At 47.1% G+C, this 57,671-nt stretch carries 50 protein-coding genes, 1 pseudogene and 1 riboswitch (1 of these 52 cut by a window edge); of the genes and pseudogenes, 20 read left to right on the forward strand and 31 right to left on the reverse strand.

Features of this window, described 5'->3' with window-relative positions; translation table 11 throughout:
• On the reverse strand, positions 1-378 hold a 378-nt coding region (locus AMS66_RS33290), incomplete at its 3' end, for a beta-L-arabinofuranosidase domain-containing protein (RefSeq protein WP_201782236.1).
• Between the two features lie 194 nt (positions 379-572).
• On the opposite strand from AMS66_RS33290, the gene AMS66_RS29220 reads away from it, so the two are divergent.
• Together AMS66_RS29220 and AMS66_RS29225 are read left to right on the forward strand one after the other, a co-directional pair.
• A complete protein-coding gene (locus AMS66_RS29220; protein WP_053784113.1) occupies positions 573-1,340 on the forward strand; it encodes a helix-turn-helix transcriptional regulator in 768 nt (255 codons plus the stop codon).
• Positions 1,341-1,506: 166 nt separating this feature from the next.
• Positions 1,507-2,016, forward strand: coding sequence for a GNAT family N-acetyltransferase (locus AMS66_RS29225; protein WP_053784114.1), 510 nt, complete (start codon positions 1,507-1,509; stop codon positions 2,014-2,016).
• Positions 2,017-2,156: 140 nt separating this feature from the next.
• Here the strand turns inward: AMS66_RS29225 and AMS66_RS29230 are convergent, their stop codons facing one another.
• Positions 2,157-3,200: a 2,3-butanediol dehydrogenase gene (locus tag AMS66_RS29230; protein ID WP_053784115.1), complete on the reverse strand. Its 1,044-nt coding sequence runs from the start codon at positions 3,198-3,200 to the stop codon at positions 2,157-2,159.
• A 143-nt stretch (positions 3,201-3,343) separates the two neighbouring features.
• Here AMS66_RS29230 and AMS66_RS29235 point away from each other — a divergent pair, with 143 nt between their 5' ends.
• Complete coding sequence (locus AMS66_RS29235) at positions 3,344-4,249, forward strand: LysR family transcriptional regulator (RefSeq protein ID WP_053784116.1); 906 nt, start codon at positions 3,344-3,346, stop codon at positions 4,247-4,249.
• A gap of 94 nt (positions 4,250-4,343) precedes the next feature.
• Here AMS66_RS29235 and AMS66_RS29240 read toward each other — a convergent pair whose 3' ends face one another.
• The 3 genes and pseudogenes from AMS66_RS29240 to AMS66_RS29250 form a co-directional block, all read right to left on the reverse strand.
• On the reverse strand, positions 4,344-6,098 hold the full coding sequence (locus AMS66_RS29240) for a methyl-accepting chemotaxis protein (protein WP_053784117.1): 1,755 nt from the start codon (positions 6,096-6,098) through the stop codon (positions 4,344-4,346).
• Between the two features lie 218 nt (positions 6,099-6,316).
• Positions 6,317-7,672 (reverse strand): annotated as a pseudogene (locus AMS66_RS29245) (amino acid permease).
• Between the two features lie 356 nt (positions 7,673-8,028).
• Entirely contained in the window at positions 8,029-8,484 is a 456-nt protein-coding gene (locus AMS66_RS29250) for a GNAT family N-acetyltransferase (protein WP_053784118.1), read from the reverse strand.
• 255 nt (positions 8,485-8,739) lie between these two features.
• Here AMS66_RS29250 and AMS66_RS29255 point away from each other — a divergent pair, with 255 nt between their 5' ends.
• On the forward strand, positions 8,740-9,315 hold the full coding sequence (locus tag AMS66_RS29255) for a GNAT family N-acetyltransferase (RefSeq protein WP_082350944.1): 576 nt from the start codon (positions 8,740-8,742) through the stop codon (positions 9,313-9,315).
• Between the two features lie 2 nt (positions 9,316-9,317).
• Positions 9,318-9,659 carry a DUF1801 domain-containing protein gene (locus AMS66_RS29260; protein ID WP_053784178.1) on the forward strand — a complete coding sequence of 114 codons (342 nt, stop codon included), beginning with the start codon at positions 9,318-9,320 and terminating at the stop codon, positions 9,657-9,659.
• Positions 9,660-9,819: 160 nt separating this feature from the next.
• On the opposite strand, the gene AMS66_RS29265 is transcribed toward AMS66_RS29260, so the two are convergent.
• The 3 genes from AMS66_RS29265 to AMS66_RS29275 all read right to left on the reverse strand — a co-directional run bounded on the left by AMS66_RS29265 (position 9,820) and on the right by AMS66_RS29275 (position 13,556).
• Positions 9,820-11,124, reverse strand: coding sequence for a hypothetical protein (locus AMS66_RS29265; protein WP_053784119.1), 1,305 nt, complete (start codon positions 11,122-11,124; stop codon positions 9,820-9,822).
• An 80-nt stretch (positions 11,125-11,204) separates the two neighbouring features.
• Entirely contained in the window at positions 11,205-12,383 is a 1,179-nt protein-coding gene (locus tag AMS66_RS29270) for an alanyl-tRNA editing protein (protein ID WP_053784120.1), read from the reverse strand.
• Between the two features lie 264 nt (positions 12,384-12,647).
• The gene (locus tag AMS66_RS29275; protein WP_053784121.1) at positions 12,648-13,556 is read right to left on the reverse strand and encodes a ketopantoate reductase family protein; all 909 of its coding nucleotides are present in this window, start codon (positions 13,554-13,556) and stop codon (positions 12,648-12,650) included.
• 153 nt (positions 13,557-13,709) lie between these two features.
• On the opposite strand from AMS66_RS29275, the gene AMS66_RS29280 reads away from it, so the two are divergent.
• Entirely contained in the window at positions 13,710-14,258 is a 549-nt protein-coding gene (locus AMS66_RS29280; RefSeq protein ID WP_053784122.1) for a TetR/AcrR family transcriptional regulator, read from the forward strand.
• Between the two features lie 127 nt (positions 14,259-14,385).
• On the opposite strand, the gene dhaK is transcribed toward AMS66_RS29280, so the two are convergent.
• Positions 14,386-16,155 carry a dihydroxyacetone kinase subunit DhaK gene (gene dhaK / locus AMS66_RS32090; RefSeq protein WP_082350945.1) on the reverse strand — a complete coding sequence of 590 codons (1,770 nt, stop codon included), beginning with the start codon at positions 16,153-16,155 and terminating at the stop codon, positions 14,386-14,388.
• Positions 16,152-17,294 (reverse strand): glycerol dehydrogenase, encoded by a 1,143-nt coding sequence (locus AMS66_RS29290; protein WP_053784123.1) that lies wholly within the window; start codon positions 17,292-17,294, stop codon positions 16,152-16,154. The genes dhaK and AMS66_RS29290 overlap by 4 nt, the downstream gene beginning before the upstream one ends.
• Positions 17,295-17,655: 361 nt before the next feature.
• Between AMS66_RS29290 and AMS66_RS29295 the strand changes: the two genes are divergently transcribed.
• Together AMS66_RS29295 and AMS66_RS29300 are read left to right on the forward strand one after the other, a co-directional pair.
• Positions 17,656-18,687, forward strand: coding sequence for a PocR ligand-binding domain-containing protein (locus tag AMS66_RS29295; protein WP_053784124.1), 1,032 nt, complete (start codon positions 17,656-17,658; stop codon positions 18,685-18,687).
• 141 nt (positions 18,688-18,828) lie between these two features.
• A complete protein-coding gene (locus tag AMS66_RS29300) occupies positions 18,829-19,818 on the forward strand; it encodes an aldo/keto reductase family protein (protein WP_053784125.1) in 990 nt (329 codons plus the stop codon).
• Between the two features lie 64 nt (positions 19,819-19,882).
• On the opposite strand, the gene AMS66_RS29305 is transcribed toward AMS66_RS29300, so the two are convergent.
• The 4 genes from AMS66_RS29305 to AMS66_RS29320 form a co-directional block, all read right to left on the reverse strand.
• Positions 19,883-20,767, reverse strand: a complete 885-nt coding sequence (locus AMS66_RS29305) for a LysR substrate-binding domain-containing protein (protein ID WP_053784126.1) — start codon at positions 20,765-20,767, stop codon at positions 19,883-19,885.
• A 32-nt stretch (positions 20,768-20,799) separates the two neighbouring features.
• A complete protein-coding gene (locus AMS66_RS29310; protein WP_053784127.1) occupies positions 20,800-21,270 on the reverse strand; it encodes an SMI1/KNR4 family protein in 471 nt (156 codons plus the stop codon).
• A 133-nt stretch (positions 21,271-21,403) separates the two neighbouring features.
• Positions 21,404-22,504, reverse strand: coding sequence for a threonine aldolase family protein (locus tag AMS66_RS29315; protein WP_053784128.1), 1,101 nt, complete (start codon positions 22,502-22,504; stop codon positions 21,404-21,406).
• 14 nt (positions 22,505-22,518) lie between these two features.
• On the reverse strand, positions 22,519-23,388 hold the full coding sequence (locus tag AMS66_RS29320) for a LysR family transcriptional regulator (RefSeq protein ID WP_053784129.1): 870 nt from the start codon (positions 23,386-23,388) through the stop codon (positions 22,519-22,521).
• A 135-nt stretch (positions 23,389-23,523) separates the two neighbouring features.
• On the opposite strand from AMS66_RS29320, the gene AMS66_RS29325 reads away from it, so the two are divergent.
• Positions 23,524-24,513 (forward strand): quinone oxidoreductase family protein, encoded by a 990-nt coding sequence (locus AMS66_RS29325; protein WP_053784130.1) that lies wholly within the window; start codon positions 23,524-23,526, stop codon positions 24,511-24,513.
• Positions 24,514-24,625: 112 nt separating this feature from the next.
• Positions 24,626-24,871, forward strand: a complete 246-nt coding sequence (locus tag AMS66_RS33295; protein ID WP_201782237.1) for a hypothetical protein — start codon at positions 24,626-24,628, stop codon at positions 24,869-24,871.
• Between the two features lie 173 nt (positions 24,872-25,044).
• Here the strand turns inward: AMS66_RS33295 and AMS66_RS29330 are convergent, their stop codons facing one another.
• The 3 genes from AMS66_RS29330 to AMS66_RS29340 form a co-directional block, all read right to left on the reverse strand.
• Positions 25,045-25,872, reverse strand: a complete 828-nt coding sequence (locus AMS66_RS29330; RefSeq protein WP_053784131.1) for a CPBP family intramembrane glutamic endopeptidase — start codon at positions 25,870-25,872, stop codon at positions 25,045-25,047.
• A 93-nt stretch (positions 25,873-25,965) separates the two neighbouring features.
• Complete coding sequence (locus AMS66_RS29335) at positions 25,966-26,613, reverse strand: response regulator transcription factor (RefSeq protein ID WP_053784132.1); 648 nt, start codon at positions 26,611-26,613, stop codon at positions 25,966-25,968.
• On the reverse strand, positions 26,600-27,775 hold the full coding sequence (locus tag AMS66_RS29340; RefSeq protein ID WP_053784133.1) for a sensor histidine kinase: 1,176 nt from the start codon (positions 27,773-27,775) through the stop codon (positions 26,600-26,602). The genes AMS66_RS29335 and AMS66_RS29340 overlap by 14 nt, the downstream gene beginning before the upstream one ends.
• A gap of 299 nt (positions 27,776-28,074) precedes the next feature.
• Here AMS66_RS29340 and AMS66_RS29345 point away from each other — a divergent pair, with 299 nt between their 5' ends.
• A complete protein-coding gene (locus tag AMS66_RS29345; RefSeq protein WP_053784134.1) occupies positions 28,075-28,863 on the forward strand; it encodes a formate/nitrite transporter family protein in 789 nt (262 codons plus the stop codon).
• 202 nt (positions 28,864-29,065) lie between these two features.
• Here the strand turns inward: AMS66_RS29345 and AMS66_RS29350 are convergent, their stop codons facing one another.
• The 5 genes from AMS66_RS29350 to fabF all read right to left on the reverse strand — a co-directional run bounded on the left by AMS66_RS29350 (position 29,066) and on the right by fabF (position 37,847).
• Positions 29,066-30,052, reverse strand: coding sequence for a WXG100 family type VII secretion target (locus tag AMS66_RS29350; protein WP_053784135.1), 987 nt, complete (start codon positions 30,050-30,052; stop codon positions 29,066-29,068).
• 51 nt (positions 30,053-30,103) lie between these two features.
• On the reverse strand, positions 30,104-30,562 hold the full coding sequence (locus AMS66_RS29355; protein WP_053784136.1) for an acetyltransferase: 459 nt from the start codon (positions 30,560-30,562) through the stop codon (positions 30,104-30,106).
• Between the two features lie 310 nt (positions 30,563-30,872).
• Positions 30,873-35,858, reverse strand: a complete 4,986-nt coding sequence (locus tag AMS66_RS29360; RefSeq protein ID WP_053784137.1) for a DUF4132 domain-containing protein — start codon at positions 35,856-35,858, stop codon at positions 30,873-30,875.
• A 23-nt stretch (positions 35,859-35,881) separates the two neighbouring features.
• Complete coding sequence (locus AMS66_RS29365; RefSeq protein WP_053784138.1) at positions 35,882-36,301, reverse strand: hypothetical protein; 420 nt, start codon at positions 36,299-36,301, stop codon at positions 35,882-35,884.
• 307 nt (positions 36,302-36,608) lie between these two features.
• Positions 36,609-37,847, reverse strand: a complete 1,239-nt coding sequence (gene fabF, locus AMS66_RS29370) for a beta-ketoacyl-ACP synthase II (RefSeq protein ID WP_053784139.1) — start codon at positions 37,845-37,847, stop codon at positions 36,609-36,611.
• Between the two features lie 142 nt (positions 37,848-37,989).
• Here fabF and AMS66_RS29375 point away from each other — a divergent pair, with 142 nt between their 5' ends.
• Positions 37,990-38,853, forward strand: coding sequence for a helix-turn-helix transcriptional regulator (locus AMS66_RS29375; RefSeq protein WP_053784140.1), 864 nt, complete (start codon positions 37,990-37,992; stop codon positions 38,851-38,853).
• A 127-nt stretch (positions 38,854-38,980) separates the two neighbouring features.
• On the opposite strand, the gene AMS66_RS29380 is transcribed toward AMS66_RS29375, so the two are convergent.
• From AMS66_RS29380 to AMS66_RS29420, 9 genes are all read right to left on the reverse strand, one after another.
• Positions 38,981-39,820, reverse strand: coding sequence for a MetQ/NlpA family ABC transporter substrate-binding protein (locus tag AMS66_RS29380; RefSeq protein WP_053784141.1), 840 nt, complete (start codon positions 39,818-39,820; stop codon positions 38,981-38,983).
• Between the two features lie 76 nt (positions 39,821-39,896).
• Positions 39,897-40,565 carry a methionine ABC transporter permease gene (locus AMS66_RS29385; protein ID WP_082350946.1) on the reverse strand — a complete coding sequence of 223 codons (669 nt, stop codon included), beginning with the start codon at positions 40,563-40,565 and terminating at the stop codon, positions 39,897-39,899.
• Positions 40,555-41,373: a methionine ABC transporter ATP-binding protein gene (locus AMS66_RS29390; protein WP_053784142.1), complete on the reverse strand. Its 819-nt coding sequence runs from the start codon at positions 41,371-41,373 to the stop codon at positions 40,555-40,557. Before AMS66_RS29390 ends, AMS66_RS29385 begins: the two co-directional genes overlap by 11 nt.
• Before the next feature lie 131 nt (positions 41,374-41,504).
• Positions 41,505-43,787, reverse strand: coding sequence for an outer membrane protein assembly factor BamB family protein (locus AMS66_RS29395; RefSeq protein ID WP_053784143.1), 2,283 nt, complete (start codon positions 43,785-43,787; stop codon positions 41,505-41,507).
• A gap of 108 nt (positions 43,788-43,895) precedes the next feature.
• On the reverse strand, positions 43,896-44,690 hold the full coding sequence (locus AMS66_RS29400) for an energy-coupling factor transporter transmembrane component T family protein (RefSeq protein WP_053784144.1): 795 nt from the start codon (positions 44,688-44,690) through the stop codon (positions 43,896-43,898).
• Entirely contained in the window at positions 44,665-46,173 is a 1,509-nt protein-coding gene (locus AMS66_RS29405; RefSeq protein ID WP_053784145.1) for an ABC transporter ATP-binding protein, read from the reverse strand. Before AMS66_RS29405 ends, AMS66_RS29400 begins: the two co-directional genes overlap by 26 nt.
• Positions 46,174-46,767, reverse strand: coding sequence for an ECF transporter S component (locus AMS66_RS29410; protein WP_053784146.1), 594 nt, complete (start codon positions 46,765-46,767; stop codon positions 46,174-46,176).
• 645 nt (positions 46,768-47,412) lie between these two features.
• Entirely contained in the window at positions 47,413-48,081 is a 669-nt protein-coding gene (locus AMS66_RS29415) for a pectate lyase (protein WP_053784147.1), read from the reverse strand.
• 365 nt (positions 48,082-48,446) lie between these two features.
• Positions 48,447-49,322: a radical SAM/SPASM domain-containing protein gene (locus tag AMS66_RS29420; protein ID WP_053784180.1), complete on the reverse strand. Its 876-nt coding sequence runs from the start codon at positions 49,320-49,322 to the stop codon at positions 48,447-48,449.
• Positions 49,323-49,617: 295 nt separating this feature from the next.
• Here AMS66_RS29420 and AMS66_RS29425 point away from each other — a divergent pair, with 295 nt between their 5' ends.
• From AMS66_RS29425 to AMS66_RS29460, 8 genes are all read left to right on the forward strand, one after another.
• The gene (locus tag AMS66_RS29425; protein ID WP_082350947.1) at positions 49,618-50,760 is read left to right on the forward strand and encodes an iron-containing alcohol dehydrogenase family protein; all 1,143 of its coding nucleotides are present in this window, start codon (positions 49,618-49,620) and stop codon (positions 50,758-50,760) included.
• Positions 50,757-51,812, forward strand: coding sequence for an ABC transporter substrate-binding protein (locus AMS66_RS29430; RefSeq protein ID WP_053784148.1), 1,056 nt, complete (start codon positions 50,757-50,759; stop codon positions 51,810-51,812). Before AMS66_RS29425 ends, AMS66_RS29430 begins: the two co-directional genes overlap by 4 nt.
• Before the next feature lie 27 nt (positions 51,813-51,839).
• A complete protein-coding gene (locus AMS66_RS29435) occupies positions 51,840-52,625 on the forward strand; it encodes an ABC transporter permease subunit (protein WP_236703670.1) in 786 nt (261 codons plus the stop codon).
• Positions 52,626-52,649: 24 nt separating this feature from the next.
• Positions 52,650-53,426: an ATP-binding cassette domain-containing protein gene (locus AMS66_RS29440; protein ID WP_053784150.1), complete on the forward strand. Its 777-nt coding sequence runs from the start codon at positions 52,650-52,652 to the stop codon at positions 53,424-53,426.
• Between the two features lie 18 nt (positions 53,427-53,444).
• A complete protein-coding gene (gene hisC / locus AMS66_RS29445) occupies positions 53,445-54,572 on the forward strand; it encodes a histidinol-phosphate transaminase (protein ID WP_236703671.1) in 1,128 nt (375 codons plus the stop codon).
• A 97-nt stretch (positions 54,573-54,669) separates the two neighbouring features.
• Positions 54,670-54,772: riboswitch (TPP riboswitch) on the forward strand.
• A gap of 173 nt (positions 54,773-54,945) precedes the next feature.
• The gene (locus tag AMS66_RS29450) at positions 54,946-55,713 is read left to right on the forward strand and encodes an ABC transporter ATP-binding protein (RefSeq protein ID WP_053784152.1); all 768 of its coding nucleotides are present in this window, start codon (positions 54,946-54,948) and stop codon (positions 55,711-55,713) included.
• Positions 55,700-56,512, forward strand: a complete 813-nt coding sequence (locus AMS66_RS29455; RefSeq protein WP_407944586.1) for an ABC transporter permease — start codon at positions 55,700-55,702, stop codon at positions 56,510-56,512. Before AMS66_RS29450 ends, AMS66_RS29455 begins: the two co-directional genes overlap by 14 nt.
• Before the next feature lie 150 nt (positions 56,513-56,662).
• Positions 56,663-57,671 carry the 5' portion of an ABC transporter substrate-binding protein gene (locus tag AMS66_RS29460; RefSeq protein ID WP_053784153.1) on the forward strand. The gene runs 59 nt beyond the window's last position, so the window shows 1,009 of its 1,068 coding nt (coding positions 1-1,009); its start codon is at positions 56,663-56,665; its stop codon lies off the right edge, out of view.

Genomic DNA, 57,671 nt, shown 5'->3' on the forward strand with positions numbered 1-57,671 from the left:
TGCCCGAAATGCAATGTGGAAAGCTTCTTCGGATAATCCGCCGATATACCCGCTACCTGTATGCTGTTGAATGGATGCAAGCTCGCTGACGGCATAATCCAGTGTTTGCTTTAGCGTTTCATTGCCTGTCGCCTGATAGGTCACAGCCAGGGCAGACAGATAGTGTCCCAGGGAATGCCCGCTGATCGAGCGTGCCTCCCAACCCGCGTACCGTTCCTTTTTCGCAGGTAACCCGTGGGCCTCAAAGCATGGAGCCAGAAAACGATCCATGTCCAGTGATAACAAATATCGTTCTCCAACTTCCTGTGACGTTTGAAAAACGCCATTTAACAGATTGACATGCTCAGGTCCCAGAAATCCCTTTTTGATTTCAATCATTCTGCTCGCTCCTCCTCGGTATGTAGTGGATATTTAGAAGTACTTTTATAGATGTACAAAGGGTAAAATCCGTGTTGCGATTCATGCATCCCTTGCGATCTTTCTTCATACATGCCTTGAATATCCTCATATTATCAAATAAAATACAACTACATCAGACTCATAATCCAAGAAAAGGTGGAGAAATCCGTCCTATGCACAAGCGATTGGAATATTACCTGTGCGGCAAGTTCATATCCGAAGGCAACTGGAGCCACATGAAGCGCAGCATGCCTGTTCACGAGGTCATTTTGATGCTGGAAGGCGAGATGTACATTGCGGAAGAGGAAGAGCAATACGTGATTCGTGCAAATGATCTGCTATTTCTGAGGGCTGGACGCACCCATTATGGCTATCAGGTCAGCGATGCTCCCGTCAGTTTTTACTGGGTTCATTATGATTCAATTGAGGAAGAGTTCGACCAGTATCCCACCCATGCGACAATTCAGGTACCATCCACGGCTAATCAGCTGTTCAAGCAGCTGCTGCATAGTTCATCGTTCTCACCGGAAGAAGCAGACGCGGCATTGCTGCTGCTGCTCAAAGAACTGGAACGCAATACACAGGCGGGTTATCGACCGCACAATGCGATCGTTGACCACATCTGCAAATGGGTGGATATCCATCTCCATACCGACATTACGGTTGGCAAGATTGCCAAGACCTTTAATTTTAACAAGGACTATATCTCCAAAATGGTGAAACGCGAGAAAGGCATCGGCCTCAAAACCTATATCCTCACAGAACGGATTCGTCGGGCCAAGCAGATGCTGCTCAATACCAATGCCAGTGTAAAAGAAATTGCAGGACAATGCGGTTTTTCCGATTACAAACTATTCCTGCGCATGTTCAAACAATACGAAGGCAATACACCTACCGAATATCGCAATAATTTGTATTCCACACAGCTCAATCGCCTATAATGAAGCTTAACCGTGCGAACCTTGAATATGCTTGTGCGGATATACCAACTCATAGAAATTCATGAGTCATATATAGAAAATTTGAATTAATCCAGTACCATTAGGTGTGATACAATTCAAGTCAACTATATCTCTTATTAAACCAAGATCAGAAGGAGAACTTGAGATGACAACCGCAGTAACGATTCATCCCGCTACAGAAGCAGACCATGAAGAAATTGTAGATATTCTCATTGAAAGTTACTCCGAGTATCGGGACACGTTCCAACCACAGGAACAATGGGAAAATTATTTGAAGGATATTCGGGAATCGCCGACTAATCCTTACATCAAGCAATTATGGATTGCCAAAATAGATAATCAGATTGTTGGAACGGTCCAATTGTTTGAGACCGCGCATAAGGCCTATCCGACCTTCGAGCTGTCTATTGATTATCCGTTTATTCGGCTGTTGGGCGTTGATCCGAAGTGGAGAGGTCACGGTATTGCCAGAGAACTGCTTCAACAATGTGTTGAATCTGCCAAAGATATGGGCAAAAATACGGTGTATTTATATACAGGCGGTCAAATGGTTAATGCAATCAGACTATACGAACGTTTCGGTTTTGTAGAAGACCCGGAATTTAGTTCCGAAAGTAGTGGAGGCAAAGCGATCTGTTACCGTTATGATTCATAACTCTTGCAAACGGTAATGAGCGTGGATAGCACAAAAAGAGGGTGCCCATAAGTCATTAACATGACGGAGGACATCCCTTTTTTTGCGTTATTCGGATCTATCGAATCGAGCGAATGCTATTCGCTTCAATGTTCACACGATTAACCGCCGATTTCCACCAGAATTTTCGCATGACTCTTGTCGCTCATCAACAGTTCAAGCCCTTCCTGAACGATGTCGTCCAGCTTGATTTTTTTGGTAATCACCTGTTTCACATCCAGTGCTCCCTCAGCAATCAAAGAAATGACTTCAGGGAAAATATGGCGGTAGGCCAGCGTCGCTGTAAGGTTCGCTTCCTTCACCAGCAAGTCGAAGAAATTCACCTGTAGCGGATTCGGAATGGCTGCGATAACAACAACCTCTCCACCTTTTTTAATTACGGCTACGGCACTGTCCATGGTTGGCTGTACACCAGCCGCTTCAAATGCGATATCAATTCCGCAAGATTGCTGCAAAATCACTTCTGTAGCGTTAACTTGGGCACTGTTCACCGGTATGGCACCCAGCTTGGCTGCCAGATTCAGGCGCTCTTCAAACACGTCTACCGCATAGATTTCGGAAGCTCCTGCAGCTTTGGCTGACAGGATCGTTAGCAGTCCAATCGGACCTGCGCCATACACGGCAACCTTCTGGCCCACTTTCAGCTTGCTGTGGCGAACCGCATGAAAGGCTACAGCCGTAGGCTCGACCAGTGCGCCCTCTTCGAAGGATACATTATCCGGCAGTTTGTGCACCATATACGCCTCAACCACAACGTATTCAGCAAAGCCACCATCCCCATTTAGTCCGACAAATCCGAATTGAGTACATTGGTTATAACGCCCCTGGATACAGTACTCACACTGTCCGCAGTGATACAATGGTTCAACAACAACACGATCGCCTATGCTGATACCGCTTACATCACTTCCCAGTTTACTAACGGTTCCTGCAAACTCATGACCGAGTGTCAGCGGCGCTTGCTGTCCTGAAAGCGGGTGGTTCTGCCCTTCCTGAATGCCTACGCCATGATGGTAAGCGTGCAAGTCACTGCCACAGATTCCTGCGTACTCGACTTTGATTTTAACCTGTCCCGATTGCGCTACCGGTATTTCCCGTTCTTCGACCCGAACATCTTTTTTGGCGTACCAGACTGCTGCTTTCATGAGCTACATCCCCTTTGATTTATGCTATCCATATCTGCAATTCAATTACTGTCTATTAATTATATCGCTGTTCACGTATTATTCATATTTATAGATACTAATGTTAATATTACTTGTACTAATGCTAAAACGGAGATGAACCCATGAATCTGGAACAGCTTGAATATGTCGTTGAAATTGCCAAAACCCAATCGTTCTCGGCTGCCTCAGAGCACCTGCATGTCACTCAGTCGGCAATCAGTCAATCCGTCCATCGTCTGGAAAATGAACTGGGCATGATCCTGTTTGAGCGCTCGCGACAGGGGACATTCCCCACTACTGAAGGTAAACAGTTTATTGCCAAGGCACTCGATATTTTGCAGCGAATTGATGAATTGAAATCACTGAATGCCGAGACATCCTCTTTAACCGGAGACCTGCATGTTGCCACCTTTCCAAGTGTGATGCCTTACCTTGTGCAAACAGCAGCAGATATGAAACGCGAGCATCCCCAATTGAATATTGCCATTGAAGAGAAAGGTTCCATGGAAATTATCGAGGATATTCGAAACAACAAGACCCATTTGGGCTTCATCGCCATCTACGCCAAACAATTGCGGGAATTCGACGGACTGCATTTCAGTCCGATGTATTCAGGTAAGCTCGTGGTCTGCACCCATCACCAATCCGAACTCGCCAAGCTTAGCCGTGTTACTCCCGAACAATTAAAAGAACATAAACTTGCTCTGTACCGTGATGGATTTATTGAAGATTTCCTTCAGGAATTCACGTATGATTATGGCCCTCTGTCCATCCTGTTCAAAACCAACAACTCGGAAGCGATCAGCACCGTCCTGAGAAACAATATCGCTGCCACCATTGGTCATGACTTCTCCTTCCACCAACATCCGCTATGGAAAGAAGGCATTGCAAAAATGGTAGAGATCGCCTCGATCGACCAGCCAAAAATGCAAATCGGCTTTGTACAGACCGAATCCAAGGAGGTTGCTGTAGCCGCGGAACGCTTTGCCCAACGCTTCAGACAGGCAATTGAGCTGGATCAATTATGATGGCAGAGTTTGAGGCATAATTGGGGGTGTAAAAAAACACTCCGGTGCTTGCACCAGAGTGTTCCACATATGATATGGGTTCAGCTTGATTCCCTTATACCTTTACTTTTCTTACAGCTTCGCTCAACTCAATCGTTTGCTGCCTCAGCAGGGTAGACGTCTGTGCGACCTTCTGGAACATGCTCGACTGTTCCCCTGTCAAACGATAAATGTCATCTGAATGATCTGAAACGCCCGATGAAATTTGCGAGATCGTATTGACCGACGCTGCTGCTTCCTCGGAGCCTGCCGATATCTCTTCCGCTGCAGTGGAAACCTCCTGGATACGATGTGTCACCACACGAAACGCATCGACCATATGCGTGAAAGCAATTTCTGCTTCTGCTGTGCTCGTCACCCCCTGGCCGATCTCATGCGAGGTAACATCCATCTGTGATCCGATGTGCTGGGATTCCTGCTGAATACCGAGTAGCAAATCCGATATCGTCTGCACAGATGTGCTTGAAGCCTCCGCCAACTTTCGTACTTCATCCGCTACAACGGCAAATCCCTTTCCATGCTCTCCTGCATGAGCGGCTTCAATTGAAGCATTCAGCGCCAGAAGCTTGGTCTGACTCGCAAAATCCCTCACCGTATGTAACGCACCGCCGATTTGCTGTGAGAAGTTGTTAAGCACTTGGATCATGGCTACAACTTCAGCCGATACAGTGGAAATGCTCTCCATCTGTTTCTTCATTTGCGTCATGCTCTGCTTACCCGATTGTGCCGTAGCAAGCGCACTTGTCGCAGCGTCGGACACAGCTGTAGAAGACTCTGAAATATCGGTAATGCCTTTAGCGATTTCTTCCATCGCATTTGCACTGTCACCAGCACCCTGCTTCTGGATGTGTGCCCCCTGTCTGATCTGCTGTACGGACTGGTCAACGCTCTTATTCATCACTAGCATATCTTCTGCATCACGACTGAATTCTTCCGTTGATTTGGCGAGAATATCAGTGGTAACCGAGACACCCGCGACCATATCGCCGATCATCTTATTTAAGTCCCCGGACATATGGATCATCGCCTTGAATGTGCTGCCAATCTCATCCTCACTCTTCAGTCGATACGCTGTCAGAATCCGGTTGGCTTCCGCTAGCTCACCTTGCGCCATTTGTTCGACGCTTGCCTTCAACGGTTTCAGCGGTCGCAGTCCTCTTACGATGAACCACAATACAACCGCTATCCCTGCAAGCGTAATGAATAACAACAGGGCATACAGCGGAATGCTGGATTTCATAATATCTGACTCAATACTTCCAATGACTGACACAGCCGTATCAATTCCAATCACACCTGTCAAAGCTCCGTTGCTGTCCAAAATCGGAGCATAAGAGGAAATGTATTCGCCATACTCCTCATTATGAATGATGGGAGAACTGGCTGTTTTCCCTTGCAGGAGCTTTTGGACTGCATCGCCTGGGATATCCGTCACTTCATTGATTGGCGATGCTTTATCCGCATCTTTCATGCCGTCCACCATAATGAGAGGCGTGCCTGTATCATCTATCTTCACAAAATACACATACATCGCACCGATGCTTACGCGAAAGTCATCCAGTTCATCACGAATCTTCAAGAACACGTCATTTTCCTTGGGATCTTTGGCAAATTCCACATACGGCCCTGCATCCAGCTGTTTCACATAACTCTCGGCAATTTGAATATTGTAACTCGATATGGCCTCCTGCGCGGCTAGCTTCATATTCGCCAGCTGAAGCAGCATGCTTCCCGCAGATATAATCACAATGACCAATGTAACAATGGCAACAATGCGAACAACCAAACGTTTCTTGAAAAAACCGACCATACGAGATCCTCTTCCTCTCGCGCCTGCATGTAAGCCTTTTCGACTACCCTGTACCCAAAGGAAACATGCTTGAAGCACTATGTAATGTGAAAATAGTATATGAAGTTGTCGAATTAGGCAAGAAAATATTGGATGAAAATGACGATAAAAAAACACCCCGGCGAGAACGCCGAGATGTCATTTCAGCCCATGGGTGAGGTATACCATGTTTATACAACTTAACTTTTAACCTGTCCATTCGTTTTCCTGAATCGGATCAGGGACCAGATAATCAGCACAGCGAGTACAGATAAACAGATGCTGATGCTGAAACGGTTGCTTTCATCAAATACGAACATGACTGCAATGACACCGAGACACAGCACAGCAGCTCCAGTGACATAAGGAAAACCCCAGACCTAAAATGAAGGTTGTACCGGATATCTCTTGCGCAGCTTCAGCTGTGAGGTGGCAATACAGATCCACACGAGCATCACGACAAACCCCGGGACCGCCAGTAACACGCTGAAGAGCTGATCTTGTGCGAACAGCCCCAGCATGGAGCCACCAAGCAGAATTACAACACATACCAGCAGTGTATTTACCGGACTGCCGTTGCGATTCGTTTGAGATAATGCCTTGGGAGCTTCACCACCCACCGCCATGGAGTGCATCATACGGGATGCACCGTAAATGCCCGAATTCGCAGCAGACAAAACGGCGGTCACCAAAATAAAGTTCATAATATGTGCTGCACCCGGCAGCCCCGTGGAAGCCAGTACCTGCACGAAGGGACTGCTCTCTGGCCCCAGCTCATTCCACGGAATAAGCCCACAGATGATGAGAATAGGCAGCGTGAAGAACAAAATAATTCTCAGCATGAAGTTCCCCACAATTTTAGGCATCACCTTGTCCGCATTTTCTGTCTCCGTTAAGGTTAAGCCAATAAGCTCAGATCCTCCATACGAGAACATGACGACCAATAGTGCCGAAAAGATCGATGACCATCCATTAGGGAAGAAACCGCCTGCTTGCGTGTAATTTTGTAGATAAGGCGTGTTGTCACTTGGAATGATCCCGAAGATCAGACCAGCCCCGAGGAAAATAAAAATAATAATCATGGCGATTTTAATGCCTGCCAGCCAAAATTCAAATTCCCCAAAAACGCCTACACTCAGCAGATTAATCAGTATAATAAACACCGCACACGCCAAACTAAGCATCCACAGCGGCACTTCCGTGAACCAGTACTGCAAAAAGCTCCCTGCGGCAATCACCTCAATTACACATACCGATAACCAGAGGAAACAGTACATCCATCCCATAATAAAGGAGACTCTGCTACCAAATGCTTCCTGCACAAAGTCTTTCATATTTTTGTTCTTGTACACTGTAGCCATCTCCGCCATCGCAGCCATCACAACCAGCAGCAATAATCCTGCAAAGATGTACGTCACAATGACTCCTGGACCTGCGAGTCCAATCGTTTCGGCACTTCCTTTGAAAATTCCGGTTCCAATGACACCGCCCATAGCCATAAAGCTAATATGTCTTGGTTTAAGTTTCTTCTGCAATGTTCCTTCTGTCTGAGCCAAATCAAATCCTCCTGATGTAAAAAACGTCTGCAATCCTGTTTCATGTTTATATAAACATAATGTCCAGTATACCCTATTGTGCATGCCTCAGCCCAGCAGTTCCGTACGGCCAATTCATCCCAAGCCTATGCTGACATGACGTATGTTTTATACCCCACAATGATACGAGCCAATCGGTATGTATCTTAAACTATTCATTAAATATATTCTACTCTTCTTGCGCTCTCCAATATGTATGATTTGTTGCAGTCCACCACTTCGCAAAACAATCGTTACACGCAAAAAACCAGCGGTCTGTATACAACAGAATGCTGGTTTTCTGTATTCCTGCTATGCTTTTCTGCTTATCATTCCATTTATAATTCCTTCGTCATAAAAGCGCTGTTCGGGTCCAAACTATACTCAGCAAATGGCTCACAGTAAACAAATCCAAAGTCCTCATACAGCTTCCGTGCCGGGATAAACGAATCCATCGAACCCGTCTCCAGACTGATTCGTTTATAGCCCCGATTCTTGGCAACCTCGATAATATGGGCAAGAATTTGTCTCGCCACGCCTTTTCTCAGGTGAGTCGATGCTGTACGCATAGATTTCAATTCTGCATGCTCCAAGTTCAATTCTTTCATGGCACCGCAGCCCAGTAGCTCCTCCGCTTCCCATGCGCACCAGAATGTAATCTCCGGTTTCTTCAATCCATCCAGATCCAGGGCGTGAATACTTTCCGGCGGCGAATCTGCAGCCATCCCCTGCAAATGTTCTGCAATCAATCCAATGACTTGATGACCGCTCAAATCATCTACTTTGATCTCCATATCTACCACTCCTGCCGACAATTTTGATGTGTGTGTATCACTGAATACATGTCTATTGTTTATATAGTACTACCATGACAGGTTTTCTGACAACAGGTTCGAAGACACGAATAAAATGTCTATTGTGATACCCTTAAATTTCCATTATAGTGAGGCTATCTGATCACAAAAGGAGCGAAGAATATTGCGTAGCAGCTATGTAGTTCATTGTCGTATTGAGGTGAAGCGAACTTAATTTATTCAAAGGAGACCATCATGACACTAACAACTGAAAATCTGTTTTATAGCAAACGGTTGAAAATGACTCCACCCCATGCAGAAGATGTACAGACCATGCTGCAATGGAACGAAGATCCCGAATATTTGCGAAATGTGGATACGGATATTGCCATTCCTTATTCGGAAAAACAGCTTGAAGATGAGGGCGAAACAAAGGACAAGGAAGTTTACTTCCGGCTTCGAACGCTTGAAGATGAACAACTGATCGGATTCGTTGTCATTCACAGCATTGAATGGAACAACCGCTGCGGACAGCTTGCCATTGGCATCGGACTCGCAGAGCATCGCAACAAGGGGTATGGAACGGAAGCGTTGAATCTCATTTTGCGATATGCCTTCCATGAATTGAATCTGGATCGGGTAGGTCTGGATGTCATCGCCTATAATGCAAAGGGCATCCGTGCCTATGAGAAGGTCGGCTTTCAGCTGGAAGGTCGCGCCAGATCAGCCGTATATCGTGATGGCAAGCGCTACGATCGCTTATTGATGGGAATTCTAAGATCGGAATGGGAAGCACACAATCAGATCATTGTGGAGGGTGGACAAGCATGAATATGAATGCAGAAGTCACTGAATTTATCGAACAGATCACGGTTCCCTGGCAAGTCCAGGTTGCAAGTAAACTGCGGGAGTTGGTACATGAGTCCATCCCTGAAGTACAGGAACGGGTGCAATACAAGAAACCTCATTTTCTGAAAAACGGTAAATATGCAGCGGTCATCTCCCCGTCCAAATCGGCAGTATCCTTCACGATCTTCAATGCAACCGGGCTTGAGCTGCCAGATGGGATATTTGAAGGTCCAGCGGAGCGCAAAACAATCAAGATCAAGGAAAAAGATACGCCCGATTATGAATGGCTGGCTGGCCTTCTGACACAGGCATCGGCAGAACTGTAAGCGTTAAAGAACAAGGCCAACCAGCATATGGTTGACCTAGTCAAACAAAGGGGCCTCCCATCATGTCGAGGACATGTGGAATAGCCCCTTTTAGGTATGCAGCTGGCATTACAACTTCTGAATCGCATTTATGAAAAAATAGATCATTGCTTTCTCTTCATCAGGACTGTTGATAAGATACCGCCGTCATCTGACACGGCTCGCAAATGAACATGTAATACATGCCATCCCCGTATTCCTCAACCTCGCTCCATTCCAGTTGACCAACGGCCCTCATCCTTGAAGCGCAGCATGGACAATTGGGATACTCCGCATCCTGGACCCATCCGGGATGGCCCCCAATCTGGGATGAAGAAGGCTCCATCGCCCACTCACTGGCATGGAATGCCTGACGCGGTGCAGCCGCAATCCGGAACTGCCGACCTGCATCCGGTGGAAGCTGAGCATAGTCGTCCAGGTCAATTTCATCCGCTCCCATCGGCATCACATTATGTGCACTCCAGAACGGTTCACCTGCTGAATCCATCTCCATATAAACTACGCCATAACAGCTGCAAATCACGCAGGTCTGCACTTGAAGTCGCTCACTGTTCCAAGCAACGTTCTTCAGTGCTGGATGCTGTACATCCAGATCAATTAAGGTCGTTAACGGACTGCCACACCACTCACAGTTATTGGCACAGGTCAACAGCATGGAGATCGGAGCGCCAATTGACGTGGCGTCAGCCCCTTCATTCTCTTTTACTTTATAGAGTGAATAACTTGGAGTGATGAATAGATCCCTGCGCTGGCCTTCATTCGTCAACTCCCAACCGGCTTCGGTTGTATAGTACTCTGGTGCGACATGCAGCTGATCTGCCCAGCGAGGCGGAGACTGCCTCCATTGCTGGAACTGATCTACGACAACTTCATCTCCAATATAGGCGAGCATGAGCAACAGATTATTCCGATTCTCATCATCGGTATTCACCTGCTGCAAGAGCTGGTCACGTACTTCGGCGGAGGTACTCTTATACAAAATGACAGGGTAGTATATTTCGTACTCCAACAGCTCAGGAATCTGTGCAGACAACGAAATATCATGGTAACAAACCAGGTATACCAAAATATCTTTACCTGTATCGTCAGCCCCAGTACGAATCAATTGCATCGCATAATCGATCATGAGGGCTTGCTGCTCCATAGACAAGGACAGATACACCTGTTCTTTGGATTGCTCATATGCAACATAACGGATTAACGGATCATGAACCTGGCGGGTATGTATGATTTTTAGAATCTCCACAGGGTCCGTCATTCCCTCATACAAGTTCACGTCACGCCGATTGGCTTCAATGTATCTTTGATGTGCCTCGCGTTCCATCTCCTGCTTGCAAGGCATGCAGTACCCGCCTGTTCTGGCAGCCGTTGCTGGCAAAATCGTATTTGGGCACCCCTCTCGTATGCACGGAATGCGTTCTGTCATCTGTGGGCAGCTCCTCTACTTTTGATTCCACCTTACGATCCACTGAGACCGATCCATATCGATTAGCGAAAAATCGTAGATTAGTGATGTCCCAGTTGGTCCTTCGTAAATTCATAAAATGCGATTGCATCTTCGCTGCTGGCAAAGCCCGCCTGAGCCATCTTGTCGCTGCCTCCGCCTTTGCCCTGGTAGGCTCCGAGATTGCCCTTGAAGAAAGGTCCACAAGCCCACTCCGGCGGCTGTCCGTTCTGTGCCAGAACAACTTTGGCCTCCGAGATGCTCGCAAAGAGTACAAGTCCCTCATGTTCCGATGTCAGCTTGGTCGCCAGACTCTGCATATCCTTGAGCGATTTGTCCTCAAAGATTTGAGCAATGACAAGTCCTTCCCGTGCAGATAAAAGCTCTTGCGCATAATAAGCGTCATTGGAAGCTTTCACAGCGTTCAGCTCGGCTTGCAGCTGCTTTTGTTCTGCTTCCATTTTGTCGATTCGATCCGCCAGCTCGTCTCTACTGGTCTTCAATTTGGCCGAAATTCCGGTCAGCACGCTTTGCGCGGCGTTGAACTCATTCAGTGCCCGGTATCCGCATTTAAAATAAATCCGGGTGCTGCCCTTCATTTTCTCGGTTTTCAACAGTTTAATGATCCCGATCTCACCTGTGGCTGACACATGTGTTCCTCCGCAAGCGTTATATTCCACACCCTCGATCTCTACGATGCGAATATCTTCGGTTACGGAAGGCAGTTTCACCAGTGGCAGTCGTGCTGCTTCTTCCGCAGTGACCCAGGAACTGCTGATTCTGGCATTCCGGTAAATCTGCTGATTGGCCTCCAATTCAATTGCAGCCAGTTGATTCGCTCCCAGTTCGACTGCAGCCACATCAATCGAGATATAATCTGTCCCCAGATGAAAACTGAGCGTCATCGCATCTGCCAGCTTCAGCGTAATAGCCGACAGCAAATGCTGCCCGCTATGCTGCTGCATATGATCGAATCTGCGCTGCCAATCGATTTGGCAATCCACGTCATTCTGCTCGGGTGCACGCTCCAGCTTATGCAGTACCTCACCGTCTTCACTGATCACATCCAGTACGGCAATGCCACCGATCTGTCCCAGATCACAAGGCTGTCCACCTCCATGGGGGTAAAAAGCCGTCTCCGCCAGCGTGACATATATACCGTCTTCTTTGTCCACTCTGTCTGTAATTTGTGTATGCCACTCCCGTGTGTATGCGGAGTCATAATAGATTTTTTGCGTCATCGAATCATCCGATCCCTTCTCGTTCAAAGTAGAGTGTGGCTTTAGCATTTTAACGAATTCATCGTCACTTTCTGATCTATGCAAAATCCTTATGTACCTGATCTCCAGATTACACTATCTGGCATAAACAAGCCAAGTTTCAGCCTGCATGCATCCCTTTTTCATATCAAAAAAACCGCTCTGCAAGTCAAGCTACAGGGCGGTCATGTGAATATCAGTAGCATGACGTTACAACTTACTGACCCAAAAACTCTTTTTCCGTTCTTAGGGTGTGATATCATTTTGACTTAAAAATTTCAATAAATCGTTATTCAGCTGCACAATTTCGTTGTTTGCATTACTCGCATAGTCCGGCAACATCATATCCTTCACCATTTTAGTCCGTAGCCATATCATAAAGAACAAATCCAAAATCAAATCTGGACATTTAAGCACCATTTTAAATGCAGATGGATTAATAGTAACGCCAGCTTTTTGTATTGCCCTTAAATACGCTTTTAAAGTGAACGTTATTTGGTGTGCCGTTTTTCTGGTTCTGGCTGTTTTTTCGTCAATGATCTTATTTTCAAAATGTAAAACGCTAAACATTGCTACGTCTGATACTGCATGTGTTATTAGATAAGCTTTCATATCCTTATTAATCGCGTAAGGAAGGTTTGCTGTTTTAAATAATTTTACGAGGTTTTCTACACGTTCTGTCACTCGCCCACTAATTTCTCCAAACGTAGTAGCCACTAGAACCTTAGGTGGAAATCGAGCATACAATATGCCTTCTTTAATCTGTCCACCGACACCGGGAAAAGCTGGTAAAAGTCTATCTCCAACCATATCTAGCCACGAAGAAAATCCAATTGGGTTACTAATCAATGTAACAATATTTTTGCTTTGATTATCTTTGAGCGCTAACAACGCTGATTCAGATCGATCATAACGGACTGTAACGAAAATAAAATCATAAACATCATCATTTTCAAGCGTATCAATGACATTGACTTTTACAGATTTAACCGCACCTTTTTCATTATATTGCAGGCCATTTTCTTTCAATGTTTTAAATCGATTAGAACGTGCAAACATAGTAACGTCAAGCCCTGCTTCAATGAATTTAATTGCGTATATGCTCCCTATAACACCAGCACCAAAAATTAATATTCTATTTTGTTTTACTGACATAATAATCACCCCTATTTTTTAAAAACATTCCCTCTTGACTATGCAACAACGTGTTGTATGATGTAATCATAAAGCGTTATTATGCCTTTATCAAACATCAGTTTTTAATTATTTGTCGGATGATATTCTTGTTTTTAATAGGAGAATAATAAAATGAAAAAGCAACCCGAACTAACGGAAAAAACAAGACAAACGTTTATCGATGTTTTTTGTGAGTTATATAGTCAAAAGCCAATTGAAAAAATTTCGGTTCAAGAGATTGCAAAAAAGGCGGGATATAATCGCAGCACATTTTATCAATACTTTACTGATATTTACGAACTGTTAAACTTTGTTGAAACTGATCTATTGAAATACATAAAAGAAGAATTGGCGAATAAAGAGCTATCCACACATACTGTTCAAAATGCGCTTCATTGTTTGGAAAAAAAGGAATACCTCTCGGTTCTCAATGCCCTCTTGGGCGATTATGGCAGTATTCGTTTTTTAGAACGCTTGAAAAGAGAAATCACCCTTGGAAGATTGGAATTAAACTTACCGTCAAACAGTTCCATAACGCCATACTTAATTGAGTTTCACATATCAACATCACTTTCTTTGTTTCGTCTTTGGCTCCAGCGACAAAAGGATTTATCGCCAGAAGAATTTTTTGAGTTAGTGGATACTCTATATACAAAAGGGGCAACGCCATATTCGAAATGAACCTGCTAAGATGCATTTAAAAACTATCGGTTACCCTATGTTCCTGAAAATGCAAAACGAGCCCTAGAAGCGATTCTAGAGGCTCGTTTTATTGATCATTTTTAAGTTACGGACTGCACACACACATTTATTTCATTGACTCGGATAGCTCTGTGAAAATAACACCCAGCGCATATGCGCCAGCATCCGGGTATCCGAGACTGCGATCACCAACAGCACCCGCGCGGCCCATGCGTGCCACAATGTCTTCTGTTTTCTTCGCGCCTTCTACCGCGGCTTCCGCACCTTTGGCAAAAGCTGTTTTGAAGTCATCTCCAGACTTCGCACTTTGCGTCCATGAGTCTGCACAAGGCACGAGTGCGTCAATTAATGTCTTGTCACCCACAACGGCACCACGTCCGAAGGAACGCTCGCCTGTGGACTGGATCCCTTGTACTGCCGCGTGCATCATATCAGCGAATTCTGCAACATTCAATTGCTGCTTGTCACCTACGGCTTTGCCTGCTGCCCGGAATGCCGAACCCCAGATTGGGCCGGATGCACCGCCGCAGTATTCCATAATGACAAGAGAGCATGCATCGAGGAATGAACCGATATTCTTTTTCTCTTCGTTCACGACATGGTTCCATTCGCGTTTGAGTTGTCTGAACCCTTTCGCTACGCTCATGCCGAAGTCCCCGTCACCCGCATGGGAATCCAGTTCACAGAATGGCACTTCATTCTTGATGATGATCTCACTCATTTTATCGATCAGATAGACGATATTATCCAGTGAGAATTGATTGTTGTTGATCACCGCAGATGTTGCAGGTGTCTCTACTTCATAGGATACAGGCCCATCTTCAGTCACGAGGGCTTCCACCGCTTCGGAATATGCAACTTGCGCTGCCGGAGGACCAGACACTTTGAACGCCGGTGTGTCACTTTCCTTGAACAACAACGTTTTCAGTTCCTCGTCCAGTTTTAGGATGGTTACTGATGCACCTGCCATATCGATGCTCGTCATGTAATTGCCAACAAACGTAGTGGCTACATTAAGCCCTGTACGCTGTGCCAGCTCACGCTGAACCGAGTTATTGAGCAGATAAAGCTCCTGTAAAGGTGTAGCGCCAAATCCATTGACAAGCACAGCAATCTCAGCGGATGCATCGTTGTCCAGCTTCATGTCTGCAAGCAGCGCTTCAACCATGCGTCCTGCAAGCTCATCCGCAGACACCAATTTCTCGCGGCGAATGCCTGGCTCACCATGAATCCCTACACCGAATTCCATCTCATCTTCAGCGATTTCAAATGTCGGTGTACCTTTGGCAGGCACGGTACAGGAGGCGAATCCAAATCCGATGCTGCGTATATTCTGTGCTGCTTTCTCTGCAACGGATTTGACCTCTGCCAGACTGCGGCCTTCTTCGGCTGCTGCACCAGCGATTTTGTGCACCAATACGGTTCCGGCAACACCGCGGCGTCCTACCGTATACAGACTGTCTTGAACAGCAATGTCATCCTCAACTCGTACATATTGCACGTCAATGCCATCTTCCTCTGCAAGATGCGCCGCGTTCTTGAAGTTCATCATGTCGCCACTGTAGTTCTTGATGATTAACAGCGTGCCCTTCTTGCTGGCTGTTGCCTTGATCGCCTGATACACTTGAATCTGGGAAGGAGATGCGAATACATCTCCACAGACCGCTGCGTCCAGCATGCCTTTACCAACGTAACCCGCGTGAGCCGGTTCATGGCCGCTGCCGCCGCCGCTGATCAGGCTGACTTTATCAACATTAATCTCTCTGCGTTTAATGACCTTATATTTCTTCAAAAATTCAAGCTCCGGGTGCGCCAACGCAATTCCGTTGCACATTTCCATGACCACATTTTCAGCCTGATTGATGATTTTCTTCATGATTTCGCCTCCCGGCGAGCTTTGTATTCCGCACCGATCCGGTCAGCGGTAGCAATCGCACCGGCAACTTCAGTCACGGTGATAGGGAAAGGCATCGCGTGAATCGATTCTTCCGGAATACAAGCAATCTCAGCCACTTTCAGCAGCTCTTCCTGGCTAATGGTATCTACACCGATGTCTGCGAGACATACCGGCAGACCAACTTCAAGACAGAAGTCGAGCACCTGGTGCAGCTCTTCGGTCGGTGCATTTTCAAGAACGAGCTGTGCAATCGTACCGAAGGCTACTTTTTCCCCGTGGAAGAAGTGGTGTGTGCCTTCCAGAATGGTGAATCCGTTATGGATCGCATGGGCTCCCGCAAGACCGCCACTTTCGAATCCAAGACCGGACAGCAGAATATTCGTCTCTACGATATTTTCCAGCGCTTGGGTGACCATGTTGCTATCACTTGCCACTTTCGCTTTTACACCGTCGCTGAGCAGCATTTCGTAGCACAATTTGGCCAGCGCAAGTGCAGCATTCGTTCCTACTGCGGATGGTGTGTATCCTTCACGCGAACCCATCGGCAAACTTGCATTCACACGAGAGTATGATTTTGCTGTAGCTCTTGCCTCGAAGTACGTAGACAATGCATCACCCATACCCGATACGAGGAAACGTGTTGGTGCGTTTGCGATAACCGTTGTATCCACAAGAACCACACTTGGACTTTGTTTGAAATAAGCGTAGTCATCAAAAGCACCTTCCGGCGTATACAACACGGCAGAGTGACTCGTTGGTGCATCTGTTGCTGCGATGGTTGGACAGATGATCAACGCCTCGCCTTCTGCTACACATTTGGCTGCATCAATCGCTTTACCGCCACCGAGACCGATGGTGCATGTACATCCTTTTTCCTTCGCAATGTCTTGCAGACGAGCGACTTCCTCGCGCGAACATTCTCCTCTAAAACCGCTTTCAACAAACGTAATATTAAATTTCTGTGCCGTTGCATCGAGCTTCGCTTTTACACGATTTACATCATCGGGATGCGCGATCAGTAATGCAGATTCACCAAAAGATTTCACAAAGTAACCCAGGTTCAACAACTCATCTTCACCTTGCACGTACTTCGTTGGACTAATAAATGCTTTTCTCATAATGATATGCCTCCTATGGATGATATAAGTTCGTTAACAGTATCAATTACCGACATGCCTTCAACAAGGCCACCTGATGTAATTCTTTGATGAACTTATACATTAAATTTTAATTACTCTCAATTAAATCTAAATATAACTCATGCATGTACGGGTTACAGTGGACTTTGATAACAAATTATTATAATTTGCAATCGTAATTTTTTGCTTTTCAACGGAATCATGGTATCTTATTGTCATGAGATGGATGAATTTTGACATCATCTATACATTACCCGTCATGAACTCATCTTAATATGTACAACTTGCTAACTTTTAACGAACGTAATCATTCATCAGGTTAGCTATGGAGGTTTCACCCATGATTAAAGAATATCTGCATATTAATAAAATCCTCGACCTGAATAAATGGAAGCGTCTACAGGATTCTCTTGCCACCGTGACCAAACTGGCTATTCTAACCGTCGACTATAAAGGCATTCCCGTAACGAGTCATAGCAGCTGCCAAGCGTTTTGCCAAAATGTACGCAAAGATCCCGAACTGCTCCCCTACTGCCAGAAATGTGATTCTCGAGGGGGTCTGGAAGCAGTTCGCTTGAATGAGCCTTATGTCTACTTGTGCCATTTCAATATCGTGGACATCGCGATTCCAATCACGATCGATGGCAAATATATCGGCGCCGTAATGGCAGGACAAGTGAAGCTCGCTGACCCGGAGAAAGGGACGGATCTGGAACAGATCGTCACGTCCAAGAACGTGCCTATGCATGCTGCGAAGCTAAAGGAATTACAGGACGATTATGACCAACTGCCTGTCATGACCTATGAAGAGGTTGTGAAAATTTCCAACATGCTTTCTTTACTCTGTAATTACATTGTGGAGGAAGCTCTGAACAAAAATTTGCTGGTGGAGATGTTCGAGAAAGCTTCGGGGAACCAGGAGTCTCTGAATCTGTCCACCATTCTGCCCGGCTACTCTATCCGGAATATTGAGTCGATCAAAAAAGAAATGACCAATGCGATTGCGGATGCCTATCTTAAAAACAGCCCAAGTGATACAGAGAGTTCCAGCCCGGTGCTCCAACCTGCTTTTGAATATATTCACAGTCACAAGAGTGAGCAAGTCTCGCTCAAACAAATGGCCGACCTGTGCCACCTGAGTCCAAGTTATTTCAGCAGGCTCTTTGCCAAGGAAACGAGTGAGAACTTCACGACTTATATTGCACGTCTCAAAATCAAATGGGCCAAGCAATTGCTGGAAGTTACGGACATGCCCGTGTCTCAGATCAGTGATGAACTGGGGTTCAATGAATCGGGGTATTTTATCAAAAAATTCAAAAAGTTTGAGGAGATTACGCCTGCCCTCTATCGCAAATATATGCAGGAGCAATGAGCAGTCCTAACTACGAGTTTTAGTTACCAAGGGGAGATTCAGTAATATCTTTTTCGTATCAAAGATGGGGTTAAAAGATATTTCACCTATTAATCTGCCATTGCTACAATGGAGTCCAGATTACTTAGGGAGGCGTCACAAATGGAATATCGCAAATTGGGAAACAGCGGTCTAACCGTCAGTGAAATTTCACTGGGCAACTGGATCACACATGGGGCACAAGTGGATGATGGAACAGCGAAAGCTTGTGTCCGGGCTGCTTTGGAGGCTGGCATCACGACATTTGATACAGCAGACGTCTATTCCAATACCAAGGCAGAAACCGTGCTGGGACAAGCACTTAAGGAGATACGCAGAGAGAGTATTGAACTTTGCACCAAAGTCTGTCATCCAACCGGCTCAGGTCACAATGACAGAGGACTTTCCCGCAAACATATCATGGAAGCCTGCAACGCTTCATTGCGTAGATTACAAACCGATTATATTGATGTGTATTACGCTCACCGTTATGATCCACATACTCCACTGGAAGAGACATTTCTTGCGTTTGCGGATCTGGTTCGTCAAGGCAAGGTTCACTATATTGGAGTTAGTGAATGGACTGCTGCTCAGATTGCACAAGGTTCCGCATTAGCTAAGGAGCTTCGCGTTCCCTTTATTGCGAGCCAACCACAGTATTCGATGTTATGGCGTGTGATTGAGCAGGAAGTTGTTCCTGCAAGTACGCAAGCAGGTCTTGGCCAGATTACATGGTCTCCCCTTGCTCAGGGCATACTATCCGGTAAATATATTCCGGACCAAGAGCTTCCAGCTGGATCACGTGCAGCGGCCGAGGCTGGAGCACCCTTTTTCAACAATCTGGCTGGCCAGTGGTTACGTGACGATGTTCTGATTGCTGTGCAGCAGCTTATTCCATTGGCGAAAGAGATAGGCCTAACGCTCCCTCAACTCGCAGTTGCCTGGGTTCTCCAGCATCCGTATGTGTCCTCGGTCATTATCGGCGCATCCCGTCCAGAGCAAGTCCTCGAAAATGTAAAAGCCGCTGGGGTTAAACTGGATCGGGACTTCCTTTCCCGCATTGATGAAATACTGAGTGAGTGGATTGAGAGAGATCCTGCCCGGACAGGGTAACCTCCACTTTGAGAGTCTTCTGCAAATTAATTCAATAAGATACGCTCAAAATTAAGAAGATATCTTACATTTCCACAACGTCATCTACAATTTTCATAAAGCGTAAGATGACTTCCTGATTCACGTCCGTCCGCCATGCCGTGTATAACGGTACGGAGGGCGGATTTTCTGTTAATGGGAGAAACACCACACCCTTTCGTTGGAACACGTCTACCGAAGAAGGAACGATCGAAATCCCCATGCCCGCTGCAACGAGATTCACAATGGTGTACATCTGAATGGCTTCCTGTGTAATACGAGGATCTACGCCATGCTCTCTGCAATAATCCAGAACAAGACGATGGAATGGAGAGCCTAGATGCCGTGGGAATAAAATAAAATCCTCGTCCTTTAGCTCGGTTATCGACACCTGAGTCTGTGAAGCTAAAGGATGATGGTCCGGCAGCACAGCGATTAATGTTTCCGACTGACAGACCCTGAACGACACAGATCGAGTATGGTCTTGATATCGCAGAAATCCAATATGGATCTGTCCATCTTCCAGTGCCAGCAATTGTTCGGAAGAGGTCATCTCACGCAAGGTTAGTTCAATCTTCGGGTACGCTGCTCGGAACTTTCTCAGCACCTCGACCATAATGCTCCCCGAAGCTGAATCTACAAAACCTACCGTTAAATGTCCAATGATTCCCTGGTCAGCCTTCTGCGTAAGCTGGATGGATCGTTCAAGTTGGGCTATAATCAGCCTCGCCTGTTCCAGAAACACGGCACCGGCCGGCGTAAGACGAACCATTTTTTTTGTGCGTTCCAACAGCTTCACACCAAGCTCTTCTTCCAGATTCTGAATCTGTTGGCTCAGCGGTGGCTGGGTCATATTTAATTTCTCTGCCGCACGGTGGAAATGAAGCTCTTCTGCCACAGTAATAAAGTATCGTAATTTTCGAATATCCATACGTCTGGTGTACATCCCTTCCGACTAGCCTGTTACTTCATCTGTTCCTGAACCCAAATGGCTGATTCAGCCAGCATCGTCATTAATTCAATAAAGTCCACGGCAATCTCCCGAAGAGGTTGTTCTCCCGCATCGTGGATCAACATCAGCACCTTGCCGGAAGTCTGATCCAGTACAGCGATGCTTCCTTCGCCAAATAAACCAATCGGAAACGGTTGTAGCTCAGGTGGCAACTCGTATTCCTTCTCATATTCACGATACACATCTAGGAACTCAGGATATGCCCAATTCAATTCTTTTACCGAATACAAGGCAGGATCACCAAAGTTACATGCACCAAATTCAAGCAAGAGCTTCCGATAAGCTACGGGCAATTTTACGTTAAGCTTTTGCTCAAAATCCTCAATGCTCTGTTGCGTTTCAGGAGTACACCCTTCTCCCATAGTTGTATGGTAAGCTTCCACCAAAAGATCACGAATGGGTTCCAATTCTGTAAGCTTCACTCGAATTCCTCCTTTATAAATGACGGTTAACAGGGTTGCATTAAAGTACCTTTCGTCGCCTATCCTTCTATTCCTGCAAAAAAATGCCCTATCCAGTAGTGGATAAGGCAGAATAAGAATAAGCTTAACTTTTTTATTTCACCTGTTTACGCAGCTCTCCATCCAGCCATTCCAGCGCTGAACGTAGCTTGTCCTTGGGCACATTCTGATAACGATCCCCCGTCGAGAATTCAAAGGCACAGCTATGAGCACTGGTCTGTTGCAAATATGAAGTCATCCCTATGCCGAATTGCTGAGCCATGGATGCCAAAATACGTTCCACCTCGGCTTGGGCCAATGGGAAATGTACGTGAAACATATTGGAGACGGGCACTTCTGGCAATGTACGTATACCATGGCACGCATTCAACAAGGAGGCCAGTTCCTTGGCCTGCTCATAATAAAGCCCCATTTTGCCAATTCGTTCATTGAAATAATATTGAGAACTCAGAATATATGGATAAAGGCCGATCAGATCGCCGCCGTGACGCCGTTTCCATATTTTTGATTCTTGCATAACATCCGTATCCCCTGCCAATATGGCCCCTGCAATACCACCAATGCCTTTGTAAAACGACACATAGACACTATCAAACAGACTGCAAATCTCGGCTGGTGTCTTCTGATAATAAGGCGTGATTTCGAACAGGCGTGCCCCGTCCAGATGAAGCTTGATCCCACGTTCACGACAATACGCCGAGATTGCCTCCAACTCTTCATAGGCAGGTAATTGTCCGCCAATCTCGCGTTGAGGCAGTTCAAGCAGCAGGCAAGAAATTTCCTTATCGATCCCCTCAACATCTTCCAATCGAATTAATCGATCCTCGTCCGCCAGCAAAATGGATTCAATCTGGTGCAGCTCCTTCAGTCCGTCTTCCTCATGGATTTCCAGATGAGATAAAGGGTGGTAGGCTACCCGCTTGATGCCTTTGCGGTCACACCAGATACGCAGCGCGATTTGCTGTGCCATCGTACCACTGGGGAAAAATACAGCCGCTTCCTTGCCCAGAACGTCAGCCATCTGCTGCTGGAATTGATCAATAATTTCGCCGTTGCCATAATGATCGCTATATTGTTCCCCATCCACATGCGTCAGCACTTCCTGAAGCACTTTGACTTTACGGCTGCCATGGCCGCCTATAATAAACTCCGCCTGACCAAATGCTTCCGCTAACGTTAACTCTGTATCCTTCAAGGTTATTCACTCCTTTATTGTTGTTCTGATTCTTTTTTCATCATCATCTGTACCAATGCATCCAGTGCTCCGGATAGATGCTCACTCCGTGAGTAGACAAACCCTACTTCCAACCTGCGATACGGATCAGGCAAAGATAACACTGTAACCTCGCCTCTATGTTCTGCTTTGGAAACCGAGGAGCGCGGGAGTAATGACACCCCCAACCCGGCAGATACGCCATTCATAATGGTGTGCAGTGTTCCGTATTCCGTGACATTGAGGGTGTGGACGCCTTGATCTTTCAAAAAGGCTTCTGCTTGATCGCGATGGGTACAGCCTACTTCAAAAAACAACATTGGTCTGCGCAATAAATCATGCATTTCATGGGTTCCGAGTTCGGCAATCAGTACCAACTCTTCGTCGTACACTCTGATATAGCTCAGCTCAGGATGGTCCACCGGCCCATATATTAAAGCACCATGCAGCTCATGTTGAATAACCTTCTGATTCAGTTCATGTGTACCACCTGTGATTAACGATTGCTGAACCTCCGGGTAATCTAAACGGTATTTAGCGAGTATCGGTGTCAGGAAACTGGAGGCCGCTGTCTCAATCGCGCCAAGACGAATCATCCCTGCGGGTGGACTCCCATTCTGAGTTGCCTGCTCCGCTTCATATAACAAATGTAATATTTTATCCGCATACCCGAGCAAATTCTCACCCGCTGGTGTGAGCGACATGCCCCGGTTGGAGCGGTGAAACAGTGGCACCTGCAGCTGATCTTCCAGCTGTTTGATTCGCGTTGTTACATTGGATTGCACATAATTCAGCGCTAATGCGGCTTTGCTGATACTGCCTTCACGGGCAACCGCCTGAAATATTTTCAAATCTCCTGCATCCATGCTCGATCACCTGCTTGTTATCTATTATCTAAATTGATAATGACATTCATTTTTGTTCATTTTACGTGAATCTGCCCCATCTGTACAATAAGGCTCAGTAGTGAAGTTTTATATAGACAGGGAGGAATTTTGAAAATGAAAGCGATTATACATTCCGGCCAAAGCGGCCTTGAAGGTCTTCAATATACAGATTCAACATCTCGGACACCAAAATCCGGGGAAGTGCAGATCCAACTGAAATCTGCTGGAATCAACCATCGTGATCTGTTCATCATGGCAGGACGTACATTCCAGGACACACCACTCATTCTTGGTTCCGATGGAGCAGGTGTGATCGTAGCGATTGGAGAAGGTGTAGACGGTTTAACGGTTGGGGATGAGATCACCATTCACCCTACTCTCGGTTGGGAGCATGCAGCTGAAGTCCCCATCGTGCCCGATATTGTGGGCGGCCCTACGGATGGAACTCTCGCACAATATATTACGCTGCCTGCCAGAAATGCCTTACCCAAACCCTCTCATCTATCATGGGCGGAAGCAGGGGTGTTGTCCCTTTCGGCTTTGACAGCATACCGCGCCCTATTCACTCGTGGCGGACTTAAGCAGGGTGAACACATCCTCATTCCCGGCATTGGCGGCGGTGTGGCGACCTATGCCCTGCTCATGGCCGTAGCCGCTGGTGCGAAAGTGACCGTAACGTCCAGAAGTGAAACCAAAAGAAAAGAGGCTCTGCGCTTGGGCGCTACCCGGGCATTGGATAGCAATGCCGATTGGAGTTTGCAGAACGATCTGGAACCTGTTGACATGATCTTGGATAGCATAGGACAAGCCATGTTCCCGAAATATTTTGATATAATCAGACCAGGTGGACGTATCGTAATGTACGGTGCAAGCTCGGGAGATGATCTGAATATTCCGATCCGCTCGATCTTTTTCCCTCAAGTTAGCCTGCTTGGAACTTCCATGGGCAGCCGTGAAGAGTTTGTCCAGATGCTGCAATGGGTGGAGCAACATGATTTACATCCTGTAATTGATGGCATATATCCGTTGCAGGACACAGCGAAAGCATTCGAACGCATGGAAAAGGGAGAGCAGTTTGGCAATCTTGCTATACTTATGGAGTGACATCTGATAATAGATGGACCTTCATTACTTGGTAAAATAATTTTTTACGATAAAGGGGTGAATCCATCTGACCCGTCTCGCTAAACGTACAGCAATTGTTCTTGTCGCTATTATGCTGCTGGCCCAAATTCCTATGTTGAAAGAAACCTTTGCCCGAGGGGTAACTACGTTATATGTGAACATAAAGTACCCCGAACGCTCCTATCAATACAGGGATTTCATCTATGAATCTCATTTTGGAAGCTATTTCATTTCTTATGCTGATCAAGACGAACAACTCATAAGCCTGATGCTAGAGCCCAAATTTTTCCCGGTAATCGTTACGTATGACCTACTGGATCAGCCCATGACAGACTAGTCTGTTCACTCTATGAATCATTCAGGAGGTATCATATATCCAACCATTTGCATTTAATCGATTTGGTTCGAATGGATCTGCATCCTTGTCTTTCTTAAAGGAAGTTTGGGTACAGGATAGTTACACATTTTAGGATTAAATGGCGCTGATTCCTTCAACACAGGGGCGGACATTTACAACCTCTTCCGTGCAGCGCCAATCAGCATCGGAATGGCAATCACAAGACCTAGGATCACCGTAACAATAGAGCCCTCCAGACCAAAATCCCCTCCTGTGAGCAGCGCTTGGCCACTTACCTCCACAGTAAACAAGCCGTCAGCAGGGAATCCCGAAACAGGAATGCCAAGCAAAGCTTCCAATGCATTCCAAGCAAAATGCAATCCCATGGCGAACCACAAGTTTCGCCGCCACAAGAATGCAGCTCCGAGCAGTACCCCTGCTTCTAAGGTGATGGCAAACGCGCTCCATAGTGTTGCTCCTGGATTGCCAAGATGAAAGGCTCCAAAGGTAAGAGAGGTTACAGCGAGTGCAATCCAGCTCCCCCCCAGTTTTTGAATGGCTTGAAGCATCAATCCCCGAAACACCAGTTCCTCGACAATGGCTGCACTTAATGCTGTTTCAATAGAAGTCATAAGAACAGAAACCGGATCTGCAGCATGTGCCCATTGAAAGGAGTAGCCTCCCATTGCCACAATAATAAAAGTGGACATTGTGACAAAAATCGCCCCGGTTAGTACGCCCCACACAGCTTCAATCCCTGCACTCTGCTTTGATAGCTCTGGCGTTGCTCGCCCCGCCACGTATTTCAATATGAACTTATACAACAGGATAGCCACGAAGCCTAATATTATTGTCAAGAACAGGGAACCGATACCCTCTACTCGTTCAGTTAGCAACAGGAATAACCCCTGCACCAGAATAATAGCGACCGCCCCTATAAGCATCCAAATGATTGGAAAGCGCAATAGCCTCTTTTTGCTTATGTTCATTTTTTTCTTCATGTCTTTCTTCAACTCCTCTGTGCTTGATAGCTCTGAGTATATACCGAAAAAGTCATAAAGAAATAGTGCGCTTTTGTCATGCTTTGGCTAGTTTTAATCCAGAATTCCGGAATCTCGAGCTTTGCGGGCGGCCTCCCGTCTTCCCTTCACATGAAGCTTCGAATAAATCGTTGATATGTAATTTTTAACTGTCCCTTCACTAAGAAACAACGCCTCCGCAATATCCTGATTGCGAAGACCAGAAGCCAGCTTGTGCAGCACTTCAATCTCACGGACGCTAAGCCCGTATTCATTACTTTTCTCGAAGGTGGTATTGTTCGTGTTCATGTTTTTGATCATTTTACTCGCCATCTCTTGCGTAATTAAGGTTCCTCCGGCATGAACCACCCGTATGCCTGCAGCCAGATCCTTAGGGTGAATGGCCTTGAGCAGATAACCTTCTGCGCCATGGCTTAACGCCGCAAGCACATATTCCACTTCCCGATAGGATGTCAGCATTATTATTTTGATACCAGGCATTCGCTTCTTAATCAAGGCCGTTGCAGCCACGCCGTCCATGACTGGCATATTAATATCCATCAGCACAACGTCCGGCTGAAACTGCTCGCAGCCATCAATAGCTTCCTTCCCATTTTTGGCTAACCCGACAATTTCGATATCTTCATGCATGGACAGCACGATATGTAAACTCTCCAGTATCAATTCTTGATCATCGGCAATCAGCACTTTAATGTTCGCCATGCAGCAACACTCCCTTCAGCGGAATTTCACATCTGACTTCGGTGATCGCCTCAGCTTCCTCCTTAGAATACACGGACACGCTGCCTCCCAATTGCTCAATTCGATGCTTCATCGTGGTCAAACCGAACCCGTAATTCAGCTTATCAATGAGTTGCCCGTTATTTTGAACAATTAATTGTATCGTGCTCTCGCCAAACTCAAGCTCCAAATACAATTGAGATGCTTTTCCATGCTTTAATGCGTTCGTAAAAGATTCCTGTATGACCCGAAGAATCGCTTGCCGCACTTCAAAACGCATTCTGGGCTCTGTCCCCAATAGATTGACGGTCAATTCAGTTCCAGTATGCTCCTGGAAACGGGTCACAAAGGACTCGATCTGTTGTGTTAGACTCGACTCCTCTTCTTCCCCCATCTCATGAACAATGTTTCGCATGTCGTCCAGATTTTGTTCAGCCAATGCCCTTAAGCGGATTAACCGGTCTCTGACCTCTTCAGGCTTGCGATCCAGAAGGGCAATCGAAGCATCAAGGCTCATAATGAGTGAGATAAAGGAGTGCCCCAATGTATCATGAAGTTCCTTGGACATGCGGTTACGCTCTTCATGCAGCGTCATTTTCTCGATTTCCGCAGTGTAGAGGGTTAACAGCTTATTTTGCAGCTCCACTTTAAGGGCCAGTTCATTCTTCTGCTCATACGCTTTGGCTACGGAGCTCGCCCATATACCGATGAAGCAGAACAACAGATTGTCTGTCGCGAAACTAAAAGCCTGCTCCCAAGGTAGTTTTAAGTAAGACTGCGATAAAAAAGGAATGATCGCCACCGCAGGAATAGCCCAGAGAGTCTTCTTCGTTAATAAATATCCCATTATAAGACTCAGCAGCAAATAGTCAGCTCTTGATGTCAGATCCGGATGAATGACTGAATTCACATAATAAGAACCGCCCAGCAATAGCTCCATTATGCAGAACCAGGCCTTGTTATTTCTCCACCCCGGGAACCAGAACAGAAGAGGGACGACAAGCGCTAAGATTAGCCAGATGATGTTCACTACCGTTAGCATCGAAAACTCAGTTTCTGCAAATAGACGGGAGGCTAGCAAAAAATAATGATAAAAACGAAGAGCAAATATGCTCCAATCCATAAAAGGCAATATCTTTTTCATAACTTCATCCTACAGGAAATTCGGAATCCAAGAAATAAATGAATTACGCAAATATTCGATATGTTTGATCTGGGGACGTCCAAATAAACGGGATTTTCACGCACTCAAATTGGCTAAGGCCATAATAAAAAGCCCGCACATTACGTGCGGACTTCACGATTAGTCATGAAGACAAATCAAAAATTCAAATGTAATTGTTTCGTACCAACCCAAGTTCCTATAATTGTTAGCCACCTCTCCCCAACTTCCATATTTTCGTTATAATGTAAACAAGACATCAGGAAAACAGGAGGCGAATTATGGAAACGGAAGGTTTACGCAACGTAGAGAAGCTGGCGCTGAAGAAACACAAGATTTACAAACAAAGCTTGATCAGGTACCTTGCACGCTCCATGCTCGCCAGCATGTTTATCGGGTTTGGCGTCATCGTGGCGTTCAAGACGGGTAACTTCTTTTATATGGAGGATTCCCCTTTTACATACCCTATGGCTGCCCTCACGTTCGGCGCGGCAATTATTCTGATCGCTTATGGTGGCGGTGATCTGTTCACTGGAAATACGTTCTACTACACCTATGCCGCCTTACGCAAGAAACTGAAATGGTTCGAAGTGGTGAAGCTGTGGATTGCAAGTTACAGTGGAAATCTGATGGGTGCGGCGGTATTTGCCCTGTTAATCTACCTGACGGGTCTGTTCGATTCATCTCAGGTGAATGGTTTTCTGCTGAGTGTCGTAGAGCATAAGATGGAAGCTCCGGCCATGCAGCTCTTTTTCCGGGGTATTCTGTGTAACTGGCTCGTATGTCTGGCGTTCTTTGTGCCGATGTTCATGAAGGAGAATGGCGCGAAAATGTTCGCCATGATGCTCTTTGTCTTCTGTTTCTTCATCTCGGGATATGAGCACAGCGTCGCCAATATGTGTACGTTTGCGATTGCGCTGGTACTGAACCATCCGGGGACTATCTCATTCGGCGGGGTTATTCACAACCTGATTCCGGTGACGCTCGGCAATCTGGTGGGTGGCGTGCTGCTGATGGGCTTCATGTATTATGCAGTGAATAAACCTTTTCTGGACGAAGAGACACACTAATCTTTGGGCAAAAGGAGCCCCCTTACTGGCCCGGTCAACTGACCGTGGCTGGCGGTAAGCTAAACGATAAACGCCCCTGCAACCTTTCCATCCTGTGATGAAGGTTGCGCGGGCGTTTATTTATGGGCAGGTTCCCTATATGCCTGCCCTCGATTCTACCTGCCTTGTACCCGGATGGAGCTACAAGGCTTGGCTCCGTGGCTTAGTTGTACTCCCGCCACGGAATATATTCAATATCGTTGTCGCCACGCGTGACCACGATCATATTTTCAATTTTGCCCGTATCCTTGTTGGTTCGATAGATCATCGTACGCGTCTCGCCTTCCTCCGGCACGGAGAACAGGAACTTGTCCGCAACAAAGGAGGAACCGAGGCCTGTTGCATGCTCTGTAAAGGCAGATCCGCTTTTGCTGGTCAACAGCAGGCCGATTCCATAAGCTGTAGCCGTTTGTGCTCCTTTACCAAAGAGATGCTCCCCTTGACTTGTCGTATGGGTTTGTTCCCAATACTCGTATTTTTTCGTATCCTTGTTGTAATCCACTACGTTACCCTGTTTATCCAGACTGATGCTGGTCGTTTCACCCTTGTCACTTTTCACTTGATACGTTCCTACAATGGAATCCTCGGTAATCTTCACCGTCTTGCCTGTGTTTGGATCGGTTTGATAGATTTCATCCTCATATTGAAGCCGAATAATGTTCATGCTGGCCTGAAGCTGCTGCGCCAGTTTCTCGTCACCCATTTCCTCGGCTTTCTTCAACATTTCCTCATAATTCTTGTAATCTTCGGCGTCCTTCTTCTTCCAATCATCCATATTTTCTGGAGGACCGGACGTTTTGCCCGAGCCATCACCTTTATGTTTACCGAGGGACGTAAGAGTCTGTGCCGCGGTTAAAGCCACCATAATAGCCTTGCTCAACGCGTCTTCATCCGTTGTACGGAAACGCTCGGCAATTTTCTTGAGCTCAGACTGAATGGACAGAATCAGCTCCAGGACGGACTTCATTGTACCTTGGGCCGTTGCATAATCATTATAAAAGCGCTCCCGCTCCATTCCGTCCCAATTACTGCGCATGACACGGATCTGGCTGTCCAATGTGGACATGAACCCCGACAATTGCTGATGTGCCTGGGCGAATTGCCCGCTGACTGTGTCCAGTTGCTCCGGTGTTACCTTAATCTGTGTCATCCTGCATGCTCCTCTTCGTCATATTCCTCCTGTTTCGTGGTCCACCGATGATTATCTTGCAGTCTGGTCTGCCTTGATCTCCAGATGCAGCAGCGGAAACGGATTACCGGAACCATCCAACTCGGAACGACCAATTTGTACAAATCCCATTTTTTCGTAGAATCGGGCTGCTCCAGCATTCTGCTCATTGACATCCACTTTGAGGTGACGGCCTTTGATATTAAGGGTATGGTTGATCAGAAGACGTCCCAGACCCTGTCCATGCTGACTGACATCTATAAACAACATCTCAATAAAGTTATCATCCAAACCAATAAAACCAACGGGTTCATTGTCAGCATTCAGCGCTTCCCATACCTCGACTTGCCTTTGCTGCAACACGTCGCTTACGACTGTTTTATAGAACTGGATGTGATGTTCTTCCAAAAACGTGTGTGTTGCGCGAACGGCTCTCTCCCAAATCTCGATCAACTTCTCATGATCCTGTTCACGATATGAAACGATTAACATGTCCAACGTATTCTCCTTTTCTAGAAAGCGATTATGTAAACATCCGATCCTATGCTTGGACTTGATTAATACATCAAATTTTATATAATTCCACGTATATTTTACCATGCCCAACACTCAATCTGTACCCACCATTACCAATCTTGAGTCAACTTTTCACTGCTATTTAAGGATTTCTTACCAAAAAAACAGAAATAAAAAGCAGCTAAAGTCACCTTGGACTGGTGCTTCAGCTGCCTGCTATTCAAAAATTCATTTCGCATCGCCAACCTAACACCACTTGGCTACAGCATCATTTCAACATTTCTAATCAATGCTGCAATTGTGCAAGGATTTGTGGGTCCTTGATCTTCTTGTCCTCAGCCAGTAACATCACTTTGGATAGAATCTCAGCTGTTCTCGGATCTTCATCCAGGAATGGCAGGAAGATTCTGCCCCGATGCTGACTGTGCACCGGTACAATGTGAAGCGCGCCTGTCGCCTGCTTGAACACATTGCCACTACCAAGATGAACGGCATACTCGCCCAGTTCACCATCAATTCGCGCATAATTTCCATCCAAACGTACGTTATCAATTTTCAACAGACGCAGCGACTCGTTCACGATCACATGACGCATCTCAATCGTGGTCAAGCTGGCTTCCGGATCTACTCCGCCAACATGCGCAACGCTAACGACCAAATCGATGTCACGCATGACTTCCGAGAAGAAGACAGGTGGAACATCCTTCAACGCAACAGGTTTATACGTCTTCCTATCATAGAACTGTACCGTCTCCAGCGTAGGTGCTTCTGTATCTGCAGGTGAGAACCAGTCTGCCATGGCATAGAGATTAGCAATCAGATTATGCTCATAGCTAACCTTTTGCAGGCCTTCCTCATAGCTGACGGTCCATTGGCGTCCTTTGAGCAGAGCAACTGCTTTTTTCGGCTGAATCTGATATCCCGCATATCGCCGGGACACAGTACCATTAGCCAGCTCATCCTCATTCGGAAGATAGAGTTCACGGAACACCTGCTTGAATGGCTGCCGTTCCTGACGGTTGAACAGATCCCGTTGGAATTCGCTCCAGCTTCCACTCTGGAAGAGATGCAATGGATGTGCAATGAGTAGCCGATCCTGATCCGTCAAGGTTTGAATCGTGCTTTCCGAATCATCCGAAGCCGGAGTAATCAGCCCACCGGACGTTACATCGAATCGTCCAAGCTTGTCATCTGCTTGGAACACAAGGGTGCGAACCAGTGGACGAAGAACCGGATTCTGCAACAGACTTGAAACTTCCTCACTCGTAAAGGAAGTTCCTGCCGTCATGGAACGCTCCAATTCCAGTCTTGCCCGGCGATACTGATCAACCAGATCCGTCTTTAATTCCTTCAATTCGGCGATGTATCCATCTTTCTTGAACCGGGCAGGTACAGACTTGAGTGTTTTCCCTTTGCTAACGATGAGCAGTTCTGGCTGACCTTCTTCATCAATGACCAATTGGGCTGTGGTCGCCTCATCCAGTTCATGGGGCTCAAAATAGGACTTCATCTCATCCAGCTTGCGAGCTTCCATATCCCACATCAACCGGGTAACATCGGCATATCCCGCATTACGGGCAAGGTTGCCCAGCGCAATCTGGGATACCAGACCTTCACTGGCCCGGCGCTGTGCGCCAAACTGCTTGCTCTGCATCAGAAACTTCTGAATGAAGTCGTATCGCTCGCGCAGATCCTGTTCCTTTTCTGCTGCAAACGGAATCAGGCTGTAGGTCAACAAATGATCCTTATTGCGCTTATCTTCCACGGACTCACGCATGTCCTCTAATTTCAGCTTACCCAGTGCCGCATCCGCGAATAATTGTGATCTGCGGTGATTGGCTCCCCCGGAGATGTATTTAGCACAATCGTAAAGCAGACTGAACCGCTCCTCACCGACGGCCTCATATGCCTCCTCGAACCAGGCAATATCAAATGCGCCTTCGTTAAAGTCCTGGGGCGAGATTGGGGAATAATGCGCAACAATGGTTTCTTTTTCAGCAGTGAATCGTTCATTGATATGAGCATGGAAGTACCAGGCTGCACTGCGCAGACCTTCCCATCCCAGATTCTTCGCAACAATCTCCATCCATTGCGGCGCGTACATCGCGGCTTCCAGGAGCTTCTTCTCCTGAATGGGATGCTTCGCCAGCAATTGCCCCAGCAACACTTCGTCCTCTCCATCACGCGGATGGCATACCTGAATTAGATGGCTGAACGTTTCTTTACGTGTCGTATTGTCACCGTAGCTGTAGATATATCCACGGACAAAGGTATCCTGATCCATGGCAGCAACAAGATGCACCCAATGCTCCATACCTTCAATGCGCTCAAGCTTCATCGCCAGGGTACTTACTTCTGTAGAGAGCTCTCCTCGGGTCAGCTCAATCTCCAAAATTCGCTCAACGACTGTTCTTCGCAGTTCTGCCAACACCGGTTTATCTGCAATCCAGTCATTTCGGCTGGATGTCAATTCCCGAATAAATAGAGCACGAGATTCTCCTACAAGCAGCTGCTTGTATACTTCCTGTGCATCAATGAAGCCCAGTTCATAGGCACGCAGGTAATCGTTCAGCGTAAGGAAGGAGCCTCGGTCACTGTCCTTGTTTAATCTGTCGAATTGGCTTAACGTCTGGAAATACCGTTTGAAACTGTTATCGTCATGTACGCGATCCCGCACAATATAGAACCATGGACCAGACAAGAGAGCGAGCATGCCCGATTCCTTTTCCATTTGTTCCTCAGGCATCATTTTCATCAGCGCATACAGTGTCCGCTCAGCAATTTCAAATGTATCTGATCTCTCACTGTCTTCATAAACAGCCTCAATCAGCGTTTTCACCTGATCTGCGTAACGAAGCTCACTGACCATCTTTTTCATGTCCTGGATATGCTCAACCGGATAGACCTCTTCGGCAAATTCCTTACGCCAGCCTTCCAGCAGCCAGTGTTTCTCCAATTCACCATATTCGTATACAGTGGAATAGTATCGGTAATAATCATCCAGCTTCTTGTTAAGATCCTCCAAACGGATCGCAAACAACATTTGCAGCAGTTCCTCGCTATCCAGACCACTTTTCTGGACATATTCCCCCCATATATTATGGAGAGGGAATTGCTCCAATAACGCTATATCTTGCCGCTGATCATAAGGGGTGTAGACCACAGGGCGTAAAGTCGCTCCTACAAGCAAGGTTTCTTTGTAGCCCGCATAATATTCAGCCTCATATTCATGGTCTCTGTGCTCATGTAGCAACGCATCCAAACCTTCAAGAAACTGCTTCGCTTTTTCCAGGGAAAGGGTGAACAGATCCAGTGGCTTGAAACCGCCGAGATCACGTTCTTCATGAAGCAGTGGATTTTCCCATGAAGGATCATACAAGTCGAATCCATTAGCCGCCGTATACCTGCTGCTCTGCTCTGTAAGCTTGTCCAGCAGCTTCTGCTCCTTGGCTGTTGGTGTCTTGATTAACGCTATGATTGGCTGTATCTGCTCCTGCTGCTCCATGTGTTGTGGATCTGCGGAGATCTCGGTCAACAGTTCCAGCGCACCCAATCGTTGCAGTTCAATTTTGGATTGTACGAGTCGTTTCAGTGACACCATCAGCTGATCGGTTGGCTGAAGCAATAACACCTGAATGATCTTCTGACGCAACGATCCCGTTTTCAGTTTGAGCAACGCCTCCATTTGCAGCATCTCTTCGAGCGTCAGCGTCAACAGCTTGGCTTTGAGCAGAGCATTCTCACGGTTGTTCATGCTCTTATCCGACAGGCTGTCAAAAATAAACTGCCTTTGTACTTCATTCTCGGGATGATGGACAAACTGGGACAACAATTCTCCTCGCAAATCCGGGCTTAGCTTGTCCTTGAGCGCAATGACCTCGCCAATCCATTCCGGGTCCATGTCATACGCAGCAAGGTACAGCATTTTTTTCACTACATCATCTGGATCGATCCGATATTGAACAAATTCAAGCACACCGGATGGTCCACCAGCCCCTCCCTGCGGAATGTGGGCCAGCATCTGCTTGAACAGATCATAGTCACGCCGACGCACGGCTTTATCTTCAAAAACAGGCAGTGGCCAGACATGAACACTACGTTGATTCTCTCCATTTTTAAAGCTCCAGTTAAACATGTACATGGCATCATAATTCTCAATCACCCAATGTAGTAATTCCATATCCTGTACTTCAAGATACTGACGTGCCATATGTAAGCGCAGCCCTCTGTTCTGACTGTTAGCAAGTACGTATTGTGCAACAATTTGCTGATATGCTTGTCCGTGATCCATGATCTGGATGACTTTTCGCTCTAGCTCATTCTCTTCGATGACCGCCGTTGCCCAAAGACTAACGAACAATTGGTTTGCATTGGCACTTTGCTGCCATTCCTCTCGAACCGCAGGTTCAGTCAATGCTTGATGCGCTTGTGAAATTAATTGCGCAGCAACACGCTGATTCGCCGCTTCAATTCCGATCCCTGTCCATACGGCGAGCGCTCTCACCACCGAACTGAACCGAATCAGGTTGTTGTCGATAATTATTTTTAATATGTATATATACGCCTCAAGCGTTCCTTCATCCATCCGCTCCACAATGCTCTGGCGCAAACCCTCCTGCAGTCTGGCTGCAATCAGCAATTCCCCAACCATCTGGTAAGCATCCACCTGATCGCTCATAAAGATACCTTTGATCATTTCAGTGGTCAGCAATGCATTCTGATTGTCGCCATAGATAATATCATGCAGCGCCTGCTTCATATCGCCGGTTTCATGATCCAGTTCATAGGCAATGCAATCCGGTAAAACAGCTCTAATCTCATGAAGATAATCAAATTTGTACTCCCGCATGGATACATATTCGTTCAGAGAGAAGCCATGCATCTCCATGCGGAACAAAGCAATCATTTTACGAAGAACCTGTCCGATATGCTGTTCGGGATCGATCGTACGAAAGGGTCTGCGCTCATAATTTTTGCTATAGGGAAAATTCGCGGCACGTTCTGCAATGTAACGGAACCGCGCCAGAAATGGTTCACTGGCCAGTTGCTCCAGCACATCCAGCAATGGACGGAACAATGGAGCTTGCGTCTCAGCAGCCATGCGTTTCAATAGTACATCTGCATTCAAATAGGCCTTTTCGTCTTCACGCAAATAGGTGAATCCAGCCATCTCTGCAACATAGCCGGCGAGTTCCTGCTCCACACCATTCAGCGATTTCACTTTTTCCTGTAACTCTTGTTGATACTGTTGAGCTTTATCTTCCTGATTCATTCCATTCTCCTCCTCGTCACTCTTTACCACAGACGCCCGGCAAGCATTGTAAAGCGGATAAATACCACGTTATCGTCTTCCTGTATAATCAACGGCTCATCCAGTGCCTGCAACTCTTCATCATTGAGAAACACTTTAAATAAGCCATCTTCATATGCGGTTACAGCTGTATCCATGGCGCCTTCTATATCAGGAACCCCTTCGTTGTAAATCGCGCCAAAGCCTACTTTGCCTGCTGCCCCTTGCTCCTGAATGTCCTGAGGCATCAAGTAGGCAAGCCATTCCGCTTCATTATTCTTGTCCTGAAGACCCTTGAGCTGCTGAGCCACCATGTTTTTAATAAGCTGTCTCAGCGTATCGGTTGTTTCCGGAAGTTCGGCAGCTTGTTTGGCAAGTGCCGGCTTGCGTTTACCCAGACTTTTCACCGTAATCCATACGTTCACTGCGTTCCCTCCTATGTATTGCTTTATGTTAGAAGAAGCTACAATCTGCCCTTATATCTATACCACCATGGAAAATGGACCAAACTTAAGCTTCGTCCTAGTTCGTTATTCATTTAAATATGCGTACATATGTGCCCCTATTGAATATTCTAACGAATATCCCGACCATATTCATGGGCCAATCCTCATATTTACATGCAACTAGCGAACTAATGACCTATAAAGCACTTTCACAGCCGGATCAGTCTTCCCACAGCAAATAAAAAGAGAACAGCGCGCCTTCGGGCAGTCACTGTTCTCTGTATGTTTAAGATGAATATTTCTTCAAAATAATGACTGCGTTATGACCACCGAAGCCAAATGAATTGGACATCCCGATCTGCATGTCAGCTTCTCGTGCAACGTTGGGTACATAATCGAGATCGCATTCAGGGTCGCTCTGCTCTTGATTAATCGTTGGCGGAATGATACCGCTCCGCAAGCTTTGAATAAGTGATATGGCTTCCGCCCCACCAGCCGCACCCAGCATATGCCCGGTCATTGATTTGTTTGCCGTTACCGGAATACGATAGGCTTCCGCACCAAAAAGCTGCTTAATTGCTCGGGTCTCAGAAAGATCACCTGCCTCCGTACTGGTAGCATGAGCATTAATGACATCAATTTCATGCGGCTGGAGCTGCGCATCCGCCAGAGCGGCTTTCATGGCCAAGTATGCACCCCGCCCTTCCGGATGGGTGGCCACCATATGATACGCATCTGAACTGGCACCATACCCAACGATCTCCGCAAGGATGTTTGCGCCTCTAGCGAGGGCGTGGGATAGGGACTCGACAACCAGAACCCCGGCGCCCTCAGCCATGACAAAACCGTCTCTGCCTGCATCAAATGGTCGGCTCGCCCCTTCATACGCTTCGTTTCGTGTAGATAGCGCCGTTGCATTGCCGAAGCTTGCCAGCGATATTTCGGTGACAGCAGCCTCCGTCCCTCCAGCAAAAATCACATCTGCTCCACCATGACGAATCAGCCGGAAAGCCTCACCTATCGCGGTATTACCGATCGAACAGGCCGTTACTGGCGAGAGAGTTGGTCCCCAACAGCCAAACCTCATGCTCACCATGGCCGCAGCCATATTGGATATCATCATGGGCACCAGTGTTGGACTGACTCTTGCAGGCCCACGTTCAGACAGGATTTTTCCTTGTTCCATCAGGGTCTGTATTCCGCCGATGCCGGAACCGATATACGCCCCAACCCGCTCCCTGTCCACATGATCCATCACGAGACCGGAGTCAGCTAGAGCTTGATCTGCTGCCGCAACAGTAAATTGCACGAACCGGTCCATACGCCGTGCTTCCTTTCGTCCAAACCGTTCCTCTCCGTCAAAATCACGGACCATTCCTGCTATCTTCGTTTTGTAGGACGTTGTATCAAACGCTTCAATTGGCGAAATTCCCGATTTCCCTTCCACCAATCCATTCCAAAATGTATGCACATCATTCCCCAAAGGAGAGATAATCCCCATTCCAGTAATAACTACACGCTCCATAATGCATCCTCCTTCAGTGCTCTTTCCATACTTGTTCAGTTAAGTTATGCACTTATATTGCCATTCGTATTATACTATTACAAGTTGTCAATTATAATAGTATAATGACTACCATGATAAACTCAGGAACGAAGGTGATGGAATGAATCATGATGTCAGGCTGCAGGCACTGTCCGCTTTTCTGAAAAACCAACGCTCCAAAATTTCTCCGGAGTCCATCGGATTACCCGCAGGCACCCGGCGAAGAACGCCTGGATTAAGAAGAGAAGAAGTATCCCAATTGGCTGGTGTAAGCACAACATGGTACACCTGGCTTGAACAGGGCCGGGATATTCAGGTATCTCATTCCGTGCTGGATAACATCGCTTCAGCTCTCAAGCTGACTGCGGATGAACGGAAGTATCTGTTTTCCCTTGCCCTGGAGTACCATTCGGAGCTTTACATCCTGGATGAGAAACCCCTCCAAATTCACCCCTCCTTGCAGAAAATATTGCAGGAACTTCGTAATTGCCCCACAATCATATCGGATCGACGCTACCACATTGTCGGCTGGAATGACGCAGCACGGCATGTGTTTATGGACTTTGAACAGATTCCTGCTGAACAGCGGAACATGATCAGCTTGTTGTTTGAGCGAAAGGAATTTCGAAGACTGGCCGTCAATTGGGAGGATTTTGTTAGTGGATTCCTGGCTATTTTCCGAGCTTATTACGGTCAATATGTTGATGATGAATGGTATAACTTGTTTTTGGATGACATGATGGACCGATATCCTGATTTTCACACCCTTTGGAAACAAAGCAGTGTTAGCAGCGCCCCGGACGTGTTGATTGAATTTAGACATTCCCGAGCCGGCAAAATGCTTTTTGATCTCACTTCGTTACAGGTTCAAGGAAATGCCGATTTGCGGTGCAGCATCTACACACCTGCAACAGACACCGCTACCGAGCGGAAACTGATACGCCTCATGGAGCCAAAGGTAGAACACAACTCTGACAAAAGCTGATCCTGCTCTTGCTCGATTACTCGTAATACAGGTTAACAAAAAAAGACCCAGGCGATGAGGCCTGGGTCTTCGTATTTGTCTTGGATCATATGTTTAGAATCATTTCATTTTCAATTGAACTGGGATCTTATTTAAAAGCCGGGATCGCAATATCCGCATACTTCTCTTCAAAGAAAGCTTTCACTTCTGGACCCGCCATACGCTTCGCCAGCTTCTGAATGGCTTCCGAATCCTTGTTATCTTCCCTGGCAACCATGGTAATGGCAAAATGAGAATCATCCTTCTCCGTAAACAGCGCATCCTTCTTCGGCGTAAGTCCAAGCGGACTCGCATAGGCCGGAGTCATGGCAACCAGATCGGCATCATCCAACATGCGGGCCAGCATCAACAGATCCACCTCTTCGAACTTGAAGTTTTTCGTATTCTCCGTGATGTCTGCTTGCGTTGCATTGAAACCGACGCCTTCTTTCAGTTTGATCAGGCCGTTCTGTTCCATCATCACCAGCGAGCGTCCAATGTTCGACGGATCATTGGCAATTGCTACCGTTGCACCTTCAGGCAATTCTTCAATGGATTTAACCTTTTTGGAATATGCTCCGTAGATGGCATTGTAGATCGGTTGCACAGCTACCAGATTAGCGTTATTTGCTTCATTGTACTGATTCATGTAAGGTACGTGCTGGAAGAAGTTTGCGTCCACTTCTTTGTTCGCCAGTGCAGTATTCGGTTGAACGTTATCCGAAAGTACAACTACTTCCAGATTAACGCCATCTTCTTTCAGCAATGGCTTCACAATATCCAGCACATCCGTCATTGGCGGAATCAAAGTAGCTACTTTCAACGTCACTTCTTGTCCGGCTTGAGTTCCTTCCTTGTTTCCCTCCGCCGCAGGTGTTTCTTCTTTTTTGCCGCATCCGGCTGCTACCAGCGTCACTGCCAGCAGCATGAGCATTAGTTTTGCCTTCATCTGATATATACCCCTTCATCATGTAATCTGTATTGTTCTTGCTGTAATTCAATCTTTCTGCATTGCTTGTCCTTCATCAGGATCTGCGATCGAGCCAACGGGACAGTCTGCTCCCTGTAAATTGAATCATCTGTACCAGGATAATCATAATGATAATCGTAAATACCATGATTTCCGTCTCGAATCGCTGATAACCGTAACGAATTGCAAAATCACCAACACCGCCACCACCGACAATACCCATGACCGTAGAGTAAGAGATAAAGCTGATCGTTGCCGTTGTTAAGCCGAGTACGAGACTTGAGCGAGCCTCCACATACAGGAATTTCACCACAAGCTGCAGCGTCGATGCACCCATGGAAGAAGCAGCTTCAACCACACCCTTCGGTACATCAAGCAATGCCTGTTCTACCAGTCTGGCGTAATAAGCAATTGCGATGACCGAGAGCGGCACGGTTGCCGCAAGCGTCCCGATGGATGTTCCAACGATCAGACGTGTGAACGGAATCATAAATACGACTAGCAGTAGAAACGGGAAGGAACGAATGATGTTGACCAGACTTCCCAGAATCGTGAACAGAGGTCGATTCTGATAACGTTGCCCTCTTCTGAACAGATACAACAGTGTACCCAGAGGCAACCCGATTAACACCGCCGCCGTGATGGAGATCCCCACCATGACAAACGTCTCTCCGATGGCCTGCCAAATTTCATGCTGATACTTCACAACGGATTCAGGTATCATCGTAATTGTCCTCCTGACCGCTATGAAGAGAGGTATTTCGTCCGAAAATGGATGTATCCTCGCCCATCAACAAGGATGTCAGAAGATCAGGCTTCGGTGCTGGTATGCTGCGTACTTCCGCTTCCGACAGCGTTTTGATGATCCGTCCCTCTTTCATCACCGATATTCGGTCGCAGAGTTTTCGGGCAACCTCCATCTCATGTGTAACGAGCACAATAGTTACACCCAGCGTTTCATTGACATGACGCAGCACATCCAGAATTCCACTCGTTGTCTGCGGATCAAGCGAAGATGTTGGTTCATCACAGAGCAGCACATCCGGCCGGCTGGCAAGTGCTCTTGCGATGGCAACACGTTGCTTTTGCCCTCCGCTTAACTGTGCAGGATACTGATTGGCCTTATCTTCAAGTCCGACAAATCTCAATACCTCAAGTCCCCGTGCAACCCGCTCGGAACGGGAGAAGCCAGCGAGTTCCAAAGGCATGCAGACATTGCCGCTAACGGTCCGATTGTTTACCAGATTGAAGTGCTGAAAAATCATGCCAATGGACCTCCGTGCCTGACGCAGACTCCGCTCACTCATCCGGGTCAGATGCTGTCCATTCACAATGACTTCGCCGTCATCCGGCTTCTCCAATCCATTGAGCATGCGCAGAAGCGTTGATTTCCCTGCACCACTGGAGCCAATAATGCCGTGGATCTCTCCCTGGCCTACTTCAAGGGAAACCGAGCTTAGCGCCTCGAATCCCTGATCCTCACGGGAACCACGCTCGTTATAACGCTTGCTTACCCCGTATAATGAAATCATGGGAGATTCCTCCTGCGATTAATCGTACATGGTCCTTCAAGAACACATGAAGAAAGCCCGCACAGCCGATAACCGGAGCGCGAGCAATCCTGTTTATTTATAATAAATCATCATTCGACATGAAACAAGCTTTAACGTGAGATATCTGTATGCAAACCACTTGCTTCATATATACCAAACCGTCCGTTGGACGACCCAATATAGACTTCATTTCCAAGCCGGTTCATGGTTCCGTTCTTCGCATCCCGGCCACGGTGTTCCGGGTTACCCATCACAACGTCATGCACACGGCCGATCAAGGTACCATCATGTTTATCCATGACCAGAAGATCCTCACCCATCGGCAGTAAAAGCTGATCACCAATCACCAGGTAACTCCCCTGATTGGTAGGAAATCGAAGTGAAGAAATCGTGTTTTGTGCATTCCAACGTGTCTCTCCTGTATCATATGCAAGGGCTGTTGGATAACCGTTTTTGATTACATATAGTTGATCGTTCTCCACAAACCCTCGTTCAATCTTGCCGTTCATTACCCATAGCTTTTTACCACTTTTCGGATCGTATAGTGTCGTTGTAAAATCTGCAAATTCTCCATAATGATCACCTTTCTCCCGGATCAACATCATGCCATCATTCAGCTCCTCGAATCTCTGTCCTTCCCTAGCAGGGAAGTTCGCTAGCTGTGCGCCTGTGTCGAGATCAAGCAATACCCACTGTTGACCTTGCAGCATCCAGCGTTCGGGTTGAGCTGGCGCAAACGAATCTAAACGTTCGACTCCGTCAAAATATGGATCATTCACAAGTTGTTCTATGGTGGATCGTTTGGATTTCAAGCTCCACATGGTTCGGCCAGACTTTGGATCCGCTGCGACTAATTGATTTTGCTCCCAATATAACACATAAGGGTCTTCTGCACTCTGGTTCAACAGTTGATAACCTGTACTAAGCTTCCGCGTCCACAACGTTTTTCCATTCAGACTGTTCAGTACCGTTATTTGCCCATTACTTGAGCCTTCAGCAGCTGGGTTATCTACAATCAATACGTTCTTCGCAGCAGTAATGCCTTTCAATCTGGTTTGTTTCTTTGGGGTGTACTCCCAAGTGACCTCTCCATCTTTCAACCGGAGATGGCGTATACGATCCACGTATTCTTTCTGGTCAGGGTCATAACTTGTATATATCGTCACAGCTTCACGGTTGGTATCTATATATGCTTGCAGCGCACCATATCCTGAATTGATCTGCCATAGTTTCTGGCCTGAATGACGATTAAGGGCGTATATGGAACCTTCGTAGTAGCCCCCACTAAATCCACCGTCATCCCCTTTCATCAGGAGCACATCATCCGTCGCTGCTTGCAAAAAGGTATAGTTGATATCCCCTTGATTCGTCCATATTGGTTTCCAAGGTAGTGTTATCGGCAATGATTTGCCTGTGATTTTGGTTGTGAATTCATATTCATCCGAACGACCGAAGCTCCAATCGGACACCACATTGTTTCGATCATCTTGCGGTATATTCCAGCGTGTTCTAGCAAGTTTGCCGTTCTTATTGAATGTCACCAAAAATTGGGCGTCTGCTCGCTCATATCGCCAGGTCTGTCCAATACTCATCGCATAACCCGTGTCATTCAAATTGGCTGAATTCTCTTTCCAATCCGGTTCACCGAGCCATTGTTTGACTTGTTTGGAGGTTGTCTTTTTGTTCAACATGATATCCGTCAAATGGCGTATAGCCAAAGCGGACTGCAATGCATCCTGTTGAAACCAACCATCCGCTACAATGGCTTGCTGCTCTATACTCTGTGCCTTGATCCAGAGCAGTGCAGGTCGATAAGTGAATGATTCCTTATTCCAGATTCGTGGAGCGATGGAAACGCCATACCAATCCTTCGTCACTGCAACAATCACCGCCTGGTCAGTAAGCGATGGACTTGGAGACCAACTTGTTGAGCTTCCCGGAGCCAGATACAGCTTACTTCCGGGACGAAGACTGAAAGTCTGGGGAGTTATAGTCTTCACGCTTCGACTTTCCTTGGATGCGTACCATCCGGGAATCCAGAGTTCCCCTCTGCTGTAATCCTCGAATTTGATCCATTCGCCGCGAACGGTTTGTACTTTAATTTTCTCATTGCTGGAAGTGTAGTACTGTATTCCCATCAGATCAACGGGCACTTTGTTATCTATAACTTGGGTGTACAGGGGTATACCTGCCTCCAAATTCAAGGTATCTCCCTGTTTATAAGTCGTTTTCGCTTGTGCAGACAAGGCTTGAGTTGTCGAACCGAAGCCCTGTCCTGCCCGTGTTTCCATATTTATATCCAGCAGCATGAACCCCGTAACTAGCACGGCCGATATTCCAGCTACAGTGATCCATAGGTACCCCGTCTTTTGCCACTTCGACCCTGTCTTCACGCTCGTTCACCTCATCTATTTGAAGTTATTTCCATTAAAGACGTTTTGAACAAGGAAAAGTTACTGTTGCTCCAAATATATTTATAAGGTACAAAATAATTACAGGCCTCACCTTACATCCACCAGCGTTGAATTATAAGGGAATGTGATTCCCAATATATAAGCAGCCGTCAACATGATGATAAAATACCCCACAAACCATACATCCGCTTGGGAATACCCGATCTGAATGTAATAGGTCCGGCTCCCGGCTTCCTTGAATCCTTTCGCTTCCATCGCCACCGCCATACGCTGCGCACGGCGAATACTCTGTGCAAGTAGTGGAATAGCATATCGTTTCAGGATGCCGTATACATTCCAACGGGAGCCGCGCTGCCTCTTTCCCCGAATGCGGATGGCATAACGCAGCGTCTGGAATTCCTCCAGCAAAATCGGAATCATGCGCATGGCCGCCAAAAAGCTATAGGCATACTTGGGTGGGAGCCTCCACTGCTGCATGAGGGAATAAAAGAGACGAACAGGCTTGGTCGTAAGGCCGAACAACAATCCAGCAGCCGCCATACTTAGCGAACGAAATCCCAGATGTAACCCACGATAGAAGCTCTCCTCGGTAATATGAATTAATCCCCACTTAAACCAGGTGGTCTCTCCTTTACCAAACATGATCATACCTGTGGAGGTGGAGATAAATACCAGAATGAACGGAGACGCATACAGCAATAATCTGGGCCATGGGTGACCTGTCCAGCCCAGCAATAACAGCATGACAATTGCCACATTAGCCATTACATTCAGGTTGTGTACAAGAATGACGAAGACAAATAGCAATGTCATGAAAATCATTTTTAACCCCGGATTCACCGCGTGAAGCCAAGTCTCACGATGAGGAAACGAGAGTTGCATCGGTTAACCTCCCCTTATCCACCGTCCAGACTTTTGTGCAATACCTGTTCACGATTTCACGGTCATGTGTAACCATCACAATGGCGGTCCCATCACGCCGCAACCGCTCCAGCTGTGACAGCATGGCAAAGGTATTGCGCGCATCCTGTCCAAATGTAGGCTCATCCAGTAACAAAATACGCTGTTCGCGCACCATTGCAGACGCTACACTCAAGCGGCGTTTCTGTCCCATCGACAGTTGGTAGGGATGCCGCTCGGACAGCTCTGTCAGTCCGAATTGCTCCAGCATATGATCAGTTCGAACATCTCTTTCTTCGGCAGTTAGTTTGCTGCCCAGCAAGGAAAATCCCACTTCTTCCCGGACCGTATTCGTCACAAATTGAAATTCAGGATTCTGGAATACAAAGGCAATGCGATCTGCAAGCTGCTCGGTTTTTCCGGACGATTGTCCTTCCACAATATAATGACCTGTCGTTTTTAGGATATTCATCATGGACAGCAATAATGAACTTTTACCTGCCCCGTTAGCTCCGACAATCCCCACCCAATCTCCATGCCATATCTTGGCCTGTTCCACCTGAATGAACGGCGTTTTCCCGCGCCATCCAGTGAATTGCTGCATTTCCAAGGCTGGCTGGATCAGAGCAGCAGCTCGCTCCTTCTTGTTACCTATACTTTCAGTTTCTATGTCCCCATAACGATTAGGCTCTCCTGTGACCGACACCTGTGCCTTCGTCTGGCCTCGCTCTTCCCAAACCCCTGGATACCAGATTCCGTATTCTCTCAGCATCTTCCGCTCATCTGTAAACACCTGATTCGCCGGGCCATCCGCCACAAGCTTTCCTTCAGGCGACAAAACGATGATTCGGTCTACCCACTCGACAATTTCATTAATTTTATGTTCAACGATAATGAGTGTTTTGTCCTGTGCAATCTGTTTCACCGTATCCCATACCTGAGAGGTTCCTTCATCATCCAGCAGTGCCGTTGGTTCATCCAAATAGAGAACTTCTGGCTCCATGGCCAGAATCGAAGCCATCGCAAGACGCTGCTTCATGCCCTGAGACATGGATTGAATGAGTGTACGATTATGTTCAAAACATAACCCTACCTGTTCCAGGTATTGATGGATAAGAGCAGGCATCTGCTCACGTGGAATATTCCGGTTTTCCAGTACAAAAGCAATCTCTTCATCCGTATATGACATACAGAACTGGGTATCCGGATCTTGAAAAACAATACCGGGCTGCTCAGGAACCTGAATGTCATCACATTTCATCGGAATTTCCACAGATCGTGGAATCAGACCACTCAAAATTTGCAGCAAGGTCGATTTGCCAGAACCGCTTGGTCCAAGCAACAACACTTTTTCCCCCTGACGCACAGAGAGAGACAAGCCTTGAAACACCAAGGCCTTCTCTCCCGGGAACTTGCATCTTAGATTCGTTACACCTACCGCCTGCGCATTCCCCACATCATTCATCTAGTCCAGTGCCTCATAATCCTGCTTCGACACCGGTCTGAGGGAGCGCGTTACACCTGTAAGCTCCAGCGCCTTGGCAAGATAATAGGCGAATACACCCGCAATCAGAATGCTTCCAATGAAGCGGAAACCGATAAACAGTGTATAGTTCCAAGCCGAGAGGGAATCAATGTATCCGTACTGGTAATCCAGTACAAGCGAAGCTGCCGCTGCACCAATAGCCGCAAGGCAGGTGACGAACAGATTGCTTTTTCGATACAGAAATGCGGCGAAGAAGATCTCTGCTCCCAGGCCTTGCAACAACCCATACACCAGTGTCGACATGCCCCATTCACTTCCGAGAAAAGCACTCACCGTTGATGCTGCAACTTCAGCCAGAATGGCTACACCCGGCTTGCGAATAATGACAAAAGCAAACGTGCCCGCCATAAACCACATACCGTAAATCATCTGCTCCGCATGTACTCCGAATGGCTTCATCAGGTCATACGTAGGTCCCCATATTTTGTAGATCACCCCGAATACCACCGCAATCACAATCGTTACCAAAATATCGGTTAACTTCAATCTGTTGCTGCCTACTGCTGTTGACATGTTCTCTACTTCCTTCCTCTGTTTCCCTTGGTTTATAAAATAAACAATAAAACAAACAAAAAAAGCCTCACCGGTTCCCAGGCAGGCCATACGCACAGTTTACAATGCTCACGATGCTACGGATTAGGCAGATATAGAGAAAGTTGAAAACAAACGACACCATCCCCGTCACATCAGAAAAAATCCCGCTGCACCCAAGAAACGCTGACATTTATCATTTATCCCTTATCCTTACCATTGCACACATCGCAAATTCATGTTCTCTACGCTGGCATTACCCAGATCAGATATACGGTCAGCGGCACAAGGCCGCTCTCTCAGCCCAACTTCATTGAGCTCCCGGTTCACTTTTTTCTTGTTTCTACTGTACAACACATGGGTATTTGTGACAATCCCGATAACAGAAAATCAAGTTTAGCCTAGCGGAAAGAGTGATTAAATATATGTTTTTGCTTGTGGAAATATGCTTCTGACATCTCACAACAGTGCACATGGGGAGCGAATAACGTGTGCCATGTTCATTAGACCAAAATAACGCCAACAAGGGATGTCCTCCGTCATTGTCATGACTTATGGGACAGCCCCTTTAATTGTTAGCTTCATATCGTTTATAGGATAATTATTGCGGACCGATACGCTCTGCTTTTAATATTGTATATTCCCGGATTGACTTGTTTTGCCTGATGCAAAGCCTTTAAACAAGGTCGGTACTTTGGAGTAACGGGTATTTGTAATTTTCCCTTGTGATGTACTACTGTCCGTACGCATAATGGAATCTTTGACATTGGAAATGTCCGAGTTATCGAGTGTCATGTTTACCGCGAAGGTTGTTCCGCCATTTTGACGCACCAGCTTGCCAATATCGTCTGCACGGAAATTTTTAATGTTAATCGTCCCCGCTGCATTGATTTGAAACACTTTATCATAGGCCTTGTAAGCTGCCCCGCCCGTAATGTTGACCGTTCCGGCTGATTTCAGAGTCAGAGCATCCTCCCCCACATCCTCCCAAACCACATTTGAAATCGTGCAGTTACCGTAACAATGAACACCGTCAGCTGCAGGAGAACCGATAATCACATTTTTGAGTGTGGCACCTGCCTCCAATCGAAATACCGGCTTCTGATCTTCCGCTTGGGATCCATCTCCCAGTGTGGAGGGATTGGCTACATAGGTTTTGCCTTTGCCATCAAAAGTTTCACCCTTGGCTACAATAATCGTTGAGTTTACAACGGTAGGTGCAGCAAAAGCTGGAATTGCACCGAATAATGAAGCGACCAGACCGGCGGACAGCAACAACGTCAACATTTTTTTCATAATATAAATCCTCCCTTATTCTGATGAATTGGCGTACAAGCATGGGCTTGTCCTCAAGGAACCGATCAGAGGTGCACCTCTGGCTTGGAACCTACCCTGATCCTACCAAAAAAGGAATGTTACGATAATAATCATTAGCTTAGATATAGAAACGACAGCATTATACCTGTAATCTCGGTATTTATTGCATCGTTCTCCATTGTGCAATGTGCTAATCTCAACTTCGGGTATGCTTCATTTACAACTCGTAATCTATGGTCATATGCTCCTTTATCGCTCTAGAAAAAACGAAAGACCACTTCATCTGTTTCCAGACAATGTGATCTCTATTATTTTGAATCTAATTATATTTATTAAATTACGCTTTAGGCTCCAAACCGTTGACGATATCCGCACTTCCGACATAATTCCTCCACCGCTTCCCGTTTGGAGAAACCATAGAACAGATTGTTGGCTCGTTCACCATCCACAATCTCGGAGAACGACTTTTCGTGAACGTTGCCCAAGTTAATTACACCCTCACCATCGAGACAGCATGGAACCACAGTTCCATCGACAAGCACAGCTGCTTGACTACGAAGCGCATGACAGAAGCCTTTACCGTCATCTTCCGGTGCATCCAGACTTGGCCACTGGAATTCATGATCCTGATTGAGGTACACATTCTGCGCAATTTTCACACCGCTGCCTGGCACAACCTTTTCCTCAATACGGAAATCCAGATTGAACTCCTGTTCAAGAACCTCCAGCGTCTCACGGTTTCGATTCATCTGGGCATTCGTGAAGTTATCCTGTGTCAGATTCCAGAGTCGGAACGAAATAATAACATTGTGCTTCACTGCTTCCCGTACAAAAGACAACACATTACCCAGATAACCCTCGCGGTCCGTGGAACCTTCGTGTCCATCAAAGCTGTGCAAGGAAAAGTTCATCTGACGCAGCGCCGGTTTGCCGAGCAGTTTGTGCTGGGTCTTGGGCAGCAGTGTTCCGTTCGTCGTAATGTTGACCTTGAATCCCTTCTCATGCGCGGAATCCAGTAACAGATCAATTTTGGGATGAAGTAACGGCTCACCTTTGACATGTAAATAAATATGTTTGGTATGGGGTTTAATCTGATCCAATATATTGTTGAAGACTTCAGGGTCAATGAAATTTTTGGCACGTTTGGTCTGCGGGCAGAAGCTACATGCCAGATTACATATGCTTGTGATCTCAATATATACTTTCTTGAACGTTTTCAACTCGGGGTCCCCATTCTGCTCAGGAGGGAGAACAGTCCCACCCTCATTTGTGATCCGGCCCATATGTGCCACCACTATTATATCGGGTTAGAGAGCAGAGGTAAATCGACCAGTATGTTTAATTCCTTTTCTCCTCAAATCCATTAATTACGTTCACCTATAGATTCTTTCAATCGAAGTATAGGATGTATTGATTGTCCGGGTTATTGTGGTTGCTGAAACGCAATGCTAGAATTTAAACAATTTAAAACCAAGTTAAAACGTAAGAATAATAAGCTATAAGGAGAGTGTATTCATGATTACTGTTAAGGCACCCACAGTATATGTTCAAGAGGCTAATATTCTTGAACAAAGCGGTTCGCGGATTGCACAACTTGGACAGCATGTTCTCATCATCGCCGGTGAGTCTGCATTGAAAGCCGTACAGCCTTACCTTCTACCTTCACTGGAGGCGCATCAGGTCAAGTTCCATGTGCAGTTGTTTCGGGGCGAGGTTACAACAGATCAGATTGATGCTTTCACACAGCAAGCTTTCGGGCTGAACGTCGATCTGATTATCGGTGTCGGGGGCGGGAGAGTACTCGATCTGTCCAAAGCCGTTGCAGAGCAAGCTGATCTACCGGTCGTAACCGTTCCAACCATTGCAGCAACCTGTGCCGCATGGTCTGCCTTAACCGTGCTCTATGACGATCAGGGGCAAGCTGCGGGATATCGACCTCTTCGCCGTTCTCCGAATCTGATTCTGGCCGACAGCTGTATTCTGGCGAATGCGCCCAAACGATATTTGGCCGCAGGAATTGGCGATACGCTTGTCAAATGGCATGAGTTCGCAGTCAACCTCAGCGGAAACAGCGCCAGCCTTACCCTGCGAAACAGTGTTAGCACAGCCAAACTTGCACTCGACATTCTTGAAACGCACGCCATCGATGTCTATGAATCCACGGATACAACCGGTAGTACACCTCAATTCCGTGATGTTGCCGATGCCATTATCGTCCTCGCAGGCCTTGTAGGCAGCATTAGCGATGGATCGCTTCATGCCGCGATTGCTCATGGGCTACATGATAGCCTCACCAAATTACCCGAAACACACGCTTCGCTACATGGAGAAAAGGTAGCTTTCGGACTGTTCACCCAATGGATTCTCGAAGGCAAAGCAGAGGCCGAGCTGCATGAGCAGGTCAACCTGCTGCACAAGCTAAATCTGCCCATTACCCTTGCCCAGCTCGGCATACAACAACAGTCTCAGGAAGCTGCTGCGCGCATTGCAGCAGGACTACAGCTGCGGGAAGGCAGTGCGGCACATCTGTCCTTCGGGGTTAGCACAACGCAGGTAACCGAAGCCATTCTTCAGGCAGACCGTATCGGCCAAACATTCATAGAATCCTGTCAGTCCAGTGAAAGTAGTACATACACCAAGGAGGTCTCCTCCCTATGATCCGTCCAAACCGCCACTACTCTCTCCCTTTAACTTCCTTTCTGAGCGTGCTTCTGTTGTTGATGATTTCCGGCTGCTCTACCGGAACTGACAATCAGGCCTCGGGTACAGGCACAACCCCCACAGCAGCGTCAGCCGCTTCGGATCGTGATGTTACCATACGGGTCGGTCAGACTGGATGGGGCAATCTCGAATTGGGGCTGAAAGCCGCCGGACTCGATGATACCCCCTATAAAGTTACTTATAACGTATTCCAGGGAGGTAACCTGATCCTTGAAGCGATGGCTGCAAACCAATTGGACTTTGGCGTAACCAGTGAAATCCCACCCATTTTTGCATCTCAGGCTGCCAATGGTGGAAACTTCAAAATTATTGCGGTACAACAAGGCAGCACCTTAAATCAGGAGGTCGTTGTTCCCAAAGGTTCATCGATTAAATCGGTTGCTGACCTGAACGGCAAGAAAGTTGCTTTTGTGAAAAATACAACAGCCCACTATTTCCTGCTCAAAATGTTGGAGGAAGCCGGATTAACATGGAGCGATATCAGTCCTGTCGAACTTTCGACAGCTGATGGTCTAAGTGCGCTGATTAGTGGTAAAGTCGACGCTCTCGCCAGTTACGGCAATGCCATCATCTCCGCACATCAGAATGAAGCGACCACACTTGCCAGCGCCAAAGACATTCTGTCTGGCAGCTTTCTAGTAGCTGCCTCAGATCAGGCCCTTGCCAATGAGGAACAGAAAAAGGCGCTTGTCGATTACCTGGAGCGAATCAACAAATTCAATGATTGGGCTCGTGCCAATAAGGATGCATGGGCTCAAATTACAGCAGACAACACCCACCAGCCGGTGGAGCAAGCCCTTAAAACCTATACAGATGGAGAGGCACAACGGCCATCACGTATTGTTGCCATTTCTGACGAGGCCATCAAGTCGGAACAGGACGTAGCAGATACGTTTCAGCAAGCGGGAATTTTTGAGCAGGCAGTCGATGTAAGCACATTCTGGAGTGATGCACTTCAAGATCAACTTCCAGCTCCAGGTAGCCAATAAAGTACGAAGCAAGGAGGTATGCATAACGTGCGGTCCAACACATTTAAGCGGACATGGTTTAACCGATTCATTCCTTTTGTTGTACCACTACTCATTCTGGCTCTGTGGCAATGGCTCACTACATCTGGCGTCGTTGCAGCCAATATTTTGCCACGTCCCGCTCAGGTACTGGAGGCTTTCATTCGTCTGCTTGGGAACGGTGAACTACTTAACAACATCAGCATCAGCGCCAAGCGGGCTTTGGGAGGATTCCTCATTGGTGGAGGTCTGGGTTTCCTGCTGGGTGTGCTGAACGGTATCTCCTCCCTTGCGGAAAAGATCGCCGACTCCTCAGTGCAGATGATCCGCAATATTCCACATCTGTCCTTGATTCCTCTCGTTATTGTGTGGTTCGGAATCGGTGAAGAAGCAAAATTATTTCTCGTTTCCCTGGGTGTATTCTTTCCGGTATATCTGAACACGTTCCACGGCATACGATCGGTCGATCCCGGTCTGATTGAAATGGGCAAAGTATATGGCCTCAGCCGTTGGTCCCTTTATAAGGACATTATCCTGCCTGGTGCACTGCCTTCCATTCTGGTGGGCATTCGCTATGCACTTGGCATCATGTGGCTAACACTCATCGTAGCCGAGACGGTTGCGGCGGATGCGGGAATTGGGTATATGGCGATGAACGCGCGGGAATTCATGCAAATGGATGTGATCGTCTTAAGCATTCTGCTGTATGCTCTGCTGGGCAAGCTGTCCGATACCATCGCCAAATGGCTGGAACGGCGCTGGCTACGCTGGAACCCGGCTCTATCTCGCAAGTAAAGCCAAAGGAGCGTGAATTAATTCATGAGTACAAGTCAGATCAGTCCTTTTCTTCAAGTAGATGGGGTTCAGAAATCGTATGATCAGCGGACGATTCTATCCGACATCAACGTCAATGTAAGACAAGGGGAATTTGTAGCCATCGTCGGACGAAGCGGTTGTGGCAAAAGTACTTTACTGCGTCTGATCGCTGGGCTGGAAGCCCCCTCTTCCGGGAGCGTTATGCTGGACAACAGAAAGCTTGGCAGTACGGCACCCGAGACACGGTTTCTGTTTCAGGAAGCTCGGCTGCTGCCTTGGAAATCCGTGCTCGACAATGTACGGCTGGGCATCCCCGACAAGAACAAGGAAGATGCACGCCAGTCGCTTCGCAATGTAGGTCTCGGAGAGCGTGAAGGCGACTGGCCGGGGGTATTATCTGGCGGGCAAAAACAACGTGTCGCCCTTGCGCGGGCACTCGCAAGTCATCCGCGCTTACTGCTGCTGGATGAACCGCTGGGTGCATTGGATGCATTGACCCGAATTGAGATGCAGCAATTAATCGAACGCTTGTGGGTAGAAGAAGGGCTCACTGTCATTCTGGTCACTCATGATGTCAGCGAAGCGGTTGCGCTTGCAGACAGAGTACTGTTAATTGAGGATGGTCATATTACGATGGATACCCGAATTACGCTGGAACGGCCACGCATTCGGGACAGCGGGTTTGCTCATTTTGAAAACCTGATTCTGAATCGGTTGTTGACTCCTCCACAAGAGACTCCACAGCAGATTGCCCAGAAACAGATATCATTCTCGATCTAATTCCACTGGAAAGAAGGCATGATTATGCAATCCCTTTCACCCGTTCCCTCTCCTCCTGTTAAAAATCTGTTAAATCAAATTCCAGCCTATACTCCTGCCAAATCCATGGAACAGATCCGTCGGGAGTTGGGATTGGAAAGTGTCGATCGACTTGCAGCGAACGAGAATCCGTTTGGTTCTTCTCCCCTGGCAGCGGAAGCGGTCAGATCGCTGGGCTCCGATCTTTTGGCACAATACCCCGACGGCTCCAGCCAAATGTTGCGTGACAAACTTGCGGAGCGACTGGGTGTGCGTACATCCCAACTGGTATTTGGTAGTGGATCATTCGAGCTCCTGACCCTTACCGCCCAAGCCTATCTAAATCCCGGCGAGGAATCGCTCATTCCTGTGCCCTCCTTTAACTGGTACAAGGGTGCTACGCTGCTGGCAGGCGGTTTCATCCATGAAGTGCCTTTGGTCAACCATTCGCTGGACCTGGAGCAATTCCGCCAACGTATCAATGCTTGTACCCGAATCATCTGGCTGTGCAATCCGAATAATCCGACCGGTACCATTTTCACGGCAGATGCCCTTCTTGGTTTACTCGAACACGTTCCCTCCCATGTCGTGGTTGTCCTGGACGAAGCGTACTATGAATTCGCGGAAAGTGAGGATTATCCTGATACGGTTAAGCTTCTGGAGCAGTACAATAATCTGATTATTTTGCGGACCTTCTCCAAAATATATGGACTTGCCGGCCTGCGAATCGGATATGGCATCGGGAATGAAAGCATCATTGAAGGCATTAACCGGGTCAAGTTGCCCATCAGTCTGACAGCCACATCCCAAGCCGCTGCTTCGGCCAGCTTGGATGATCATGAATTTGTCTCTCATTGCCTGCACTATAATCGTCAGGGACGGGAAACGCTAATGCAATCCTTTGATCAGTGGAAATTACCCTACATCCCTTCTGAAACGAATTTCATCATGGTTGATCTGTTACAAGATAGTGGCCCGATTACCAAAGACTTGCTGAACAGAGGCATCTCTGTCCGCGGCGGTGCTGAATTCGGTATGCCTACCTGGCTTCGGATTACGATTGGCACACCTGAGCAGATTACCCGTCTGATCGGTGAACTTGATTCGCTGTTACATTCAAACGTGTAGATTCCAGTATTCTTTCTAACTCACACTTCTTTCAGGCCACCCTCTTTACATTCTACTTGCATGTGATATATGCTGAACACACAACTGCATATCTTTAACATTGCACTAGGGGAGCCTTCCGGCTGAGACGAATCGAACGATTCGGACCCTTTGAACCTGATCTGGATCATACCAGCGGAGGGAAGTGGAGCGGCCTATCAGTAAGCGGATTTTTTCATGTTGATGTTGAAATTTAATGTGAATTGAACTTACAGACCCACTCATTTCTCCGGAAATGGGTGGGTCTTTTTCGTGTTCTGCGAGCAGATCAGAAGGTGTAATTAGAGATCCCGCAGTTTGAAATTTGAGTTACAAGGGGGAACGGAACGAAATTATGGATAACGATATAACCATTCACAACATGAGCTACGCTTTCCCAGGAAAAAGGGATTCCCCCGTGCTCTCCAATGTGTCGATGCGTGTAGCAAAAGGCGAATTCGTCTCGATCATCGGTTCCAGCGGATCCGGTAAAAGCACTCTCTTCAAGCTGCTGGCAGGCCTACTTGATCCAACTCACGGAACCATTGAACTTCCATGGATTCAAGACGGAAAGCGACTGGGGCAGGTGGCCTACATGCCGCAAAAGGACCTCCTGTTATCCTGGCGAACCGTCATGGAGAATTGCCTACTCCCCTCCGAATTTGCTTCAGGGCGGCAGGACAAAGTTAGGGTGCAAGCAGACATTCTGGCTGACCTCGAAAGATTTGGCTTATCCGGTTACGCGCATGCTTATCCGGACGAGCTGTCAGGCGGCATGCGACAGCGGGTCGCGCTGCTGCGTACTTTGCTGACTGGCGGCCAGCTCATGCTGCTGGATGAACCATTCGGCGCACTCGATGCCTTAACCAAACGGGAGATGCATCGCTGGCTAATAGAACTCTGGGAAGGCCTGGGCAAAACCGTGTTGTTTATCACCCATGATATTGAAGAAGCCTTGCTGCTCAGTGATCGGATTATCCTGTTAACTCCAGGGGGCCAAAACCAACAGCTAGAGGATATGACGGTACCTTTGCCTCGTCCAAGACATTCGGACATGATCTACGAACCGGCTCTCGTTCAGATGAGACGATTACTGGAGGAACAATTGCATGCGAAACGGTAACTTGAGAGACAGCATGAAGGATAGTGTAAAGCTTTGGCTTGCCCGTTATGGTCTGTTTCTTTTGCTCATGATCTTGCTGCTTGTCATCTGGGAGTGGATTGTGCGTATGGGATGGGTGCCCTCCTTCATCATTCCTGCCCCTACGGCAATTGCCAGTTCGCTGTATGAGCATCGCCGCCTCTTGTTGGCAACACATCTGCCTGCTACCTTGATGGAGGTTGTCATTGGTTTTGGCTTGTCCATTGGTGCCGGTATTGCACTTGCGACAGGCATGCATATGAATCGGTCTATTGAAAAGGCGTTATATCCCTTTATCGTGATCAGTCAGACGATCCCGTTAATCGCCTTGTCCCCCGTCTTTATCCTGTGGTTTGGCTACACGCTGTGGAGCAAGGTCGCGGTGGTATTCCTAATCGCGTTCTTTCCGATTGTGGTAAGCACCTATGATGGACTGCGCCAGGGTGATCCGGAGCAGCGTGAACTGCTGCTGACCATGGGGGCCAGCAAGTGGGATATTTTTCGAAAACTCCAGATTCCGCTTGCCCTGACCTCCTTCTTTTCAGGACTAAAAATGTCTGTGGTCTACTGTGTGGTCGGGGCAACGATTGGGGAATGGCTCGGCGGAAGCAAGGGACTCGGCTATTTCAGCCGCAGAATGTCGAGCAACATGAACACGGATGCCATGTTCGCCGCTATTGTACTGTTATCTCTGCTTGGTATTGCCCTGTTTGTACTTATTGCATGGCTGGAGAGAAGATTCGGTACACAACGTCATGCAGGTAGAAGAAAAGCTAGATAAGTCCTGGAGGTAGACCCAGTGCGACGGACTCAGCGTAATTCCCCTGCTATCGGCTGTGCATTCATTGTGCAACGCAATCATTTTCATTTTTCCTGAATATAGAACTTATAGATTTTAAAACAGAAAAAAGGAAACGAGGAACTTTAAATTATGAATAAAAAGCATATCTATTCCCTGATCCCCCTCCTTCTTATAACCCTGATGCTGATCGTTAGCGGATGCGGGAATACGGGTACCAACACACCTGCCACTGATTCAGCTCCCGATGCAAAAGATACAGAATCATCTGCGACCGAAACGTCATCCGATTCCAAAGATAAGCTGTCCATCATGCTCGATTGGTACCCGAATGCAGTGCATTCCTTCATCTATGTTGCCCAGGAGAAAGGTTACTTCACGGACCAAGGTCTGGATGTTGATGTCCAGATGCCCGCCGATACGAATGACTCACTCAAGCTTGTTGCTGCCGGGAAAATCGATCTGGCACTAAGCTACCAGCCGCAAATTTTGCTCGCGCGTGGGGAGAACATTCCTGTACGTTCGATTGCAGCTGTCGTTCGGCATCCGCTCGTGCATCTGTTGACTGAAGCAGATGGTAAAGTGAAGTCGCCAAAAGATCTGGAAGGCCTGACGGTCGGCTATTCCTCAATCCCTCTGTATGAAGCGATGGTGCGTACGATGATCAGCCAGGATGGTGGAAATCCCGCCAAGATGAATCTGGTGGATGTGGGATTTGACCTGATTCCTTCCCTGGCTTCCGGACAGGCAAATGCCATTATGGGTGGTTTTATTAACCATGAGCAATTGATTTTGGAAAAAGAAGGCCATGCCATGAAATCGATCAATCCCGTCGATTATGGTGTACCTGATTATTATGAACTTGTCCTCACTGCAAGTGATGCGGGCATTGAAGCGAAAAAGGATCAGCTTACCCGCTTCATCAAAGCGATGCAGGAAGGACAGAAATATGTGACAGAGCACCCCGAGGAAGCGCTTAACATTCTACTTGCGCATGAGAACGAAACGTCTCCACTTGACCCGGAGATCGAAACCAAAAGTCTGAATATTTTACTGCCACTGATGAATGAAGAAGGTCAGCTGTTTGGCGGGCAGGACGCCTCTTCTTGGGAAAACGTACGCGCATGGCTTGTTCAAAGTG

This window comes from Paenibacillus xylanivorans, from assembly GCF_001280595.1.
Classification (GTDB): domain Bacteria; phylum Bacillota; class Bacilli; order Paenibacillales; family Paenibacillaceae; genus Paenibacillus; species Paenibacillus xylanivorans.

Coding starts and splice junctions, on each gene's coding strand:
- AMS66_RS29335 (WP_053784132.1), bottom strand. CDS start 26,613: ATGGCGAACATTAAAGTGCTGATTGCCGATGATCAAGAATTGATACTG.
- AMS66_RS29255 (WP_082350944.1), top strand. CDS start 8,740: ATGACACTAACAACTGAAAATCTGTTTTATAGCAAACGGTTGAAAATG.
- AMS66_RS29300 (WP_053784125.1), top strand. CDS start 18,829: ATGGAATATCGCAAATTGGGAAACAGCGGTCTAACCGTCAGTGAAATT.
- AMS66_RS29450 (WP_053784152.1), top strand. CDS start 54,946: ATGGATAACGATATAACCATTCACAACATGAGCTACGCTTTCCCAGGA.
- AMS66_RS29415 (WP_053784147.1), bottom strand. CDS start 48,081: ATGAAAAAAATGTTGACGTTGTTGCTGTCCGCCGGTCTGGTCGCTTCA.
- AMS66_RS29355 (WP_053784136.1), bottom strand. CDS start 30,562: ATGTTAATCGTTTCATATCGTGAACAGGATCATGAGAAGTTGATCGAG.
- AMS66_RS29390 (WP_053784142.1), bottom strand. CDS start 41,373: ATGATTTCATTATACGGGGTAAGCAAGCGTTATAACGAGCGTGGTTCC.
- AMS66_RS29290 (WP_053784123.1), bottom strand. CDS start 17,294: ATGAGAAAAGCATTTATTAGTCCAACGAAGTACGTGCAAGGTGAAGAT.
- AMS66_RS29410 (WP_053784146.1), bottom strand. CDS start 46,767: ATGTCAACAGCAGTAGGCAGCAACAGATTGAAGTTAACCGATATTTTG.
- AMS66_RS29400 (WP_053784144.1), bottom strand. CDS start 44,690: ATGCAACTCTCGTTTCCTCATCGTGAGACTTGGCTTCACGCGGTGAAT.
- AMS66_RS29320 (WP_053784129.1), bottom strand. CDS start 23,388: ATGGATGCAGGAGATTTGAAAATATTTCAGGCGGTTGCCCGTGAAGGC.
- dhaK (WP_082350945.1), bottom strand. CDS start 16,155: ATGAAGAAAATCATCAATCAGGCTGAAAATGTGGTCATGGAAATGTGC.
- AMS66_RS33295 (WP_201782237.1), top strand. CDS start 24,626: ATGCTGCTGGCCCAAATTCCTATGTTGAAAGAAACCTTTGCCCGAGGG.
- AMS66_RS29270 (WP_053784120.1), bottom strand. CDS start 12,383: ATGACGCAAAAAATCTATTATGACTCCGCATACACACGGGAGTGGCAT.
- AMS66_RS29385 (WP_082350946.1), bottom strand. CDS start 40,565: ATGATACCTGAATCCGTTGTGAAGTATCAGCATGAAATTTGGCAGGCC.
- fabF (WP_053784139.1), bottom strand. CDS start 37,847: ATGGAGCGTGTAGTTATTACTGGAATGGGGATTATCTCTCCTTTGGGG.
- AMS66_RS29260 (WP_053784178.1), top strand. CDS start 9,318: ATGAATGCAGAAGTCACTGAATTTATCGAACAGATCACGGTTCCCTGG.
- AMS66_RS29440 (WP_053784150.1), top strand. CDS start 52,650: ATGAGTACAAGTCAGATCAGTCCTTTTCTTCAAGTAGATGGGGTTCAG.
- AMS66_RS29220 (WP_053784113.1), top strand. CDS start 573: ATGCACAAGCGATTGGAATATTACCTGTGCGGCAAGTTCATATCCGAA.
- AMS66_RS29360 (WP_053784137.1), bottom strand. CDS start 35,858: ATGAATCAGGAAGATAAAGCTCAACAGTATCAACAAGAGTTACAGGAA.
- AMS66_RS29275 (WP_053784121.1), bottom strand. CDS start 13,556: ATGTCAGTAAAACAAAATAGAATATTAATTTTTGGTGCTGGTGTTATA.
- AMS66_RS29425 (WP_082350947.1), top strand. CDS start 49,618: ATGATTACTGTTAAGGCACCCACAGTATATGTTCAAGAGGCTAATATT.
- AMS66_RS29305 (WP_053784126.1), bottom strand. CDS start 20,767: ATGGATATTCGAAAATTACGATACTTTATTACTGTGGCAGAAGAGCTT.
- AMS66_RS29350 (WP_053784135.1), bottom strand. CDS start 30,052: ATGACACAGATTAAGGTAACACCGGAGCAACTGGACACAGTCAGCGGG.
- AMS66_RS29250 (WP_053784118.1), bottom strand. CDS start 8,484: ATGGAGATCAAAGTAGATGATTTGAGCGGTCATCAAGTCATTGGATTG.
- AMS66_RS29375 (WP_053784140.1), top strand. CDS start 37,990: ATGAATCATGATGTCAGGCTGCAGGCACTGTCCGCTTTTCTGAAAAAC.
- AMS66_RS29430 (WP_053784148.1), top strand. CDS start 50,757: ATGATCCGTCCAAACCGCCACTACTCTCTCCCTTTAACTTCCTTTCTG.
- AMS66_RS29340 (WP_053784133.1), bottom strand. CDS start 27,775: ATGAAAAAGATATTGCCTTTTATGGATTGGAGCATATTTGCTCTTCGT.
- AMS66_RS29325 (WP_053784130.1), top strand. CDS start 23,524: ATGAAAGCGATTATACATTCCGGCCAAAGCGGCCTTGAAGGTCTTCAA.
- AMS66_RS29345 (WP_053784134.1), top strand. CDS start 28,075: ATGGAAACGGAAGGTTTACGCAACGTAGAGAAGCTGGCGCTGAAGAAA.
- hisC (WP_236703671.1), top strand. CDS start 53,445: ATGATTATGCAATCCCTTTCACCCGTTCCCTCTCCTCCTGTTAAAAAT.
- AMS66_RS29235 (WP_053784116.1), top strand. CDS start 3,344: ATGAATCTGGAACAGCTTGAATATGTCGTTGAAATTGCCAAAACCCAA.
- AMS66_RS29240 (WP_053784117.1), bottom strand. CDS start 6,098: ATGGTCGGTTTTTTCAAGAAACGTTTGGTTGTTCGCATTGTTGCCATT.
- AMS66_RS29330 (WP_053784131.1), bottom strand. CDS start 25,872: ATGAAGAAAAAAATGAACATAAGCAAAAAGAGGCTATTGCGCTTTCCA.
- AMS66_RS29380 (WP_053784141.1), bottom strand. CDS start 39,820: ATGAAGGCAAAACTAATGCTCATGCTGCTGGCAGTGACGCTGGTAGCA.
- AMS66_RS29295 (WP_053784124.1), top strand. CDS start 17,656: ATGATTAAAGAATATCTGCATATTAATAAAATCCTCGACCTGAATAAA.
- AMS66_RS29265 (WP_053784119.1), bottom strand. CDS start 11,124: ATGACAGAACGCATTCCGTGCATACGAGAGGGGTGCCCAAATACGATT.
- AMS66_RS29225 (WP_053784114.1), top strand. CDS start 1,507: ATGACAACCGCAGTAACGATTCATCCCGCTACAGAAGCAGACCATGAA.
- AMS66_RS29455 (WP_407944586.1), top strand. CDS start 55,700: ATGCGAAACGGTAACTTGAGAGACAGCATGAAGGATAGTGTAAAGCTT.
- AMS66_RS29405 (WP_053784145.1), bottom strand. CDS start 46,173: ATGAATGATGTGGGGAATGCGCAGGCGGTAGGTGTAACGAATCTAAGA.
- AMS66_RS29230 (WP_053784115.1), bottom strand. CDS start 3,200: ATGAAAGCAGCAGTCTGGTACGCCAAAAAAGATGTTCGGGTCGAAGAA.
- AMS66_RS29280 (WP_053784122.1), top strand. CDS start 13,710: ATGAAAAAGCAACCCGAACTAACGGAAAAAACAAGACAAACGTTTATC.